42 protein-coding genes, 1 rRNA gene and 1 pseudogene (1 of these 44 running past the window's edge) are annotated in these 57,671 nt (G+C 44.9%); 23 read left to right on the top strand and 21 right to left on the bottom strand.

What is annotated here, in order from left to right; all coding sequences use genetic code 11:
- From MHN00_RS04505 to MHN00_RS04480, 6 genes are all read right to left on the bottom strand, one after another.
- Positions 1-1,933, bottom strand: the 5' portion of a protein-coding gene (locus tag MHN00_RS04505) for a 4Fe-4S binding protein (protein ID WP_239300425.1). It extends 164 nt beyond the left edge of the window; 1,933 of the gene's 2,097 nt are visible here — the first part of the coding sequence; it begins with the start codon at positions 1,931-1,933; the stop codon falls past the left edge of the window.
- 40 nt (positions 1,934-1,973) lie between these two features.
- Positions 1,974-3,491 carry an aldehyde dehydrogenase family protein gene (locus tag MHN00_RS04500; protein WP_014950684.1) on the bottom strand — a complete coding sequence of 506 codons (1,518 nt, stop codon included), beginning with the start codon at positions 3,489-3,491 and terminating at the stop codon, positions 1,974-1,976.
- A 142-nt stretch (positions 3,492-3,633) separates the two neighbouring features.
- A complete protein-coding gene (locus MHN00_RS04495) occupies positions 3,634-4,311 on the bottom strand; it encodes a response regulator transcription factor (RefSeq protein ID WP_239300423.1) in 678 nt (225 codons plus the stop codon).
- Positions 4,308-5,567, bottom strand: a complete 1,260-nt coding sequence (locus MHN00_RS04490) for a histidine kinase (RefSeq protein WP_014950686.1) — start codon at positions 5,565-5,567, stop codon at positions 4,308-4,310. Before MHN00_RS04490 ends, MHN00_RS04495 begins: the two co-directional genes overlap by 4 nt.
- A 180-nt stretch (positions 5,568-5,747) precedes the next feature.
- Positions 5,748-7,064, bottom strand: coding sequence for a PAS domain-containing methyl-accepting chemotaxis protein (locus MHN00_RS04485; protein WP_239300421.1), 1,317 nt, complete (start codon positions 7,062-7,064; stop codon positions 5,748-5,750).
- A 266-nt stretch (positions 7,065-7,330) separates the two neighbouring features.
- Positions 7,331-8,215: a LysR family transcriptional regulator gene (locus MHN00_RS04480; protein WP_014950688.1), complete on the bottom strand. Its 885-nt coding sequence runs from the start codon at positions 8,213-8,215 to the stop codon at positions 7,331-7,333.
- A gap of 97 nt (positions 8,216-8,312) precedes the next feature.
- Here MHN00_RS04480 and MHN00_RS04475 point away from each other — a divergent pair, with 97 nt between their 5' ends.
- The 4 genes from MHN00_RS04475 (at position 8,313) to MHN00_RS04460 (ending at position 12,791) form a co-directional block, all read left to right on the top strand.
- Positions 8,313-9,812: a CoA-acylating methylmalonate-semialdehyde dehydrogenase gene (locus tag MHN00_RS04475; protein WP_020744244.1), complete on the top strand. Its 1,500-nt coding sequence runs from the start codon at positions 8,313-8,315 to the stop codon at positions 9,810-9,812.
- 14 nt (positions 9,813-9,826) lie between these two features.
- A complete protein-coding gene (mmsB, locus tag MHN00_RS04470) occupies positions 9,827-10,702 on the top strand; it encodes a 3-hydroxyisobutyrate dehydrogenase (protein WP_014950690.1) in 876 nt (291 codons plus the stop codon).
- 531 nt (positions 10,703-11,233) lie between these two features.
- Positions 11,234-11,956: a lipocalin/fatty-acid binding family protein gene (locus MHN00_RS04465; RefSeq protein ID WP_239300419.1), complete on the top strand. Its 723-nt coding sequence runs from the start codon at positions 11,234-11,236 to the stop codon at positions 11,954-11,956.
- A gap of 70 nt (positions 11,957-12,026) precedes the next feature.
- Positions 12,027-12,791 carry a zinc-dependent metalloprotease family protein gene (locus MHN00_RS04460; RefSeq protein WP_014950692.1) on the top strand — a complete coding sequence of 255 codons (765 nt, stop codon included), beginning with the start codon at positions 12,027-12,029 and terminating at the stop codon, positions 12,789-12,791.
- 74 nt (positions 12,792-12,865) lie between these two features.
- Here the strand turns inward: MHN00_RS04460 and MHN00_RS04455 are convergent, their stop codons facing one another.
- The gene (locus MHN00_RS04455; protein WP_239300417.1) at positions 12,866-14,896 is read right to left on the bottom strand and encodes a BCCT family transporter; all 2,031 of its coding nucleotides are present in this window, start codon (positions 14,894-14,896) and stop codon (positions 12,866-12,868) included.
- A 215-nt stretch (positions 14,897-15,111) separates the two neighbouring features.
- The gene (locus MHN00_RS04450) at positions 15,112-16,011 is read right to left on the bottom strand and encodes a LysR family transcriptional regulator (protein WP_014950694.1); all 900 of its coding nucleotides are present in this window, start codon (positions 16,009-16,011) and stop codon (positions 15,112-15,114) included.
- Positions 16,012-16,114: 103 nt separating this feature from the next.
- Between MHN00_RS04450 and lldD the strand changes: the two genes are divergently transcribed.
- Positions 16,115-17,248, top strand: coding sequence for an FMN-dependent L-lactate dehydrogenase LldD (lldD, locus tag MHN00_RS04445; protein WP_014950695.1), 1,134 nt, complete (start codon positions 16,115-16,117; stop codon positions 17,246-17,248).
- Positions 17,249-17,370: 122 nt separating this feature from the next.
- Here the strand turns inward: lldD and dld are convergent, their stop codons facing one another.
- Positions 17,371-19,104: a D-lactate dehydrogenase gene (gene dld, locus MHN00_RS04440; RefSeq protein WP_131137327.1), complete on the bottom strand. Its 1,734-nt coding sequence runs from the start codon at positions 19,102-19,104 to the stop codon at positions 17,371-17,373.
- Between the two features lie 274 nt (positions 19,105-19,378).
- Here dld and MHN00_RS04435 point away from each other — a divergent pair, with 274 nt between their 5' ends.
- Positions 19,379-20,056: a response regulator transcription factor gene (locus MHN00_RS04435; protein WP_014950697.1), complete on the top strand. Its 678-nt coding sequence runs from the start codon at positions 19,379-19,381 to the stop codon at positions 20,054-20,056.
- 35 nt (positions 20,057-20,091) lie between these two features.
- On the opposite strand, the gene MHN00_RS04430 is transcribed toward MHN00_RS04435, so the two are convergent.
- From MHN00_RS04430 to MHN00_RS04410, 5 genes are read right to left on the bottom strand one after another with little or no spacing between them, the layout of a single operon-like run.
- Complete coding sequence (locus MHN00_RS04430; RefSeq protein WP_014950698.1) at positions 20,092-20,853, bottom strand: CsgG/HfaB family protein; 762 nt, start codon at positions 20,851-20,853, stop codon at positions 20,092-20,094.
- An 8-nt stretch (positions 20,854-20,861) separates the two neighbouring features.
- Entirely contained in the window at positions 20,862-21,311 is a 450-nt protein-coding gene (locus MHN00_RS04425; protein ID WP_014950699.1) for a curli assembly protein CsgF, read from the bottom strand.
- The gene (locus MHN00_RS04420; RefSeq protein WP_239300415.1) at positions 21,311-21,703 is read right to left on the bottom strand and encodes a curli production assembly/transport protein CsgE; all 393 of its coding nucleotides are present in this window, start codon (positions 21,701-21,703) and stop codon (positions 21,311-21,313) included. The genes MHN00_RS04425 and MHN00_RS04420 overlap by 1 nt, the downstream gene beginning before the upstream one ends.
- A gap of 54 nt (positions 21,704-21,757) precedes the next feature.
- Entirely contained in the window at positions 21,758-23,203 is a 1,446-nt protein-coding gene (locus tag MHN00_RS04415; RefSeq protein WP_239300413.1) for a curlin, read from the bottom strand.
- A gap of 30 nt (positions 23,204-23,233) precedes the next feature.
- A complete protein-coding gene (locus MHN00_RS04410) occupies positions 23,234-23,746 on the bottom strand; it encodes a hypothetical protein (protein ID WP_014980268.1) in 513 nt (170 codons plus the stop codon).
- A 480-nt stretch (positions 23,747-24,226) separates the two neighbouring features.
- Here MHN00_RS04410 and MHN00_RS04405 point away from each other — a divergent pair, with 480 nt between their 5' ends.
- The 4 genes from MHN00_RS04405 to MHN00_RS04390 all read left to right on the top strand — a co-directional run bounded on the left by MHN00_RS04405 (position 24,227) and on the right by MHN00_RS04390 (position 30,078).
- Positions 24,227-26,746, top strand: a complete 2,520-nt coding sequence (locus MHN00_RS04405; RefSeq protein ID WP_014950703.1) for a S8 family serine peptidase — start codon at positions 24,227-24,229, stop codon at positions 26,744-26,746.
- A gap of 208 nt (positions 26,747-26,954) precedes the next feature.
- Positions 26,955-27,611, top strand: coding sequence for a response regulator transcription factor (locus MHN00_RS04400; RefSeq protein ID WP_039225936.1), 657 nt, complete (start codon positions 26,955-26,957; stop codon positions 27,609-27,611).
- Positions 27,611-29,176, top strand: coding sequence for an ATP-binding protein (locus MHN00_RS04395; protein ID WP_239300411.1), 1,566 nt, complete (start codon positions 27,611-27,613; stop codon positions 29,174-29,176). The genes MHN00_RS04400 and MHN00_RS04395 overlap by 1 nt, the downstream gene beginning before the upstream one ends.
- Positions 29,177-29,259: 83 nt before the next feature.
- Positions 29,260-30,078 carry a thioredoxin family protein gene (locus tag MHN00_RS04390; protein ID WP_014977389.1) on the top strand — a complete coding sequence of 273 codons (819 nt, stop codon included), beginning with the start codon at positions 29,260-29,262 and terminating at the stop codon, positions 30,076-30,078.
- A 58-nt stretch (positions 30,079-30,136) separates the two neighbouring features.
- On the opposite strand, the gene MHN00_RS04385 is transcribed toward MHN00_RS04390, so the two are convergent.
- Positions 30,137-31,588 (bottom strand): DEAD/DEAH box helicase, encoded by a 1,452-nt coding sequence (locus tag MHN00_RS04385; RefSeq protein ID WP_014977390.1) that lies wholly within the window; start codon positions 31,586-31,588, stop codon positions 30,137-30,139.
- Positions 31,589-32,310: 722 nt separating this feature from the next.
- On the opposite strand from MHN00_RS04385, the gene MHN00_RS04380 reads away from it, so the two are divergent.
- Positions 32,311-33,636 carry a mechanosensitive ion channel domain-containing protein gene (locus MHN00_RS04380; RefSeq protein ID WP_075176721.1) on the top strand — a complete coding sequence of 442 codons (1,326 nt, stop codon included), beginning with the start codon at positions 32,311-32,313 and terminating at the stop codon, positions 33,634-33,636.
- Between the two features lie 48 nt (positions 33,637-33,684).
- Here the strand turns inward: MHN00_RS04380 and MHN00_RS04375 are convergent, their stop codons facing one another.
- Together MHN00_RS04375 and katG are read right to left on the bottom strand one after the other, a co-directional pair.
- Complete coding sequence (locus MHN00_RS04375; RefSeq protein ID WP_014949481.1) at positions 33,685-34,170, bottom strand: hypothetical protein; 486 nt, start codon at positions 34,168-34,170, stop codon at positions 33,685-33,687.
- 212 nt (positions 34,171-34,382) lie between these two features.
- Positions 34,383-36,683, bottom strand: coding sequence for a catalase/peroxidase HPI (katG, locus tag MHN00_RS04370; protein ID WP_014977393.1), 2,301 nt, complete (start codon positions 36,681-36,683; stop codon positions 34,383-34,385).
- Between the two features lie 514 nt (positions 36,684-37,197).
- On the opposite strand from katG, the gene MHN00_RS04365 reads away from it, so the two are divergent.
- The gene (locus MHN00_RS04365) at positions 37,198-37,794 is read left to right on the top strand and encodes a porin family protein (RefSeq protein WP_239300409.1); all 597 of its coding nucleotides are present in this window, start codon (positions 37,198-37,200) and stop codon (positions 37,792-37,794) included.
- An 84-nt stretch (positions 37,795-37,878) separates the two neighbouring features.
- Here the strand turns inward: MHN00_RS04365 and MHN00_RS04360 are convergent.
- Positions 37,879-38,055 (bottom strand): annotated as a pseudogene (locus MHN00_RS04360) (methyl-accepting chemotaxis protein); the annotation flags it as partial.
- A gap of 240 nt (positions 38,056-38,295) precedes the next feature.
- Here MHN00_RS04360 and MHN00_RS04355 point away from each other — a divergent pair.
- Positions 38,296-40,512, top strand: a complete 2,217-nt coding sequence (locus MHN00_RS04355) for a VTT domain-containing protein (RefSeq protein WP_156078823.1) — start codon at positions 38,296-38,298, stop codon at positions 40,510-40,512.
- The gene (locus MHN00_RS04350) at positions 40,500-41,210 is read left to right on the top strand and encodes an endonuclease/exonuclease/phosphatase family protein (protein WP_239300407.1); all 711 of its coding nucleotides are present in this window, start codon (positions 40,500-40,502) and stop codon (positions 41,208-41,210) included. Before MHN00_RS04355 ends, MHN00_RS04350 begins: the two co-directional genes overlap by 13 nt.
- A gap of 80 nt (positions 41,211-41,290) precedes the next feature.
- On the opposite strand, the gene MHN00_RS04345 is transcribed toward MHN00_RS04350, so the two are convergent.
- Complete coding sequence (locus tag MHN00_RS04345; RefSeq protein WP_239300405.1) at positions 41,291-42,271, bottom strand: LysR family transcriptional regulator; 981 nt, start codon at positions 42,269-42,271, stop codon at positions 41,291-41,293.
- A 401-nt stretch (positions 42,272-42,672) separates the two neighbouring features.
- On the opposite strand from MHN00_RS04345, the gene MHN00_RS04340 reads away from it, so the two are divergent.
- From MHN00_RS04340 to MHN00_RS04315, 6 genes are all read left to right on the top strand, one after another.
- Positions 42,673-45,321, top strand: coding sequence for a TonB-dependent receptor (locus tag MHN00_RS04340; protein WP_239300403.1), 2,649 nt, complete (start codon positions 42,673-42,675; stop codon positions 45,319-45,321).
- 116 nt (positions 45,322-45,437) lie between these two features.
- Positions 45,438-46,259: a sulfite exporter TauE/SafE family protein gene (locus tag MHN00_RS04335; RefSeq protein WP_239300401.1), complete on the top strand. Its 822-nt coding sequence runs from the start codon at positions 45,438-45,440 to the stop codon at positions 46,257-46,259.
- A gap of 19 nt (positions 46,260-46,278) precedes the next feature.
- Positions 46,279-47,454 carry a histidinol-phosphate transaminase gene (locus MHN00_RS04330; RefSeq protein WP_069944951.1) on the top strand — a complete coding sequence of 392 codons (1,176 nt, stop codon included), beginning with the start codon at positions 46,279-46,281 and terminating at the stop codon, positions 47,452-47,454.
- Positions 47,455-47,721: 267 nt separating this feature from the next.
- Positions 47,722-48,087, top strand: coding sequence for a response regulator (locus MHN00_RS04325; RefSeq protein WP_014949491.1), 366 nt, complete (start codon positions 47,722-47,724; stop codon positions 48,085-48,087).
- Positions 48,084-48,668 carry a chemotaxis protein CheX gene (locus MHN00_RS04320; RefSeq protein ID WP_014949492.1) on the top strand — a complete coding sequence of 195 codons (585 nt, stop codon included), beginning with the start codon at positions 48,084-48,086 and terminating at the stop codon, positions 48,666-48,668. Before MHN00_RS04325 ends, MHN00_RS04320 begins: the two co-directional genes overlap by 4 nt.
- Positions 48,668-49,996 carry an ATP-binding protein gene (locus tag MHN00_RS04315; RefSeq protein ID WP_239300399.1) on the top strand — a complete coding sequence of 443 codons (1,329 nt, stop codon included), beginning with the start codon at positions 48,668-48,670 and terminating at the stop codon, positions 49,994-49,996. Before MHN00_RS04320 ends, MHN00_RS04315 begins: the two co-directional genes overlap by 1 nt.
- Positions 49,997-50,065: 69 nt before the next feature.
- Here MHN00_RS04315 and MHN00_RS04310 read toward each other — a convergent pair whose 3' ends face one another.
- Positions 50,066-51,097, bottom strand: coding sequence for an MBL fold metallo-hydrolase (locus MHN00_RS04310; protein ID WP_239300847.1), 1,032 nt, complete (start codon positions 51,095-51,097; stop codon positions 50,066-50,068).
- Positions 51,098-51,398: 301 nt separating this feature from the next.
- Between MHN00_RS04310 and MHN00_RS04305 the strand changes: the two genes are divergently transcribed.
- From MHN00_RS04305 to MHN00_RS04295, 3 genes are all read left to right on the top strand, one after another.
- Complete coding sequence (locus MHN00_RS04305; protein WP_275444168.1) at positions 51,399-53,768, top strand: DNA polymerase II; 2,370 nt, start codon at positions 51,399-51,401, stop codon at positions 53,766-53,768.
- A 302-nt stretch (positions 53,769-54,070) separates the two neighbouring features.
- The gene (locus MHN00_RS04300) at positions 54,071-54,649 is read left to right on the top strand and encodes a hypothetical protein (protein ID WP_014977404.1); all 579 of its coding nucleotides are present in this window, start codon (positions 54,071-54,073) and stop codon (positions 54,647-54,649) included.
- Positions 54,650-55,017: 368 nt separating this feature from the next.
- Positions 55,018-56,757 carry an AMP-binding protein gene (locus MHN00_RS04295; RefSeq protein ID WP_239300397.1) on the top strand — a complete coding sequence of 580 codons (1,740 nt, stop codon included), beginning with the start codon at positions 55,018-55,020 and terminating at the stop codon, positions 56,755-56,757.
- A 596-nt stretch (positions 56,758-57,353) separates the two neighbouring features.
- On the opposite strand, the gene rrf is transcribed toward MHN00_RS04295, so the two are convergent.
- Positions 57,354-57,469, bottom strand: a 5S ribosomal RNA gene (gene rrf, locus MHN00_RS04290).
- Between the last annotated feature and the right edge of the window lie 202 nt (positions 57,470-57,671).

Here is a 57,671-nt window from a genome sequence, read left to right as displayed (position 1 = left end):
CACATTTCTTTTGTTTGCACAGCTGACACGGATTACCACAGGCATCTTTACGTGTAAGCAATTTAACTAAAGGGAAACGCCCCAAAATGGCAAGCCCCGCTCCCAACGGACATAAATAGCGGCAGTACACTTTATGAATTTTTAAACTAAGTAGCAGCAATAAAACCGAATACAGTACAAAAGGCCAATATCGAACAAAGTGTAGGGTTATGGACGTTTTGAACGGCTCTATCTCAGCGAGCTTCTCTGCAAGGTTTAGCGAATAAAATGAGCACGCAACAAGCCCTATAAGCAACCCATATTTAATTTTTTGTGCCCGTTTGTGGTGCTGTGGCTTAATTCTAATTTGTTTTATCCTGAGCTTTTCAGCCAGTATTCCCATCATTTCCTGGAGTGCTCCGAAGGGGCAAAGCCAGCCGCAAAATAGTCCCCGCCCAACGATAAACAACGAGACAAATACAAAGCTCCACAAAATAAAAATGACCGGGTCGAGAAGATATACCTCTAAGGAAAATCCGTCGACAATATCCAGTAGCAGCGTGTATATGTTGACAACAGACAGTTGCCCTTGAGCGTAAAAGCCAATAAAAAACAGCACGAACACAAGGGAAAATGCCCGCACTGTATGCACAAACTTGGTGTAAGGCGTTAGCCTTTGCTGGAATGCAAAAAACAACGACAGCGCTACAAGATAAACAACTGTGATGCTTATCGTTAAGGTTCTGTCCCTCCAAATTTTCTGCCACAACGGAATGGGCTTCGCTAACTGAGCCTCAGGATTTTCCATAAATAGTTCACTAGGCAGTGTCACTTTCAAAGGGAACAGATGCTCATCTTGCTCGAAGAAACTCGGCTTAAACGGCACACTAATCGCTATTTCCATTTCTTGGTCAAGTGACAGCCCACCTTTCGATTTTACTCGAAGTACTTTGATCTCGTTGTAGTCGGGCAATGCTTGTGAAAATGCTGGGTCATAGAAGCTATAAAAATCGATATCGCGGATAGCTGTGGGAAAGCCGCCTTGAGATACCCGTAAATGCTCAGGAGTGGTTTGGGGAATAAACTCATCGCTGATAAAACTGAACCCTTTCGTATTCAGTACCATCAGTGCCATTTCACCCGGATTTAGATTTTCCTGTAACCGAGCAAATTCCTCTTCATCTAGCAGGTTTTTCCCCACAATAGGAAGACTTAAAAACGCATAGTAGTGTTCGGCAATGATGTCACCATCAAGAGCAAACTCGCTTTGAATATCGTCAACCGCCCGAACCACTTCTCTCGAAAGCCCTTCGGTATTTTGCTGAGTAATCTGGTGCTTTTGAATGTAGCCCTTGTCCACCAATTCGCTAAAAGTAAGAGGTTCGTAAAAGTCTGGATTGATAATATTGTTGCTAGGCGCAACAAAGCCATCGAGCTTAGCTCTGGCAACGGCTAATGCAGATGTCACGATGGTATCATTGATAACCAGCACCGATACGGTGGCTTTCGTAACCCCATCAAAGTAGGTAGCGTCTTTGCCTACATTGCTTTTACCACCAATGATAAAACGTTCTTTGACACTGTGCCCTTGATATTGAGCAACGAAATCAAACATGGATTTCTCGCCAAGCCCGTGCAAAAAAATCGGCTCGCTATGCTGCTTGACGAAAAGATCGACCACATTGCCTTGTGTGTCTAACCCAATCACTACATTAACTGGTTTGCCTGAAAAGCCTATGAAGTCGACAAAGTCATTCGACTCAAAAACATATCCGAGTAGTTGCTGAAGCTGATAGACCGGGGTTACCTTGATGTCAGTGTGCATCTCCCCCACGCGTGTAGCATTGGGAAATATTTTATAAATGTCTTGTGGAATGTCTGTCGCGTCAGACTGCGCCAACACATTGGTGCAGAGAAACAGCAAGAAAATGATTGAGGAAAATGCGATGCGCATAAAAGTAGCGGGCGGCGGTAGGCGCCGCCCTCAGGTTTACTTAGAAGAAACCAAGTGGGTTGATGTCGTAGCTTACCAATAGATTTTTTGTCTGCTGGTAGTGATCTAGCATCATCTTGTGGGTTTCGCGGCCAATGCCCGATTTCTTGTAGCCACCAAACGCAGCGTGAGCTGGATACAAGTGATAACAGTTCGTCCATACGCGACCTGCTTCAATCGCTCGACCCACGCGGAATGCTACATTCGCATCGCGGCTCCATACACCAGCGCCAAGTCCGAAGCTTGTATTATTGGCAATCTCAATCGCCTCTTCTTCGGTTTTGAAGGTTTGAACAGCGATTACCGGACCAAAAATCTCTTCCTGGAACACACGCATGTGGTTTTCACCCTTCAAGATAGTCGGCTGAATGTAGTAGCCTCCATCAAAGCCAGGTAGCTGCTCTTTCTCACCACCAGTGACAACCTGAGCCCCTTCTGACTTACCGATATCGATGTATTTAAGGATCTTTTCGAACTGCTCATTAGATGCCTGTGCACCTACCATGGTATCTGTGTCTAGTGGGTTGCCACGTTTGATCTTCTGAATTTTTTCCAACACTTTTTCCATGAATGCATCATAGATGTCTTCGTGAATAATCGCTCGAGAAGGACACGTACATACTTCACCTTGGTTGAAGTATCCAAGCACTAAACCTTCCGCACACTTATCAATAAATTCAGGCTCGTGATTCATGATGTCTGGGAAGAATAAGTTTGGCGACTTGCCGCCAAGCTCAACGGTAGATGGAATAAGGTTTTCAGCAGCACAGCGAAGGATATGTCCGCCAACAGGTGTAGAGCCAGTAAACGCAATTTTTGCGATTCTTGTGCTTGTTGCAAGAGCCTGTCCGGCTTCTGCCCCGAACCCGTTAACGATGTTTAGTACACCCGGTGGTAGTAGGTCTTGGATTAGTTCGGCGAACAATAAGATAGATACTGGCGTTTGTTCTGCTGGCTTTAGCACCACTACGTTACCGGTAACAAGTGCTGGCGCAAGTTTCCATGCAGCCATAAGTAGCGGGAAGTTCCATGGAATGATTTGCCCAACAACACCATAAGGTTCGTGGAAGTGATACGCCACCGTGTTTTTATCGATTTCACCAATGGTGCCTTCTTGGCTTCGAATACAGCCTGCGTAATAACGGAAGTGGTCTGCGCACAGCGGAATGTCTGCATTAAGCGTTTCGCGAACGGCTTTACCATTGTCCCATGTTTCCGCAACGGCAAGTAGCTCTAGGTTTTCTTCAATGCGATCGGCTATTTTCAGAAGAATGTTAGAACGCTCAGCTACTGACGTATCTGCCCAGCCCTTTTTCGCAGCGTGAGCGGCATCTAACGCAAGCTCAATGTCTTCAGATGTTGAGCGTGGGATTTGTGCGATGTCGCTGCCGTCTACTGGAGATGTTGCGGTGAAGTACTCACCTTTAACCGGTGCTACCCATTCGCCATTGATAAAATTACCGTAGCTTTCTTTGAAGCTTACGACCGAACCTTCACTACCTGGCTTTGCATAAATCATAAGAAGTACCTTTTGATAACTTTGCGCGTACCACGCGCACTAACTTGGTTTGTTGTGTAGTTTGATAATGGTACTTTTACGTTGTACCTACCATGATGCGATAGACCGATTTGACTCCTACTTTAGGAGGGGAAACCTATGGCTACTTCTCACTCTTCTCGACAAAAGACACCGATTGAGACGCTGAAAGCTCTGCATCACCGATATAACCGTGTTTAGCCGCAATGGCTGAAAACTGGGAGGGCACCGCGTCGAGCTTTCGCTTAATGACGGTAAGTGCGTTAGAGACAGTCTTAGCCGATAGGCCCAACTCATCAGCAATATCGAAGCGGGATTTATTCATCGCTATCGCAATAAATATTTCGAACTCACGTTTTGTTAATTTGGCAGCAATGTCCACATTGGTATCGAGAAGTTGATTGGCTAAATTTACCGCCAGGCCTCGCTCAATATACTTTTGCCCTTTTGCGACGACCTTAATTGCCGAGATCAATATTTCAGGCGAACTACTTTTACTGATGTACCCCATAGCACCGGTCTGCATGGCGCGGTGCAATATGACGCTGTCTTCGAACATACTGAAAAAGATAATTTTTAAATCTGGATGTCGCTTCAAAAAAATCTTGGCTAAAACAAGGCCACTTTCATTTGAAAGGTTTATGTCGAGGATTAAGATCTCAATGTCACTACTGGCTAGTAAACGATGGGTTTGTGCACCGTTTTCAGCATCAAAAATACGGTAATCGGGCATCATCGCATTGAGTAAAGCTTTGTATCCTTCACGCACCACAGCGTGGTCGTCGACAATTAGAATATTCATGCGACGTTAGCCCCCATAAGAGGAGGCATTTTTTTAAGGGTAAGGGACAGCGATACAGCAACGCCGCCATCATCGGGTGACGTTACACTGCAATTTGCTCCTATACAACGCGCTCGGCTGCGCATTGATGACATGCCAATATTTTCTACAATGTGGTTCCCTAATCCCCGACCGTTGTCTTTAACCATCACAGAAACACGATGAGTATCGCCATAAATTTGAATGCTAACCTTGGTGGCCTTCGCATGCTTAATCACGTTGTTAATGGCTTCTTGAGCAAATCGGTAAAGATGAATATCTCGCTCATTATCTTCTTGATAGCGCTTTAGATTAATTGACACGTCCCACTGCGTATCGGGCTGTGCTACTTCTTGTTCGTACACCAGTCGCTCAAGCGACGACTGAAGAGAGACTCTATCTAAAACAAGCGGGTGTAGGTGAGCAGTGAGTTTTCTAATTGCATCGCTTATTTGATGTGACATCACTTGAACCTTCTGCGCCGACAGTTCAACAACAGATCGCTCTTTTGCGTTAACCAAAATATAGGCGTGGGCTTTTATCGTGGTCAGCAACTGCCCAACATTATCGTGGAGCTCTCTGGCAAGGTAATTACGCTCTTGCTCTTGAAGAAGGGCTAACTGCTTATCTATTTTTATGAGCTGCTTTTCTTTTGATTTAAGTGCATTTTGCAGATGCTTAAATTGGTCTAATACCCTGTTCATTTCGGTGATATCTGAATGTGGCAGGGGCTGTGATTCCTTGCCTTCTCGTAGCTCAGATAACGCGTCAGCGAGCTGATTTAGCGGCACTAACCTTTGCTTAACCGCCACTTTTAACGTAAACAGCAACAGGACAAAAGTTGCGAAAAACAGTCCCGCCACCAAGGCAAAAAAAGTGAGATTCTGGGTGAGTTCAGTAGCATCAAAAGGCGTAACAATAAGATACTGATTTTCCTGAATTGGGATGATAACAGGTGTGAGTGCAGTACGTTCGGTTGTCGGCATCACTGAGGTCTGCTCTGCCTGAAGGCGCCCCGTGAAATAATGGGCGGATAAGTGAGGGCTAGGCTCTACAATCGCTTCGATATCAGCAACAGGGATATTGAGGTTCACCATTTCTCGCACTTGATTAAGCGCGCCCGTCATCTCTTCCTCAATGTTATCTTGTATGTGGAAGTAGACCAGACAGGTAAAAACCAAAAAGCAGCCAATGAATACGGCCACTATAGCTGTAGATATTTTCGTAAAACCTGACATAACCGCCCCTGCAAGCCTTTTATTACAGGGTTATGCTATACAGGCTGCGTTAAAAAGCACATCCTGCAATAGGGGCGAATTCATCCTACCAAGGTAGGATGAATTCTGTTTTGAGCGATGTTTTATTTGGTAAGAACTTAGACAGTCTACACTTATCGGTAAGCCTGTTTCTCTGTGCTACTAGCTTCCCAGTCGACTGCTGAATTGGCCTACTGCATCAACGACTTCTTTTGCACCGTCTTGAATTTGTTCGATAACTTCACCCGCCTCTCTGGCGTAGTTGAGCCCTGATTGCGCCTTTTCATCACCTTCATTAACCAAATTTACTGCGTCGGTGGCCAATGTCTGGTTGTGTTTAACCACATTGATGATTTCTTCTGTGGCTTCGGTTGTACGCGATGCTAACTGACGCACCTCGTCAGCAACTACAGCGAAACCTCGCCCCTGATCGCCAGCACGTGCCGCCTCAATCGCAGCATTTAGAGCAAGCAAGTTGGTTTGTTCGGCAATAGCACTGATACTTCCGATAATAGTGGCAATTTGTTGAGACTGAGCGTCCAACGCATTAATCCCCTCTTTTGCCCTATCCATTTGCTGCGACAGCGAAGACATTTCAGAAAGCAGTTCGCTAATGACTTCCTTTCCTCTCGTGGCGATTTGATCCGTAGTGTTTGAAGAACGGTAGGCGATATCAGCAGCACTGGACACGGCATTTTCTCGTGCCACCTGCTCAGTAATATCAGTAGCCAGCTTAACCACTTTATACATACGACCGTGAGAATCACAAATCGGGTTATAGGTGGCTTCCAGCCAAATAGTGTTGCCGTGAGCGTCGAAGCGTTCGAATCTACCTGCGACGAATTCACCCTGAGCAAGTCGTTCCCAAAACGTTTTATATTCGCGGGAATTTGCATACTCGGTATCACAGAAGATTCTATGATGCTGACCTTTAATGTCACTAAGGCTGTACTTAACGGTTTTTAGGAAAGCTTCGTTTGCGTCTTGAATATTGCCGTTCAAATCGAATTCAATCGCTGCATTTGACTTATGTAGTGCGGCCACCAAATCTTCGTGTTCTTTCGAGTTGGCTATAGTGCGCGTGAGGTCGTTGAGGTTGACTGAGAATTTGTGAATATTCCCTTTTCCGTCAAAAATAGGTTCAACTACGCCCCTTAACCACGCTTCTTCACCATTTTCACGAAGAAACTCAATCGCCCCCCAGTAATGAACACGCTGCTCGATAGAATCTTTCAGCTTTTTAAAGTGAGGCGTGTTTCTGGCAATCTCGGGAACAAATTCAAAGAAGCGATGCCCTTTCACTTGAGAGAGTGAGTAACCTAGCTCTTTCTCGAACATCTCGTTGACGGCTTCAATTTCACCACGCTCATTAAGATTCAGAAAGATCATTTCTTCGCGCAAGCCATCTCGCACTTGCTTGAGTATGTGTAGCTCCTCGCGAAGCGCTTCGTTTTCTTTCACTAAGTGTTTATTGAACATAGGGCCTTCCCTGACAGAGAATTACAGTAATATGCCGTTTATCGGCAGTAACTAACCTTGCCTTAACGATAATTTGATTAATCTACACAAGGTTTAGCAAACGGTTCGCTAGACAATGCCTTTTTAACTAGGACGTGTCGGCCTAATTTATTAAAGCCTAGACTACATTCAGCCACTTGTATTAATGCGTGGCGAGTTTTTCGACGCTGCTACGCTATTTTTTACATATTTACCCTGCAAAAGACAGTAGATAAACGTCTAATTTTTTAGTCGAGAAATTTTGAATGGTATTGCGTAACTTTATCTGTAAGCCATTTTGTAAATACCTGAAAGCGTGCTTGAGAATGAGTTTCTTTGTGTGTGGCCAGCCAGAATGTACGCTTAATGTGAATCTCGTTTTCAATGAGTCGAACTAAGCCTGGCTGAGTTTCAGCCATAAATTTAGGCAAAATGCCCACCCCTGCACCATTTACAAGCATTTGATACTGCGCATTAATACTGGTGCTGCGAAGGGCACTCAATTGTGACAAAGCAGTCTCTTCAATGAACTTTAATTGAGGCGCATACACCAAATCGGGCACGTAACTCACTAAATTGAAGGCGGTGAGCTCTTGTAATGTTCGTGGTTCGTTGTCGCTGATAAGGGACTGGTGGGTATAAAGATAAAGGTTATAGTCAGTTAATTTTTGTGTAACCAGCAAGCCTTTACTGGGCTTTTCTAACAAGATAGCCATATCGGCTTCTCGTTTGTTCAGGTTTAAAAAGCCGCTGGTTGCCACAAGCTCAATACTGATCCCCGGATACTGCTTTTTAAAATCGGGTAGTAAAGGCGCTAAAAACCAGCTACCGAAACCTTCAGAAACACTCACTCTGATCGTACCTGCCAAATGCGAGCGTTCATCACCTAATTCATTTTGTGCCTCTAGAAAGTAATGCTCTGCTTTTTCAATATACGTAACTAGCTCACTGCCATGGGTGGTAAGCACATACCCCTTTTTAGTTAGCTCGAACAACTTGCAATTTAATGAGTCCTCCAGTTTTTTTACACGACGAATTAATGTCGTAGGGTCTACCTTCAAGCCTTTAGCTGCAATAGCTACACGACCATTTCTTGCCAAACCAAGAAACAAACGCATGTCGTCCCAATTCACTTAAAACCTGCATTTTTACAGCACCATACTGCAAGTATATGTATTGTCTTTGCAAACACAAGGTTTCAATATTGTTAAAAATTACAGGAGCTATGTCATGAGAAAGATTGTTCACTTTATTGCAGGTAAAGATTTTGAGGATAGCAGCGAAAATACCGCGTCGGTATTTGCGCCCAACACAGGTGAAGTTCAGGCTGAAGTAAGCTTGGCTAACACTTCAACTTTGGCCTATGCAATTGAAACAGCCCAAGCTGCACAGGTTGAGTGGGCAGCAACAAATCCTCAACGACGCGCTCGTGTTATGTTCAAGTTTAAAGAGTTGGTTGAAGCAAACCGCGATCGCTTAGCGGCACTATTATCAAGCGAGCACGGTAAAGTGTTGGTTGATGCGCAAGGTGATATTCAGCGTGGCCTTGAAGTTATCGAGTTTGCCTGTGGTATCCCTCATGCGCAAAAAGGTGAGTATACCGAAGGCGCAGGCCCAGGAATCGATGTGTACTCCATGCGCCAAGCACTTGGTGTAGTGGCAGGTATTACGCCATTTAACTTCCCGGCCATGATCCCAATGTGGATGTTCGGTGTGGCAATTGCCTGCGGTAACGCGTTCATTTTAAAGCCATCAGAGCGCGATCCGTCAGTACCTGTTGAACTGGCAAAGCTTATGATCGAAGCAGGCCTTCCTGCAGGTGTACTTAACGTTGTACACGGTAACAAAGAAGTGGTTGATGGTATTTTAGATCATCAAACTATTAAGGCGGTGAGCTTTGTAGGCTCTTCTGATATCGCTAATTACGTGTACGAGCGTGGCGCTCGTGCTGGTAAGCGCGTTCAAGCCATGGGCGGCGCGAAAAACCATGGCATCGTAATGCCTGATGCAGATCTAGATCAGGTGGTAACCGACTTAGTAGGTGCTGCGTACGGCAGTGCCGGTGAACGCTGTATGGCGCTACCGGTTGTCGTCCCAGTGGGCGATGAAACCGCTGAGAAACTGAAAGCCAAGCTTATTCCGGCTATTAAAGACATTATGGTAAGTCATAGTGAAGATCCTAACGCTCATTATGGCCCTGTGGTTACTGCTGCTCACAAAGAGCGCGTTGAAGGCTATATCGACCTTTGCATAGAAGAAGGTGCTGAGCTTGTTTACGACGGCAGAACCAGTCAGATCCCAGACGACAGTCAAGGCTACTTCATCGGCCCAACGTTCTTTGACCACGTGACCAAAGACATGCGTTCATACCAAGAAGAGATTTTTGGTCCAGTGCTTCAAATGGTGCGCGCGAAAGATTTCAACGAAGCAGTTAACTTAGCAAGCGACCACCAATACGGTAATGGCGTTGCTATGTACACCCGTAACGGCCATGCGGCGCGCGAATTTGCGCAACGTGTAAACGTGGGCATGGTAGGGATTAATGTACCTATTCCTGTGCCAGTTGCTTACCACACCTTTGGGGGCTGGAAGCGCTCTGCATTTGGTGATACCAACCAGCACGGTATGGAAGGGGTGAAATTCTGGACCAAGGTTAAAACCATTACGCAGCGCTGGCCTGATGGCTCAGATACGAACGACAACGCCTTTGTTATTCCAACCATGGGCTAAGCGAGGAGACTATTATGACCACAGTTGCATTTATTGGCCTAGGTAATATGGGCTCAGGGATGGCAGATAACCTGGTTAAGAACGATTACAACGTATTGGCTTTTGACTTAAGCGAAGCGGCACTGGCCAAAGCCAAAGAAGCAGGCTGCACTATTGCGCAAAGTACCGAGCAAGCTGCTGCTGAGGCCGACATCGTTATTACTATGTTACCAGCAGGCAAGCACGTAAAAGATATCTATTCAAATCAGATCTTGGCTTCTGTCCGCGAAGGCACCTTGCTTATTGATTGCTCCACCATCGACGTAGAAACGGCGAAGAGTGTGTCGGAACTGGCAGAGAAAAAAGGCCTTAAAATGCTGGATGCGCCGGTTTCTGGTGGTGTTGCAGCGGCTGCGGGCGGCACACTCACGTTTATGGTGGGTGGCGACGCTGATGCCTTTGACAAAGCCCATGGTGTACTTAGCGCAATGGGCAAAAAAATCGTCCATGCGGGCGGCCATGGTGCGGGACAAGCAGCAAAGATTTGTAACAACATGTTACTTGGCGCGACCATGATTGCGACGTGTGAAAGCTTCCAGCTGGCACAAAAACTTGGCTTAGATGCGCAAGTGTTCTTCGATATCGCGTCAAATGCCTCGGGACAGACATGGTCAATGACCACCTACTGCCCTGTAAAAGGTGTAGGGCCACAAAGCCCTGCTGATAACGATTTTGCTGGCGGTTTCGCTTCGGCGCTTATGCTCAAAGACTTGGGGCTGGCCATGCAGGGCGCGAAGGGCGTCAACGCGCAAGTACCTATGGGTGAGCTTGCTGCAAAGTGGTTTGAAATGCATTGCGAAGAAGGCAATGCAGGGATGGATTTCTCTTCAATAATCAACCGACTAGCATAAGAGAAAACCAACAGTTCTCCGACGGCTACTTTCCCTCAGAAGAGGTGGCCTTCTTACTGAGCGAGTAAAGGATTTTACTCGCTCTTTTTTTATCTTTTCCCTACCTATCCCGCTTGTTTTTGCGCTGTTGTTACCTCGCTAGCTCCCTTACCAAGCGGAATTATTCCTTTGTTATTTGGTGTTCCCTTTTCATCAATTAGAAGCCACTTTTAGGTGGCTTATTCGTTCCCACTCACATGGTTAAAACAAGCCAATTCGGCGTTCGGTCTACATCTTGCAGTCCCGTATTTAGCCTAAGAAATTTACACTGCATTAAAGGGCTAAATTTTATACACCCTTATGCAAAGCGATACTTTTATAACCGTGAAAATATTATACGTTTTAATGACTTACTTAATTCACTAAGCAATTTCACTAAACACATTGGTTCTATATATCGCTCACTTAGAGCGCGCTTTGAGAAGCAGAGTGTCGCTAATTTCTAACGTTCAATTTCCTAAATTCAGTAAGTAAAAATAAAAGGAACACACTATGAAAAAGCGTATTGTTGCCGCTTCGACGGCAATTGTAGCTATTGGTTGTATTTTCGCCTTTATCGATACAAGCCCCTCGGGCAAAAAAGAGGTAGCAGCGGCGAATGCTGAGACAAAACCTGTTGGTAAAGAAAGCGCTATTGAAAAGCAACGAAACGGCAAAGTGTTATCGACAGGTGTCGATAACTTCAAACCAAAAAATGAAGCCGAGCTAAAAGCTCAGGCTACAACTACTACTAACGGTAAATCAGAGAAAGACACCATCGTCTGGACAACATCAGAAGATGGCAAAAAGGTACTTGAAGCAGAAGGCTATATTCCCGCTGACGTAACCGATGAAGCTTACATTGAGCTTGATCGTGAAGAATTAATGACGGTAGAAGTTGGCGAGTATCTCGATTTATACATCCCACAGTTCGGTGGCAGTTACACCGGTGAAGTTGACCACGTTGTCACTCATCCAAACGGCGATCGTACCGTAGAGGCCCACATCCCAGGTGCGGGCTCTCTCTACGCCGCTGTTATAACGCTCGGCGAAAACGCCACCTACGGAAACTTAGCCACGCCTCGCGACGTGTTTGTGCTTGAAGGCAATGATAAATACGCGTGGATCGCACCAAAGTCTTCAATGATGCAAAACCACATCGAACGTGAACCCGACAGCGAACGCCCGCTTAGCGACGACAACGCTGAAGAAGTCTTCGATCTCGGCCAAAACTAATCCCCTAGTGCCTGTTGAGCTTCACAGGAAATTCAACAAGCTCAAATAAAACAACAAGAAGGAAATAAAAATGAAACACACATTTAAGTGTTTAACGGCAATGGCAGTTTCACTGCTTTGTGCAACATCAGTAACAGCAGCCACCATCGATGTAATGGTGCTTTACACCCAACCTGCTGCAAACAATGTGTCTAATATCGACACTAAAATTAACCAATACATCTCACACGCCAACCGTGTTTATCAAAATAATGCGGTAGATCTACAGTTGCGTTTAGTGGGCGCTCAGTCATCTGCTGCTACATCTAGCGACCTTCAACCTACCGAAAGTGCGCTAGACTTGTTAACTGATAGCAGTGGTGTGCAAAACGCACGATCTTCAAACGGCGCAGACATGGTCGTGCTTTTAGGTAATCGTGAAAACATTTATGAAGGCGGTCAGCTAGTGGGTTACGTGTGCGGCATTGGCTGGGTAGGTCAAGGCAACAACGGTACACTGTATTCTAGCTCGCAAAGCCGCATGTACAGCATTAGCGCCGTTGATTGCGGTCTGTCCACATTTGTTCATGAACTCGGTCACAACATGGGCTTAGGCCACTCTGTTCGCCAAGGTTCAGTAGGCGGTGTATATAATGATGGTATCGGTCACGGCGTTGATAATAACTTCTCAACTATCATGGCCTATCCTCAGGCATTCGGTAGTGCCACCCAGCTAGACTATTTCTCTGACCCTTATTGGTCAGGCTGTAATGGCCAAGCCTGTGGCGTTGAAAACGAATCTAATGCTTACCGCGCAGTAAATGCGGTTATTAACCAAATTGCTAACTACTTCTAAGTAAGTAATTAATTAGGGGATAAATAAGGGAAAGCAGCCTTGCTTTCCCTTCAACCTAAGCCCATGCAGATTGTTTACTCTTTAGGCTGCGTCAACATGTCATCATACGCATCCATTTCCCAAGGCAGTTCGCCTGGGCTGGTATCGAGGAAGTGAAGATAACTTTCGAACTGATCTAAGATGTCCTTAGTAATACTCTCTTTGTCATATCCGTAAATATCGTAAGCTTGTCCTCCGCGGCGAAGGAATACTTCAGCGCGAAAATATTTTTCTGACTCGTCTTCTTCTGAACGCAGTTCTGCGTAGCTAAACCCTGGCACTAAATATTCAGTCATACGGATATCGTAGATAAAATCCATGTGATCGTGACGCTCAACAGTGAAGATGGCCCTTCCCGTTTCCTCATCAAGCTTAACGAACGCCTCCCACTCTCTCTCTTTCAAAGCAGCTTGTACGTCTTTCATCGCTGCAATCACAGTTTTATCAATAAACTCATGAACCTCATTTCGGCTTGGGTAATCGACCATTGCTGCGAGTCGGCCTTTTAGGCTAGTCGAGCGACCGTGGTTTCTATTAAGCGTATTCGCCTTCAAACTGTTGTTTCGGTAGCCTTCAATGACAAGCGCACGCCATAGGCCTGCTGCAGACGCTAGCATAATGAAGGCGAATGGTAATGCGCTCGCAATGGTCATCGTTTGCAGGGCATTCAGTCCACCAGCCAAAAGCAACACTGCTGCAACGGTTCCTTCCAAACACGCCCAGAAGATACGCTGCCAAACCGGGCTTTCTTCTTTACCACCAGAAGCAAGAGAATCGATAACCAGCGACCCAGAATCTGATGACGTCACGAAGAACGTAATAATCAATAACACGGTCAAGCCTGACATGATTGACGCGCCAGGTAGCAAGTCATAGAGCTTAAATAAGGCAACAGCTTCGTTTTCCTGCACATCGCTAATGAGTGTAGTAACACCTTGGTTCATAATGGCATTTAGCGCGGTGTCGCCAAACACGGAAAACCAAAGGAAAGTGAACATGGTAGGCACAAGCATTACACCAAAAACAAACTGCCTAATGGTTCTGCCTCGACTTATTTTGGCGATAAACATGCCTACAAACGGCGCCCAAGCGATGGTCCAGCCAAAAATAAACAGCGTCCAGTTGCCAATCCAATCGCTGCGACTGTAGGCCTGAAGATTAAAGGTACGTTCAATGATGCCGTTGATATAACTTCCTGTGTTCTGTAAAAAGGTTTCTAAAATATGAACCGTTTCTCCGAAGATAAAAACGGTACTCATAAGCGATACAGCCAGAACCATATTAAGAATTGATAGCCTTTTAATGCCTTTATCCATGCCCGCGATAACCGATATTGTTGCGGCAATGGTTACGATAGCAATGGTGCCTACCTGCACCATGATATCAATGGGGATATCGCCAGAAAGATAGTTAAGTCCCGCATTGATCTGTGTAACGGATAGCCCGAGTGTAGTGGCGATACCAAATAATGTACCGAGAATGGCGAATACATCTACCGCATGACCTATAGGGCCATAAATTTTATCCCCTATCAGCGGATACAAAGCCGAACGGATAGACAAGGGCAAGCCATGTCGAAAAGCAAAATAGGCAAGAACCAAACCGACTAGCCCGTAAATCGCCCAGATGTGAAAGCCCCAATGAAAAAATGCGATTTGCATGGCTTGTTTCGCCGCATCAACAGTTTCAGCTGCTCCTGCAGGCGGTGAAGAATAGTGTAGAACAGGCTCTGCTACGCCAAAGTAGAGCAGCGCTACGCCGTAGCCTGCTGAGAACAACATAGAAAACCATTCGGGAAAGCTATATTGAGGCTCTGCATGATCGGGCCCTAACTTTATGTTTCCCCAGCTAGATGATGCTACCGATACAATGAATACCAAAAAGATAGCGACCGACAACATGTAAAACCAACCAAAGGTTTCTGTAATCCATGCCAATGTACTATCGAAGGCCTCGCCGGCAAGTTCGGGGTTGCTGATGGTTCCGATCACCAGAAGCAAAATAATGACGACGGCGGGGAGAAATACAGGAAGAAGAATGGTGGAGTTGTTTACTTGGCCTTTCATAGCAAGTCCCTTTTCACTGACAGGTAAGTTGAAACCCTGCGAAAACTTAAAAGCTGCTTTTTTCTACTAGTGAGGATTTGCTTTGGTTCAGATAATTACCCAGATATATTCTTTTCTTGGCGCTACAGACCGTGATTTCAATTAAATAAGGCGCTTTAAGCGGCAAGGACCTGCTCTGAAAAAAGAGATTAACGGGCGTGATTGCCTCTGGCGTATCAAAAATAATCAGACATAGATAAATAGCGTTGCCTGATATGTTCAATTAACAGCTTAATTTTTCGAGATGGCTGGCGGCTGTAAGGATAAACGGCATAAACGCCTAACACCTTACCTACCCGCTCTGGAAACAAATCGACCAGTGTTCCATTACATAAATCTTCGAATACCAAACATTTAGGTACGTAGGCAATACCTCTACCAGCAAGAGCTGCTTTGCGAAGCGCACCTGCATTGTCACTTGAAAATGCGCCATCTACGGTGATGGTGTAACTGCCTTGAGACGACGTAAACTCCCACTCCCTTGCACCGGATGTGTGGTAGGAATACAACAAACAGTTGTGAAAGCTCAAATCCTCAGGTGCTTTGGGCCTGCCCTTTCGTCTAATGTAATCCGGCGATGTGCAAACCACCCAATGGGAATCTAAAAAGTGCCGCGCGATCAGACTTGAGTCTTCCAAATATCCCGTTCGAATAACAAGATCAAACCCTTCCTCGACTAAATTTACAAATCGATTATCCAGAGACATATCAACGCTTAACCCTGGATGAAGTGTACAAAACTCAGCTACCGCATCGGCTAACAGTAAATCGCCCGAAATCGTTGGAACCGACATTTTAATGTGTCCGGATATTTGTTCACTGTATCCAGAAATTGTGTCGATAGCTTCCTGCGTGGACGCCTTTACATTCATGGCGCCTTGCTTCAAAGCTTGACCCGCTTCGGTAAGCGTGAGTTTGCGAGTAGTGCGATACAAAAGCTGCGTTCCCAGCTCTTTTTCAAGCTTTGCTATTCGCTTACTGACTACCGAGTTGGTAATGTTGTTCGCCTCTGCCACTTTGCTAAAACTGCCCATCTCCGCAATTTGTGCAAAGAGAATTAAATCGTCTGCTCTCACGTTATTACTTCACTTTTGGAAAAGATAAATTTCATTGTTGCCGTATATCCCTAAGGCGAGAAACGTTATATTTTTATCAAGTTAATTACAATCGTTTAAAGACATGATTATTTCATCGCCGACTGATTATCGACGCGCTGCGCAAAAAATATTACCGCCGTTCCTATTTCACTACATTGATGGTGGTGCCTATCGAGAGCATACACTTAAACGCAATGAAACTGACTTGGCTGACATTGCATTAAAGCAGCAAGTGCTGAGAAATATGTCGTCGCTTGACCTTTCTACAACGGTCTTTGGTGAACAATTGGCTTTACCTATTGCCCTTGCTCCCGTGGGATTAACCGGAATGTATGCGCGACGTGGTGAAGTGCAAGCCGCTAAAGCGGCAGCAAACAAAGGCATCCCGTTTACCATGTCGACGGTGTCAGTATGTCCTATTGAAGAAGTCGCACCAGCCATTGAACGTCCAATGTGGTTTCAGCTCTATGTGCTTCGCGATCGCGGCTTTATGAAGAATGTTCTGGAGCGCGCCAAAGCAGCGGGTGTCACAACGTTGGTTTTTACCGTAGATATGCCTGTACCAGGGGCTCGCTATCGCGATAAACACTCCGGTATGAGTGGGCCATTTGCTGCAAGCCGTCGCGTACTGCAAGCGATGACTCATCCTCGTTGGGCATTTGATGTAGGCGTATTCGGTAAGCCTCATGATCTTGGCAATATTTCTACTTATCGTGGCGAACCGACCCAGTTGGAGGACTATATTGGCTGGTTGGGCGCCAATTTCGATCCGTCTATCAGTTGGAAAGACTTAGAATGGATCAGAGAGTTTTGGGACGGCCCAATGATTATCAAAGGCATTTTAACTGAACAAGATGCCAAAGATGCCCTGAGTTTTGGCGCAGAAGGCATTGTAGTATCCAATCACGGCGGTCGTCAGCTAGATGGCGTGCTTTCTACCGCTAAGGCTCTTCCAGCGATTGCTAGCGCGGTGAAAGGCGATCTAAGTATTTTCGTAGACTCAGGTATTCGTAACGGCTTGGACGTGGTGAGAATGCTGGCGTTAGGTGCCGATTGTACTTTACTAGGGCGCTCTTTTATTTATGCACTTGCTGCTGAAGGCCAACAAGGGGTAGAGAACTTACTCGATCTGTACAAACAGGAAATGCATGTCGCGATGACACTATGCGGCGCAAAATCAGTCAGTGAACTTAACCTCGACTCTCTCGCTTCTTAGTATCGCTGGCACCAAGGCCACTAAAAAGACCCCCAGTAATTGGATAGTCCAACTAATGGGGGTCACTGCATTTTTTACGGCTCTTTTATCAATGCACAAGTGGCTGGAAGTGTTATTTGCGCTTAATGATGCCCACCACAACAACTTCCATCATGCTCAGCCCAGTTTTTAAGTTTGGTGGTTTTGCCTATTCCCGGGTTAAAACTATTGGTTGGGTCTAATTCTCGGTAAAAGTTTTTCAGCGCATCTTTTGCAAAGTACTCGTGTCCCACATTGTGCTCTGCTGGATATTCAGCGCTTCTCGCATCAAAAGTTTCCAGGATTTTACCCTTTAACAATTTGGCATCCGCTCCTTTTTTTAACACGTAATTCTGGTGCATTACGTGGCAGAATAAATGGCCGTAATACAGTTTCGTGTCTATCTGGTCGTCTATTTCTTTAGGCAACACTTCAAACCAGTCGGGATCGTTACGGCGAAGTGCAACATCGATGGTCATCATAGCGCCCACGTCTTTGCTGTGCATAACGTGGTAACGACCTATCGCGCCACCAGCAACAAAGCGATGCAAAATAGCCTTATCAGCTTCTTCTTCTGTACACTCAAAATAACTACCTTCATTGGTTTTAAAGAAAGCATCAAGGTAGGCTTTGGCCTCATCTACCCCGTCGTTGCTCATCTCCAATATCCAATGATGCTGATACTTGTCTCTGTACTCTTCCATTCGCTTAGGCAAGTGGTTAGGAAAAACGTAGCTCATATACTGCATAACGCGATCTGACATTTTGTTGGGTAAGAAGCCCAGCTTGTCAGTAAATGCGTCAAATTTGCGCTTAAATGCAAACAGCTTAGGAATAAATTTGGCGCCAAGCTTGCTGATAACGATAAACATATCTTTACCGTATTTCTTGGATACGTCGTAGCAGTCACGGTGAAGGTACTCACCCGAGTCAGGCAAGTTCTTGAAAGTAGAAAGTATGTCGCGACGCACTTGGGTAAACACAGCGGCGTCGTTAGACCCCACATAAAATACCTGTTTTTTCTCAGGAATAGGAAAGGTGTCTAGCCTCACTGCGAACACGGCAAGCTTACCCGCACAGCCTGAAGCTTCATGAAGTCTTCTGCCGTCATTGTTGAAGCGCGAAGGTGTGTCTGAATCAACGTCTCGAACTCGTTCATCATACTCGTTGTCTGATGCACGAGCGTCAGGGTGCTGAACGTCAGCTTCTTTGTAACGTTTGTTCTCAAGATTATTCAGAATTTCTTCTGGCTCACTACCTAGGTTAATCCCCAGGTTGTTTACCAAAGATAGATTGCCATTAGCGTCGATTTGGGCAAAAAGCGCTAATTCAGTATAGGCAGGGCCTCGCTTGACCAAAGCACCACCTGAATTGTTACATATTCCCCCCACGATCGATGCGCCAATACATGAAGAACCAATCACAGAGTGAGGTTCGCGACCATAAGGCGCAAGCGTCTCTTCCAATCCAAACAAGGTGCTCCCCGCTAAGCCAACGATCTGCTTTCCGTTGTCAACTAACTGAATATCATCAATACGCATAGTACTGATAATAACGAGAGGCCTGTCGTAATCTTTACCATCTGGCGTAGAGCCACCCGTTAACCCTGTATTGGCCGCCTGCATAATAACCGCAACGTCGGCTTCAACACACAGCTTAAGCACACGCCAAATTTCGACAAGCGTTCCTGGGCGTACTACCGCAAGCGCTTCGCCCGCACCAAAACGAAACCCTTTAGTGTAAGGCTGCTTCTTCGCTTTATCAGTTAACAAATAGGCCTGCCCTACTACATCGCGCATTGATGCAATCAAAGACTGAGTGTCAACGTTTACGGTCATGGTTCTCTCTGTGTGTTGAAATAATGGAAGGAATGACTTGGTGTTGAACTATACACTAACACCATTATTAACAAAGGGGGCAAGCCGCTTTTATCGAGATAATTTACTTATATTTAATTCGTTGAACACTTAGAGGCTCTAGCATTTAAGCAAAACTTACAGGCGTTTTTCACTGTTACATTTTGTTACGCTTTGGAGGAGCAAGTTAGACCAGAGGAGTATTGTAAAGCCAATGTATAGTTCGTAAGGTTGATAGACACGAAAAGGAGCTTTCATGTCACATCAAGCGTTCGTTTTAACAAGAAAAAGTTTTTCAGAAAATACTAGAAGGGATGGGGCTTACGAACGATTCCTAAGTATTTTGCCGTCATGTGGATTTGTCGTCACAACCGGTGCGATTCATCCACCTCGAAGCGTGCTTAATAACACCTATACCTTCTTTATCGATGCGCAGTATTGTGACTCTGCTGCTATGCTCAACTTGCCTGTAGTCAACGATAACCCAGAGTTGAACAAAGTCATTTTCAACGTGCCAGAGTCTGACGTCGATTTTCATTATGCGGCACTGCAACATGGTATTAATGGTATTTTCCATATTGAAGATAGCTTAGAACTTCTGGTTCGCGGTGTTCAACAAGTTCAGGCGGGCAACAAATGGTTCAGTCGCGAGATTATGAGTCGCTATATTGATGCCAATTTAGTGTCTAAAGCAAAACCCGTTGCTGCACTTCAATCGTCACATACTGTGCTGACCAAGAGGGAATTGGCCATCACACGCAAAATTGCAGATGGTGCCCAAAATCAGGAGATTGCAGACTGCTTACACATCAGCGTAAATACGGTGAAAACTCACGTTTACAGCATATTTAGGAAAACGGACTGCCGAAATCGCGTTGAGCTTATAAAGTGGTTCGATCACCAGTTTAGCCAACCACAACAAGTAAGCATATAAACTGATAATCCATTGAATTTAATTGCGTATGGCGCTTACGCTTTCGCGCGCCATACACCTTTCTCCATTCCTTGTAGCACCAACTCAGTCACCGCTTTTTCTATGCTTTGTTTAACGCACTCGAACATGGGTTCATTAGTCGTGTAGCCCGTTTCTGCTTCAAGCAAGCGCTTAAGCGAAACATACCTAAACAGGCCTGCTCTCACCTCCTGGCTTAGTACCTTCTTAGAGGTTGAAACCGACACCAGTACTTGACCTGTTCTCACGTCAACTGCACGCATGTAAATGGAAATTTGATCTTCCCTAAACAGCTCACTCGCTCCAATGCCAAAGTACTCTACGCCAGCGCCGCCGGTACGAATGTTGGTATCGTAGCTAATTATCCCACCTTCTATAATAATTCTAGCTGTCGTGAGTGGCGGCAAATCGCCTCCGCTGCTTTCGTCGGCTCTAATTATTTTGCGTTCGGTAAGAATGTTCTGCAGCCCTTCACGCTCCACAGGTAAAAACCACGATGTCTCGCTTAAGGTCTGAACAAGAATAGAGGTTGCGCCTTGAGTCACCGCAGTAGAAAACGAACTTGCCCCAGTGCTAGGTTTATATTGCCCGGTCTGGTCTCTAAACGCATATACAGAAACCGGAATTTGTCCCATAGGCGCTGGCAAGCTTTTTACTTCAGACAATGTGGCACTGTCTTTAATTACATCAGCGGCCGTTGTATCTGGCGGCAGCGTATTAGTGATGGACTGGCATCCTGCAAGCGCCATGGCCACTATTAAAAAAACGGTACTTCTCATGTGTTTCCCTACCCAAACCGTGGAATTTCAACGACAGTAACCTCACCTGTCAGTAAGTTAGTAATGTTCACAACAATGCTGTCAGGATTACTCGTTATTAGTTCTACCTGAAAGTCACCACTAACAAAAATACTATCCTGATTGAATATGCTGTCTATCGGGTTTCCATCTTCATCATATTCTTGTTCACCGAATGCGATGTCTGTGATTTCGCGGACTATACGATTGATATAGGCGCGTTCGAGTGATTCTTGAAGGCGTTCGTCATAGGAGCGCTCACTGTAAGGCGCTGTATGAGCGTTTTGTGAATTCGCCTTGCTTAATAGAAATGATCCGTTAAGTGGATTACCACCGAATGACGGGTTGATCGGTTCATACACCAACTCTGTTGCTTTCACACTAGCTGAAGTCCACGAGCCAGTCGCGATTAAGGCTGCTATCAATATCCCTTTTTTCATTACCATTCGTCCCCTGCTAAATCTGGGCTTCTACTGTCTATACTCGCGTTTGCCACCGCGTCTAAAACTAACATGATGGCTTGCTGTACTTTTTCATCTAACGGTACTTGTCTGCGCCCCATGTACGTTTGATAAACCACTCTATTGTCGTAAATCACCGAAAGAAGAGTACCCGCTTGTGGCACAATAATTTCTTTAACAACAAGGTTCTTACCCGAACTGTCTGGGACTTCTCGCCAGTATTGGCTAATGCGAGAGGCAAACTCGTGGCCTTGGCGGCTAATACTGTTATCGAGCAACAGTCCACCTAGCCGAATTTCTTCTGCTTGAATCGGAGAAAAGAACACACCAAAAAGCAGTGTGATAAGAGAGAAACAATACAAGTACTTCATTTTACTGAATATAGCCGGGCAAACGCCCGGCTACTCATTTTTACATCTGTAGGTTTACATCTGAACAACGGTAGCTACGTTGTAGTCACCAACCTGCGTAACACTTACTGTGCCGCCGTTGCCAGTGATACTACCTGTAACTAAGTTATCGTTACCCATTTGCGTAACTTCAAATGTATTCATATCACCAGAAATAACGAACTGACCACCTGCGTCGTCTGTTACCCAGTTTCCTACGCCTTCTTGCATAACACTAACAATATTGTCGTCACCGTTAACCAATAGGTCTAGTAAGTTAAGCTCGCCCGTTTGCGAAACCATAATTTCGTTGTAGCTTGATGTAACGTTGCTTGCCAACTCAACTGATGCCGTATTTTCAACACCCTCTTGAGACATTTCAATGATGTTGCCATCAGCGTAGTAAGTTGCATCACCAATACCAGCTTGTGCTAACGCCAAGTTGGCATCGCCATCTTGCTCAATTTCAACGGTGTTAAACAGGCCATCGAAATTAACTGTGCTGATTTCATTGGCATCACCTACCTGAGTTAAATCAAACTCGTTGAATAAGCCAATTACGCCAGCATAAGCCGTGTTGCCTTCGCCCACTTGGTTAATTTCGAACGTATTCGCTTGTCCGCCGATAGTTTCTACGGTAGCTAAGTTAACGTCACCGATTTGATCGATATTAACTTCATTGCCAGAGCCTTCAAATACTCCTGTGGTAATCTCGTTGCCATCACCATCTTGTTCAAACTCTAGCACATTACCGTCGCCAACCATGCTCCAACCCACAGCGTTCTGGTCGCCATCTTGGTCAATTTCAATTTCGTTTTCTGATCCGATAACGGTTAAATCAGACACGTTGTAATAGCCGTCTTGAATAACATCGATAACGTTTGCATCACCGCTTAACTCGCGAACATACGATTCGTGCCAGTCACCACTTTGATCAACAAATACCGTATTGTCGTTACCCGCAATGGCATTATTAGCCCAGTTACCACCATCGCCCTGATACACTGATAACGTGTTTCCGCTGCCCGAAATGCTATTTATTGAGCGATTAAAAATAAAACCGATAGGGCCGCCATCACCTAATTGAACAAGTGAAACCGTGTTATCGTCACCTTCGACAACGACATCGGCTGTACTATTTAAACTATCTTGCTCAGACTCTAAGAAGTTGCCGTTACCTGTGACACTTGCAAAAAAGGTATTACCTGACTGCATTTGCGAAGCTAGTACTTCGTTTGCGTCACCCGTTACTTCTACTAAGATTGCATTTAAGTCACCTTCCTGACTTAAAATAGATTCATTACCTACCTCATTTCCCTCTGGGGCCGTTTGGGTTAGCGTAATTTCATTGCCTTCAGCTGCAGCAATAAAATCTGCGGAAGCACTGAAATCAACTGTCTTACTCGCTGGAACTTCCTGAGCCGATGCCCACCCTGTCGCTGCAACTAAAAGCAATGCACTCGCTATTTTTGTTTTTTTCATTTTCACATTTGTCTCCCTATGGCAATCACATCATTCTTGATATTGTGTGATGTTAATCACCATTTCGTTCCCTATCTGGTAAACAGTAAAAGACTGTTCACCCAATTGATTAACATTGGCTACATTGTCGAACCCATCTTGAATAATCTCGAAATAGTTATTGTTGTTTTGCTGCAATAAATTAACCACGTTCCCCTCACCCAGCTGAGTGATAAGAGCTTCGTTATTACTGCCGTTTTGAACAACATTCGATAGGTTGGCGCCGTTGCCGCTTTGGATAATGTTAGTTATGTTATTTAGCCCAAACTGACTAACAGCGATGAAGACCGTTTCATCGTCTATCGTTATAGCTTGAGCATTCAGACTCATTGAAAGAGAAGATTCCACCATGTCTGAGCTTGTTGATAAGTCGGACTGTTGAGCATAAGCAGGAAGATTTACGGTTAGAAGACTGCACCCCGTAATGGCTGCCAACGCAACGGCTCTACATGCCTTAGCGTTATTAGCAAATTGGCTCTTTTTAACCTTTAGCTTCTTGTCCATGAGAACGACTGCTTCCTTGATTAACAACAAAGGTGACCCCTCTATAACACTCCTTAAGACGGCGAGAATCCATCACCAATAAGTTGTATTTATTACAGGTCAAATACAGTTAGCACACGTTAAATCAGCAAGTTATTTATTATGGGTAATACCATAGTGCTAGATTTGACGAAAATTCACGCACCGAGTAATTATTGGTAAGACCACCTAGTTTTTGTAGGGTCTTTTAACGGGTATTGCTACAGCGCGCCCCTAAGACATAGAGATCTTAACTACCTGTCAAAAGTCATAGTAATTAAGTACCACTTTGGGCTTCTCTTCTCACTTTTTCCTAGTGGTTAAGTAGTATTTTTGAGCAAATTTTACTGTTAGGGGTGGCAGGTTTTTAAATTTGCGTTATAAGTTTTAACCGTTAGTTATATCAGACCGAACGAGAAGGTTCTGTGATTAAAGCATTATCGCTAATTATGGAATCTAATTATGAAAACAAAGCCTTTTAAAACAGGCCTTTCAGCACTGTCATTAGCCCTTCTACCGCTAATGGTATCTAGTCATGCACACGCCGCAAAAGCCGAAATTTTCGACGATAGCGTTATCGTTGTATACAAAGAAAATGTAAGCAAAGCGGAAAAGATGCGCGCTCGCTCTTCGGTAGGTGCACGAATTAGTGACGCAAACCGTGATGAGGTAGATGATCGCTTCTCTAACCTTTTAAATGGTCGCATTGCCAAACTGGAACTTCGTGGCAAGTCTGTAAAAGACGCCATAGAAATCTTAAAGAAAAATCCTGCGGTTAAAATCGCCGAGCCAAACTTCTTGTACCGCAAAGCCCTGGTACCTAACGATCCTTCTTATGGTGACCTATGGGGTTTGAATAACACCGGTCAAGCCGGCGGTACTGCAGATGTGGATATTGACGCACCAGAAGCATGGGATATAACAACCGGTGATAGCGATGTGGTCATCGGTGTTATCGATACGGGTGTTGACTACAATCATGAAGACCTTGCAGATAACGCATGGGTTAACCCAGGTGAAATTGCTGGAAACGGTATTGATGATGACGGCAACGGTTATATTGACGATGTTTACGGTATCGATGCCTTTAACGGCGATTCTGATCCTATGGACGATGATTCTCACGGTACGCATGTGGCCGGGACAATTGGCGCTGTGGGCGGAAACGGAATTGGCGTAGTCGGTGTAAACCATGACGTGTCAATCGCTGCATGTAAATTCTTAGGTCCTGACGGCGGTTCAACCGCTGGCGCTATTGAATGTATCGATTACTTCACCGACCTTAAAGAGAACCGCGGCATCAATATTAAAGCTACCAACAACAGCTGGGGTGGCGGCGGCTATAGTGAAGCGCTAGAAACTGCTATTGAAGAAGCTGGCCAAGCGGGTATTTTGTTTGTTGCTGCGGCAGGTAACTCCGGTTCAAACAACGACAACGTAGATAACTACCCGTCTAACTATGTCACTACAACAAACAGTCTGCTTGCAGTTGCTAGCCACACTCGTACTGACGGAGACAGCGGCTACTCATACGGTATTGAAACTGTAGACATCGCGGCGCCGGGGACAGCTATCCTATCTACAGTACCAGGTAACGGCTATGCGGCATACTCAGGCACATCAATGGCAACGCCACATGTTGCGGGTGCAGCAGCACTTGTGTGGTCGCTAAACCCAGAACTTACGCCATCTGAAATGAAAGAGCTGTTAATGTCTACAGGTGAAACTAGCCTATGGGCTGATGGTCGCACCGTGTCTGGCAACCGCCTAAATGTACTTAACGCACTTGAAGAAGCTGATCCAACTCCAGGTTTTAAACTGGGCATTACGCCTGGTTCAGCTGAAATTGAAGCGGGTGAAACCTACACCTTCACTATTGAAGTTGGTTCAATTGCTGGCTACGAAGAAGAAGTACAGCTATCGCTTGCAGAGCCAAGTGATATCGCGTCTTTAAGTGCAAGCTCGGCAATGCCTGGCGATACGGTAACACTGACCGTAGAGACATCTGAAGATACGCCTTGGGGTCCATACAGCTTTACGGTGAACGGTGTAAGCGGTGATATTGAGAAATCTAAATCAGCGAATCTTTATGTTTACCCTCAAGGGCTAAACGAATTCCCTTACGCGTATTCTGGTGATGCTGTACCTACGTTACCGAATGAAGAAGATCCAGACGATGTCGGCGTGGACCTAGTGATTAACGTTCCTGACGACTTAACCGTATTCGGTATGCAGGCGTCGGTAAATATCACACACACCTATAGCGGAGATCTCGTACTATCACTGACCTCTCCTCAGGGTACGACCACCGTTCTTCGTCAGAATCAAGGTGGCGCTACAGATGATATCGTTGAGAGCTATAACTCTGATGCCTTTAACGGCGAAGTAGCAACAGGCGATTGGACCTTGAACGTGCTTGATACGTTCAACGGTGACAACGGCACTGTTAACACATGGAGCCTTGTGGTGACCGGTATTGGTGAAGTAGGCCCAACACCGCCTAACTCTGCGTTTACCTATGACGCTTCAGGATTATCAGTAAGCTTTACTAATAACAGTAACGACGTTAATGACGACATTGTCAGCTATAGCTGGGACTTTGGCGATGGCTCTACTTCAACGGAAGAGAACCCAACGCATGTTTACGCGAGCACTGGCGCCTATGACGTAACCCTTACGGTTACCGACTCTGAAGGCCAAACTGGCGTATCAACAGAAACCGTATCAGTTTCAGATAGCAACATTGTTGCAGAAATTGACCGCGCTATGCTGTCTCGATTCGGTTCGTTACGCGTAGATTTATCATATAGTGGCTCGATGGCCGATACTGTAATGATTTATCGCAACGGTGAGCTACTTGAAGAAGTAAGCAACACTGGACGTTATCGCGACAGAAGCAGAGGCGTTCAACCTGGTGAGTATACTTATATGGTTTGTGATGAAACCTCTGCATGCTCTGCACCAGTGTCTGTAAACCTTTAATGTAGTTTGCGTATCGCTGACGCGCTCTTCGTGACAGTTGGCGAATGATACGCTGAACAGTTAAGAGTTAAGCAATTGCCGGCCAAGGATAGGCCGGCTTTTTTTATTCTGAGAATTAAAGAGAGCGCCACTCTAAGCCATCGGCTTATTCACTATAAGCCAAATACAACGTACACTTGATGCATTAAGAAATAATAAGCATTTTTTCATGCACATACTCATTATTGACGATCACGAAATTGTAAGGGATGGCATTAAAACACTCATCGAGCAAGAGTATGGCTGGCATGTTTCTTACGCAGTAAGCTCTCTGGATGCTCTTCCCTCCTTCGCTACGTTAGACGATATTGACGTTGCCATTCTAGATATCTCATTAGCACAGGAAAGTGGTTTCGATACGCTAGTAAAAATCAAGAAAGACGCGCCGTTTATAAAGTGCTTAATGCTGAGCATGTATGATCATGTTGGCTATATCAGTAAAGCGCTTGAGCTCGGCGCCGATGGCTACGTTACAAAGAATGCCGCCACTAAAGAATTGATGGACGCGTTGGAGTCTCTAGAGAAGGACGAGAATTATCTAAGCACAGATATTAGTAAAAAGTTAGCTTTCGGTGATAAACAGCTAACCTCTATCCTTACTGAAAGGGAAAAGGAAATTTTCTTACTGTTAGCAAAAGGATTCCAGCCAAAACAGATTGCTTACTACATAGATACTGCCCCGAAAACAGTGATGGTTCACAGAACTAATATTTACAAGAAACTCAATGTAACCTCCCAATTTGGTTTACTTAGAATTGCGTTAGAAACTGGGTACCTCGACGTTTCTGACGTTATCTACGACGACACGCTAGTCAAAGCAAATTGATGAATTTAACGCGGTATTTCAACGTTACCTATTTACTAATGGGATTAGGTTATACCGCGCTATTTCACGGCGTGTGGTTGTTCAGCACCCAATTTGAAATTATTTCAGGTACGGTGAGCTGGTATTTGCCTGCTGGAGTTCGCCTGGCGGCGTTTTTACTACTGCCAATTTACAGCTGGCCACTGCTACTCATCGCAGAAAAATCAACCCACTTCATTTTATTTCACCCCGGTGGCATTCTCGACAATACGGCGTTTTTAAGTGGAACCATAGGTTGGTATTTAGTCCATTTAGTGCTGTCACCCGCGGTAATTTGTACATGCGTTTATTTATTCAGACGTCGCTTTAGCGCACCTTATATAGACAATGTTTCCAGCACCCTTGCCACGTTGGCTTTTGGTGTTCTTATAAGTGTTGCTCTTGGGGCGGTATTTCTGGGCAGAAGGGCTATTGAACTGCAAACAGGCATAGAGGTTTTTCTTTCTATTTTGTTTGATTTTTCATTAGGTGACTTTGTAGGAATTGTTGTTCTTTGTCCTTTTCTTTTCGCATTATATAAACGGCCATCTATCCCTAAGAGTCACTTAGTACTGTACCTTACAACAATCGCTTGGCTGGTTTTGCTGGTGCTGAGCAGCTATGCCTACTCCCAACAAATTAACATCAGCTATCAGGTTAAGTATCTAGCGGTTTTCCCCGCGCTGTTTTTATCGTATCGCTATGCCATAGTTGGCAGTGCGTTTTCGTGTTTACTCATAGGTATTACTGCGTTCGTGGTGGCAAGCCAGAGCGCACTTCCTCCCATTGAGCATCAGTTTTACATCTTAGCATCATGTACAAGTTGCCTCATTTTAGGTGCTTCAATTAACCAATCTACCTTGTTGAATATGAAGCTTGCGAAGAAAAACGAGGATCTTGAAGTATCGGTGCAAAGCGCTCAAGCACTGGCCAGTCAATTAGTGGTAGTGCAAGAAGATGAACGAAAGCGCTTATCGCGGGATTTACACGACGACTTTGGTCACCGCATAGTCGATTTGAAACTTCAACTGTCGCTAGATAGCAGAGAAAGCGACAACGACATGATGCTCAATAAGATAGATGCTCTATACCACGCAATGAAGAAAAGCTTAGGAGGATTACGTCCGTCCGGTATTGATACACTTCCCATTGAAAGCGTGATCCAACGTTCAGAGATTATTACCACGCTCAAGCGCGCAAACATAGACTATTCGTTTAACGTTAGCGGCACGCCAGTACCGTTCGATTCAGACCAGAAAATACATATCTATCGCATTGTGCAGGAAGCGGTGACAAACAGTATAAAATATGCCAATGCGACGTCGCTCAGTATTGATATCAACTATGCGCAACACAGTGCCGTGTTTATCGTCACTGACGACGGCGGCGGCATCCCTGAGCATTTTGCCCACTTAGCAAACGCTGAACCCACACTCGGCCTGCTGTCGATGAGAGAACGCGCAAAGTTGATAAATGGTGAGTTTGATATTTCCCAGAACAAACCAACAGGCACCCGAGTTTGCCTGACTTTGCCCTACAGTGCTTAAGTTACTCCACTGCGTTTTAGGTGCGTCGCTGCATCCTTTTTATGCTACATTGCTGTTGATTTAACTACTATTTTGATAACCGTATGCAAAAAAATTTCATTACTCGCCGAGCCCGTTTTTTTAGACAGTGCCTGAACATTGCTGTCCTAATTGCCACTTTCACCACGTTAAATGGCTGTGTAAGTACTCAAAATGAAAGTCCTTACACTTACGCTCCGTCTGCATCACCCTATCAAGATGTGGTCAATGCACAGCAGCGAGCTGTGGAACAAAGCAAATTACTTTTGGTTGTTCTGGGTGCTCAGTGGTGCCACGACAGTACTGGCTTAGCTGAGCGTTTTGCGACAAAGGAAATGGACCTTATTCTACGCGCTCATTATGAAACCGTATTTGTTGATGTGGGAACACTTGAAGACAGAAGAAATATAACCGAGCGATTTGACTACCCCATTTATTACGCCACACCAACAGTAATGGTGGTTGAACCTAAAACCAGCGCACTGTTAAACAGAACGTCAATGGATATATGGGGGCGCGCTGACAGCATTCCCTTATCGGAGTACATTCAGTATTTCTCTCGCTTTCCTGCAATGACAACTGCGCAAAAAGCCCCGTTTATTAACTGGGAAGCGACAGATGAAGAAGAAGCTTACAATAAAGAGCAAGCACTCAGATTACAAAGCGCTTATGACAAACTCGGTCCGCTACTTGCGCTAGATTTACAAGGTAATACCCCACAAGGGCTTAACGAGCTATGGAAAGAGACCAAAGGGTTTCGCACTGAACTGCAAAAAACGCTGATAAAGCGCGCCGAGCTTACGTTAGATTCTGAGAATGGCAACGGAGTCAACACCACGCCAGCATTGCGACATTACAATCCGTTTTCGTGGGAACATAATTAGGGCCTTTCCAACGGCCCTTTTTTAATAAACTCGGTTTTATGAAGCGCAGTTCAACTGTTTACGCTTTTGCCCTGTTTGACGCCGTATTATTAGTGGTGCTATTTGACGGATTACTTCTGCGCTTAGCTGGTCGTTTAGCGGCACTTCCTTCACTTCCTGAGCGTCTTCGACCTGCAGGCTTTCCACCGCTATTGTTGCGCGAATCCGGTTTACCTGCGCGCGGATTACCATTTCCGCTACGGTTGCCTTGACGTTGACCCGACTTTTTATTCTCGCCACTTCGTTTACCTTCGCTGCCGCTCTCACCTTGTGGTGCTTTCGGCTTTTTCGGCTTCTTGGGCTTTTTAGGCTTAGAAAGCGTGGTAACAGGCACGGCTTGCTGGGGCTCGAAACCTTCCAACGTTTCACGAGGAAGCAGCTTTTGAATCAGTGTCTCAATATCTTTCAGGTTTTGCAGTTCTTCAGCACATACAAATGACCAAGCCTGTCCACTAGCGCCTGCGCGCCCTGTACGACCAATTCGGTGAACATAGTCAGCTGCCGTATTGGGTAAGTCTAGGTTTACAACGATAGGCAATTCACTAATGTCGATGCCGCGTGCTGCGATATCGGTGGCTACCAGCACTTTAATTGCGCCATTTTTAAAGTCAGCAAGCGCTTTAGTTCTTGCTCCTTGGCTTTTATTACCGTGAATAGCGGCACTTGGAATTTTTGACCGAGTTAGCTTTTCTGCAATACGGTTAGCACCGTGTTTCGTGCGGCTAAACACTAACACCTGCTCCCACTTCTGCTGTTTGATCAGACAAATAAGCGCGGTCGTCTTTTTGGATTTATCAATGGTCACTAAGTGCTGCTGAACCGCTTCTACCGTGGTATTGGCTGGCGCGGTTGAAATACTCACAGGGTTGCGCGTTATTGTTTTCGCCAGCGCAGTGATTTCATCAGAAAACGTGGCTGAAAACAATAAGCTTTGACGCTCTTGTGGCAATAGCTTCAATACTCTCTTAATGTCGTGAATAAAGCCCATATCAAGCATTCTGTCGGCTTCATCCAATACCAACACTTCAAGCTGAGAAAACTTAACAGCGTTTTGCTGGTAGAGGTCAAGCAATCGTCCAGGCGTAGCAATTAACACATCCACACCTTTACGCAGCTTCATCATTTGAGGATTAATGCCTACACCACCAAATACCACAGCAGTTTTTAACGGCAAAAACTCGCTGAACGCTCTGATGCTCTCTTCTACCTGAGCAGCAAGTTCTCGCGTGGGTGTTAAGATAAGTGCCCGAACATTGTTGCCAGATACAGGTTGACCTTCCATCAATCTCTGTAAAATAGGAAGTCCAAATCCTGCAGTTTTCCCTGTTCCCGTTTGCGCAGCTGCCAACACATCCTTTCCTTGCAATACTTCTGGTATTGCCTTTTCCTGGATTGGTGATGGTGTACTAAATCCTCGTTTTTCAATAGCTTTTAACAAGGGTTCAGCGAGCCCTAATTGGGTAAATGACATTAATAAACTCCTGTCATAGGTATTTATAAAAAATTGCATACCGCAAAGGTATAAGCGTTAGTGCTTTATTGCTAACCGTGGGGGTTATAGATTACTGGGAAAACCTAAAGAGATACGCCATTGCCAACTTGGCTTATTGGTGTTTGACATCAAGAAAAGAACGTAGGTGTTTACTCTTACAAATTGCGCGCGGAGTCTACCACTAAAAGCCGAAAGCCACCAGCGCATTTTTTGTTCAAAATCTAGTTAAGCTTTCCTGACGTTTCACTTAATAAGTTCCGATTTACATAGCTTAAGAGCATGGGAAGTTTTATCGGCTTTTCGCACTAAGAGAATGGTCTTGAACCGTACCGTCTTCCCTCATTTTTAGGAGAGATATTGTTATATTTATATTTTTATCAAAACGATAAATATCTATTTAACACGAATTTTGCGACCTAGAAACGTAAACTTATCAAGTAACAGAGTTTAATTTTATTTATCAATACCTTAAGACATTTAGCTTTTAAAAGTGTGCGTTAAAAAAACAAGTTAAACAGGGCTCTTCTACGTAAAAACACCTCAAAACCTTTGAAATTAAAGACTACTTGATAGCCAATTTCTGTTGGATAGATAAAAAAAGCTTTACCATATTTGTTATAACAGATAAAAAGCGCGCAGTTATTCCACGCTCAAATTACATCCACGCTGCTGCAGTGTGGTAAACAAGTGAAGTAGAAAACATGAATGTTGATAGTTTAACCCAGCACTTTGAGGAAAAGTTGGCTTTAGTCAAAGCATCGGTGATGTCTGATAGCTTTGTTATCCAGCTTACAACAATCGCAATTATTTATTGCGTTGCATTTTTGCTTGCACGACAAGTAAAAAAGCCATTTAAGTTTACCCGAGAAAAGCCGCAGCAAGGCGCACATACTATGCACGGCTTTTTATACAATCTGGGTGAGGCACTATTCCCGCTTATCACCATCAGTATGCTAAAGCTTACTACCGTGTTGGGGGCGCAATTTCAGTTTGATGCATGGCTATTGGAAATAGCCGTTGTTGTAGCACTAATGCTGTTTGTTAATTCCTTGATTACTGGTTTTGTCGAAAACAACACCATTGCAGCGTTTATGCGATGGGTAGGTTTACCTATCCTATTTTTACACTTAGTTGGCGTGCTTCCGCTGATAACTTCAGCATTGGAGTCAATGGCAATATCAGTCGGCAATGTTGAAATTTCAGCGTATGGCGTAACAAGAGTGCTATTGTTTGGTGGCTTGCTGTTCTGGCTAGGCCGCAGCTCGAACGCCATTGGTCAAGATATTATTCGAAACCATAAGTCGCTCGACGTTTCTACCAAAGAAGTGTTCGCAAAGCTGTTTGAAGTTGCCCTGTTCTGTGTGGTCTTTCTTTTATTGCTTAACGTCATGGGAATTAACCTTACCGCATTAGCCGTGTTTGGTGGTGCAGTAGGTGTGGGTTTAGGCTTAGGTCTGCAGTCCATCGCATCAAACTTCATCTCGGGCATCATAATTCTATTGGATAAATCATTGACCGTAGGCGATTACGTTGAATTGGAAGACGGGCAGAAAGGTATCGTCAGAGAATTTAAAATGCGCTATGCCGTATTAGAGACATATGACGGTAAAGATGTACTGGTGCCTAACGAAAAGTTTATCAGCTCCTTGCTAATAAACTGGACACACAAAAACCAAAAACAACGTTACCGCATCGACTTTTCTGTCGCCTATAAAACTGATATCCGCGCGATGGTAGAGATTATTAAAGAGGCGGTATCGGAACACCCGCAGGTGATCAGTGGCGATGATGTTCCATTTGAAGAGCTGCCTGACTGTGAAATAGATAGCTTTGGCGACTCAGGCGTTAACATGTTCGTTGAGTTTTGGATGGAAGGGGTGGACGATGGTAAAAACCGCGTGGGTGGCGATTTGCTGCTTACTGTGTTTGAAACATTACGCGAGCACAACATTGAAATACCGTTCCCTCAACGCGAAGTAAGGGTTATCAACGAACAAGGCATTGGTATTCGAAATACCACACCGTAGCTAAACTCGCTCATGACATGAGCGCTTTCAGTCATACCTTCGCGCTGGCTAAAACCTAGCGCGAAGCGTATCCCATTGCCACTCTTGGGCAGACAGACCTAACGTCTGGACAAACTTTGCATAGTCTTCTTTGCCCATCGCTGACGCTACAGTTTTTAATTGAGATTTGGCTTTTATTGCTTTTACCTGCAGTAACTCCAATCGCTTATCGGCACTTGAATCGAAGTTTTCACTGATGATTGCATTCGCTTTATTGGTCGCTTCCCACGCTGTAATAACATAGCCCACCAGCTTTATGTAAACACCTACCATACGCTTTCGTTCAAATATGTTCTCAAACAGTGAGCCAGATAACGACTTTTGGAAACTGGCCTCTGTTTCTAAGGCAACAAATTGCTCGGCGTTCTTTAGCTCATTCAACACATTGTGTAAGAGCTTAATGTGGGCATGCGTATTAAGTGCATCGACGTGAAGTGCATTAATATCGTCGCTTAGCATTTCTAAATTGACCAACGTTCGTTGAAGACTAGCCATTGTGGTAATTGTCTGTAGAAGCGAAAAATAAAGGTTCAGTGTATCGAATTAAGGATGGGTTTGCGATGGTCTCGCTGGCGTTTTAATCACATTAAGAATTCATAACACAACTTATAGAAATCAATTAAAAAGGGCGCGGAAGCGCCCTTTTAGTTTTTATGTCTATTGAGAATTAGTTGTTAAGCTAATTCGCGATAGTAGTTTTATCGCATCTATTTACCCAAGCTGGCGTTTAGATCGTGACGTAAATCGAAACGGTCTAGCGTCATCACTTTGGTCCAAGCGTCGACGAAGTCTTTAACAAAACGGCTTTTCGCGTTGTCGTAGGCATAAACTTCGGCCACTGCACGCAGCTCACTGTTTGATCCAAAGACCAGGTCTACAGGCGTACCTGTATACATAACTTCACCAGTAGTTCTGTTTACACCTTCATATACCGACGGGTTATCTGTTTTTCTCCACTTAACGCCCATATCAAGAAGCGTTACGAAGAAATCGTTGTTAAGCGTGCCTACTTTGTCAGTAAATACACCGTGGCTAGTGCCACCTGTATTTGCTCCCAATGAACGCAGACCACCAAGCAAAACAGTCATTTCTGGTACCGTTAGATTAAGCTGATCGGCTTTGTCTACCAGCATGTCGGTTGGCGAACGATAGCTAGCTTCTGCGTTGTAATAGTTTCTAAACGCATCGGCTGTTGGCTCTAACAATGAAAACGAATTAACGTCTGTTTGCTCTTGCGTAGCATCAGTTCTACCCGGAACCACTGGCACAGTAACCTTGACGCCAGCATCTGCCGCTGCTTTTTCAATTGCTGCCGCGCCGCCAATCACAATGAGGTCAGCAAGAGATACTTTCTTCTTAGAAAACATGCGTGAATTGTAGTCTTCTTGCATCTCTTTAAGCTTAGAAACAACGGCTTGAACGGTTTCAGGCTCGTTGGCTTCCCAATTCATTTGCGGTTCAAGGGCAATACGAGCACCGTTCGCTCCACCGCGTAAATCAGATGCTCGGAAGCTAGATGCTGCCGCCCATGCTGTTTTCACAAGTTGCTGAACGGTTAAACCACTGTCTAAGATGTCAGCTTTAAGTTTCTTAACGTCTTTATCAGAGATCGCTTTATAGTCAGCTTTAGGCACTGGATCTTGCCAGATGAAGTTCTCTTCTGGGATATCGTTACCCAAGTAACGTGCCTTAGGACCCATATCGCGGTGAGTTAGCTTGAACCACGCTTTGGCAAACGCCGTTTGATACTCTTTAGGATCCGCTAAGAAGCGCTCGGCAATTTTTCGATACTCTGGATCATACTTAAGCGCCAAGTCAGCTGTAGTCATCACAGGAGGATTTTTCTTACCTTCTACGTGCGCATCTGGTACTGATTTATGAAGCGATTCATCGGTAGGGATCCACTGGATAGCGCCGGCAGGACTGCGAGTTTGCTTCCACTCAAAGCCCAATAAGTTTTGGAGATATAGGCTCGTCCATTTAGTAGGTAGCTGTGTCCAAGCACCTTCCAAACCGCTCGTTACTGTGTCTTCTGCATTGCCTTTACCGCAATTGTTCTTCCAACCTAGTCCCTGCTCTTCTAAGCCTGCACCGCCTGGCTCAGCTTCTAAACAATCAGCAGGCTTGTGTGCGCCGTGCATTTTTCCAAATGTATGACCACCCGCTATTAGCGCAACGGTCTCTTCGTCATTCATCGCCATACGGCCAAATGCAGTGCGAATATTTTTCGCAGATCCCATCGGATCAGGCACACCTTTAGGGCCTTCAGGGTTAACATAGATCAAGCCCATGTGCGTTGCCCCCAACGGGCGCTGAAGCTTACCGTCGCGCTCTTCACGATCGCTCGCAAGCATTTCCACTTCTGGGCCCCAATAAACCATGTCAGGTTCCCAGTCGTCGGTACGACCACCCGCAAATCCATAGGTGTCAAAGCCCATGTTTTCCATGCCTACGGTACCCGCTAGGATCATTAAGTCGCCCCAAGATAAACTTTCACCGTACTTTTGCTTAATAGGCCAAAGTAAGCGACGCGCTTTATCAAGGTTTCCGTTGTCTGGCCAGCTGTTCAGCGGATCAAAACGCATTTGACCACCGTCACCACCGCCACGACCATCTAGCGTACGATAGGTACCTGCACTGTGCCATGAAAGTCGAATGAAGAAAGGACCATAATTTCCGAAGTCGGCCGGCCACCAATCTTGAGAAGTAGTGAGTAGCTCATTAACATCTTTTTTTACTTGGTCGAGATCTAGCTTAGCGAATGCCTTTGCATAACTGAAATCATCACCTAGTGGGTTTGAGCGATTATCGTGATCTCTTAACGGAGAGAGATCGAGCTGATCAGGCCACCAAAATTGATTATTTTTCGCTTGAAAAGCTTTAGCAGTGCCCGTGCCTTTAGCACCCGCAGGCTTACTAATTTGATCGTTGGCGATAGCCCCTGTTGCACCAAGCGATAAGGCAACAAGTACTGATACTGTGGTTTTTTTAAACCTGTTTATAGTCATGGTCTTTTCCCGTCTGAGTTTGTTGTAGTTACCAAAGCGTGAGTGCGAATCACACCACTAATTTGTTAACATTTTGTTTACCTCATAAGCAGTTAAAAGATAGACAGGCTTAGAGAATATTTACAGTTGATAAAATGAATTCAACTGATTAGAAAATCCAATCAATGAAAAGTTGATTAATTTCAATACTTTAAAAACCCAGTTCACTTTATGACGTAGACGACTGTCGCTCAGTAGAATTATGTAATGCGGAAAATGAGCTAGATCTGTGAATCTCTTTCAGAGATTGGGAAATTTTTTCGCTTCGTGAAGAGTGAAACTTTTCCATACTTTCTATAAGCGGCTAAATAACCAACTAAAAAGTGCCGATTTATGTAAAGTTTTCATCTAATTGAAATACATTCTGCAATTTCTACCATGGCACAGCAATTGATACAGAGATGATGCAATTAAAGACGCATTAACTTCAGATAAGAAGTCGATGGAATGTTAAAGAAGTAATGAGGATGAACTTATGAAAAACACACTTAAGACACTTACCGGACTTGCAGCTATTGCCTCTATCAGTGCTATGGCTTCATTCGGTGCGCATGCTCAATCAAATCAAATTGAAGCAAAAGACAGTGGTTTTTATGTAGGTGGTAATTACGGTTACCTACGCGTTGAAGGTGAAGATGACTTTGACGATGACAAAGATGTTTGGCAAGGCCTTGTTGGATATAAATTCAATGAGTGGATTGCAATTGAAGGTGGTTACATCGATTTTGGTGATTACGGTAACGACCTTGCAGGTGCTGAAACAGACGGCTACACCGCGGCGATCAAGGGTATTCTTCCATTAACAGAGCGTTTTTCTCTCTACGCGAAAGCAGGTCAACTTTGGTCAGAAACCGAGTACAACTTTGCTGGCGTTTCACGTGATAACGATGACGAAAGCTTGTTTGTAGGCGCAGGCCTAAGCTACGCGATTACTAGTAACTTTTTAGTAAACGCCGAGTACACTGTTTATGATACAGAGCTTGATGCAGACGAAGCGTTTGATGACATCGACGACACCGATTTTGAAACCGATCTTAAGCAAGCCAGTATTGGTGTTGAGTATCGTTTCTAAGACATTTGCTGCCTCACGTTTAACAACGTGACTTAATGAGAATGCTAAAGCCTTGGCAACACAGCCAAGGCTTTTTAATTTTTGCTACCCGTCTATTTTCTGGATGAGCTGCGCCAGTTCCTCAATTTTTGACACTGTCGTTTTAACTAAGTTGTCAATTTCATTGGATGAGGACTGGGAGTTACCTGCTAACGTTCGTACTTCATCAGCCACAACCGCAAACCCTCTTCCCATTTCACCTGCTCGTGCCGCTTCTATCGCTTAATAGTCTTCGGATAAAACTTAATTTATCTAGCGCCTATTTTTCCAACTGTGAATATTAAACTCGTTTTACAGTGAAAATATTACACATTGCGAACTGACACATCTTACACACGAGCTCAAAAACTCCAATTATCGATAAAAATCAATTACTTATATTTATCATTCTTTCGTTTTATAGAGGTACAAATTCTGCAACAGAATACAAATAGTGAAAAATGAATAAATAGGAAACGTCACATGCAATCAGGAAAGAGTGTATTTCAACCCGGTCAAAACTGTTGGGTAGAGAGCAAGGCTCGCTTTTCTACACCTTTGATAGATTGCGGAAACTATTATAAAGCCTTGCACAGCTCTATCGTTAAAGCTAAGCACAGTATCTTCATTGTCGGATGGGATATAGATAGCCGCATTCGCTTGCTGCGAGGCGACGACGAAGCGAACAGTGAAGCACCGAGCGTAATAAGTGATTTACTTAAGTGGAAAGCTGAGCAAAATCCTGACATTAAAATTTACCTGCTACGTTGGGACTCATCGCTAGCCTTTTTCGCGCAGCGCGAAATGTGGGCAAAGGAAGTGTGGGAAGAAAAAACTCCAGACAATGTGCAAACCGAGCTCGATGACACGATTCCGATGGGCGGAAGTCAGCACCAAAAAATTGTGGTTATCGATGATGAACTCGTATTCTCAGGTGGAATGGATGTATCCACTAACCGCTGGGATACCCGTGACCATCCCGTAGTTTCAGAAGAGCGTGATGGGCCTGATGGGGAGTATGGTCCTCTTCATGATGTGCAAATGGTATCAAGTGGACCCGTAGTAGCCGACTTTTCAAAATTAGTTCGATGGAGGTGGCAGCGTGTTGCTGACTCTTCACCTATTGATATCCGCGAGGACGCGCGCATTGATGAAAATGCCCCGTTGCCTGATGCTTGGCCACAAGATTATCCTCCCCTTTTTGAAGACGTAGAGTGTGCACTTGCCAGAACAATTCCATTTATGGATGAGGTCGAGCCTGCTCAAGAGGTACGTCATATGCTGCTTGATCTTATCGGTGAAGCAGAGTCTGTAATCTACATTGAGAATCAATTTACAACGCGTCAGGAGATCGCTGAAGCGCTGAATAAGCAGCTCAAACTGAAACCTAATCTTTCGGTCATTATCGTAAGTTCCTACGAGCCAAAAGGTAAGTTTGAGTGCGAAGCATTTTGGGCAAGCCGCATAGAATTCAAGGAAATTTTAGAAAAAGGGATTGACCCTAAGCGAGTAAAACTGACTTATTCTTCAATTGAAGACATGCAAGGCCGCAAGGCATACAAGCGCATCCACTCCAAAGTGATGACCATCGATAACAAATACCTTGTTATCGGGTCATCAAACTTGAGTAATCGCTCAATGACGCTAGACACCGAAATCGACACGGTGCTGTTTGGTAACACAAAAGACAATCAGGCGTGTATTGAGCAAGTGAGAAACGACTTACTCGCAGAGCACACGGGGCGTGATATTGATGCAATGCCGGCGTTATTCAACAATGAATATCCGGTTGAAGCATTAATGCAGGATCAGATAGCACACGGCTACGTACTTACCGAAGTTCGCGATGAGGTGTTTACCGAACAATCCGTTAAGAATGTGTTCAGAGCGTTATCTGACCCTGAAGAACCCCTTATTTCGGTGCCAACCTTTGATGGAGCTGCTATGCCTGCACGCAACCCAAGACGTCGCAGTATTATGATTTTGATTGGTCTTGCCATCATTGCTGTTCTTGGCGGGCTTATGTTTTGGGCTAGCCAGTCCATACCATGGTTAAGTTCCGACAGCATTAACGCCTTTCTAGAGAAAAGTCGTGGTACGTACTTTGCTCTGCCTACCGTGTTGCTGGTCTATGTGGTCGGCGGCGTTTTATTCTTCCCGGTCACTGTACTGTCACTTGCTGTGGCTGCTATTTTTGGCCCTATATGGGGGCCCATCTACGGCATCATGGGAGCACTAATGAGCTCTGCAATTATGTTTGGAATAGGCAAGCTATCAGGCAACGCGGGGCTTAGAAAAATTGGTGGTCCAAAGGTAGCTGCCGTTGATGAAAAACTAAAGCGTAGCGGTATCGTTGGCGTCGCGGCCATTCGAATGTTGCCTGTAGCGCCCTTTAGTTTGGTGAATTTGGTAGCGGGTATCTCATCTATTGGCATTTTCCAGTTTTTAGTAGGGACATTTTTAGGCATGTTCCCGCCCATGATTGCGAAAGGGCTTGTGGGTGATTCGATAGCACAAATTTGGCAAAACCCTTCTGTGGAAACCATTAGCTATTTAGTTGGCGGTATCGTTTTATGGGGCCTTATGATTTGGGGCTCGCAAAAATTTGCCCGATACTACCAAGCTCGAAAGGAGTCGGGTAATCAAGATACTGCCGGTGATAATAGTGACAAAGATGAGGTAGAGAAATGTGCCGCATAGTGACATACAACATTCACAGCGGAATAGGTAGAGACAAAAAGCACGATTACAAACGCATAGGGCAATTTTTGGCAAACAGTGGCGCCGACGTGGTGCTGCTGCAAGAAATGGATACTCGTCCCTCTGAGCGAAATACAGCACAGGACGTTAAAGATATCTGCGCTGAAAACACGTTTAAGCTCATTCCATCACCAGCCATTAGGGAATCTGATGGCTGGTATGGCAACGCCATCCTAACTCGCTTTGACGTATTAGCGCACGATACACTGGATGTCAGCCAAAACGGGCGACAGCCTAGAAATGTTCAGATTGTAGAGCTCAAGACAGAGAAGACCCCCCTTACGGTGGTGAATACCCATAAGGGGCTTAAGAAGCTAGAACGTCGCTCACAGTTTTCTTTGCTTCATGAGCACCTTTCTTTGAAGATGAAAGAGAAGCAAATCCCTCTAGTTCTAGCCGGTGATTTCAACGAGTGGCAGTTTTTCTCAAAAGCGTTTAAAGCACTTAACGAATTGCTATTACAGCAAAAAGTGGGGGCAACATTTCCAAGCCACTTTCCTGTATTTGCACTTGATAGAGTATGGGTGTCTGACGACATCAAGGTAAAAGCGTGCAGAAAATTAAAAAATGCGAAAACTCGAATCTTGTCAGATCATTTACCTGTGCTTGTTGATATTGAACTGCCCCAGAACGACTAACCCAGTGCTCTTTTGCACTTAACGGGTTGCGTTATTCTCGTCGTACGCGAGATTTAGCATTATCTTGTGTTGGCATAGTGCTATGCAGGTTGCGCTATAAACGATGAAGCGGCAAATTCTAACGTACCGCACCAGTGTTTCAGTGCGTTTTCTTGAGCCACTACTTTTCTGAGAATATCAATGATCGGACTGCTATCTAGCAGCGTCTTGGCACTTTTGTTTGTCGCAGCGAGTACAGTACGCTGCATTTCTGGCTGTGTTATTTTCAGTGATGAAACTAGACCAGACTCCTTTAAATGAAAAATAGCTGATGTAGGAAGGATCATCACGCCTTCTCCCTGCATAACTTGCCTAAGGCCAGTCATGAGTTGTCCAGAATAAGCCAAATCGTGCTGCAAACTAACGCCCGTTGCTTTTTCATAGTCAGCAATTAGTTGACCCAATGCATCTTTGTTACCCGGTGACAGCAAAGGTAATTCACTGATTTCCCAAAAACGGATCGTCGTTCTATCTCGAAGCTTGGCGTATTGTTCACACGATGAGGAGGCAGAAAAAACCAAATGAAGATCTTCTTGAATTAGCGGTGTGACTCGCATGAATTTAGGGTCGACAGCTTGCTGATAAGTAAGCGCAACATCCACCTGCTTTGACTCAAGCCAATCATTAATGGTGTAAGACGGTCCAGTGCTGATTTCGACTTTGAGCCCTTTATGGTTCGCCGTTATCTCCGTGATCAGCGGTAAAGAAAGCACATTGCCGATTGATGGTAGCATGCCTATTTTTACTACCTTCTTTTGTCCAGTTTGAAAGGCTTCCAATGCGGCCTTAACGTTGTCTATTTCGGTTAGCAGCTTTAATGCATGTTTATAAAAAACTTCGCCCGCCGATGTTAGGTTTACTCCCGAAAAACTTCTTTCAAGCAGCGTCGCTTTCATCTCTCTTTCTAAACTTGCCAACTGCTGACTAATGGCGGGTTGAGCGATATCCAATGCTCTCGCCGCCGCAGCAATACTACCCTTACGCACAGTCATAACAAAATAATGCAGCTGTTTTGAATGCACTTGCCCTCCTTACAAAGGTGGTGAGTTCTAGAACGGGAACGGTTTAATGAAGACGGCAGCAACGAATATGCCATTCCATTAAGTTATATGAAGCAAAATTGTAAAAATGGGCTAAAAGCAGTGGGCCATGAAAATCTTGTCTTCCCCCATACTTAAGTCTAATAGCATTAAATTAGCGCCCTGTGAGACAGCTCAATATTTTTCTTATACCCCTGAATAATCTTCTTTCTTCCTGCAAAGCCAAAGAGTTTTTAGCCTTGTTCTTGTACACGAGTGGCTAGACAACAATAACAAGATGCTTCTCGCATCAAAGTAGTGCTCGTGCGTGCCTAAAAAGAGTGCAGATTTTAATAATCCACACCCACAAAACTAAGTAGCAATAAGCACGATTGGGAACACAAATGAAACAGAAAAAGCTCCACACTGCAGTACGTTACGCACTTACCGGATTAACACTTTTCACTACTTCATTGCTTGTACAGGCACAAGAAGTGACTGAAGAAACCACAGAAGCCAAAGACCTAGAACGCATTGCCGTTGTTGGTGCCCGCGGTGCACCGCGTTCGGTGACCAGCTCCCCTGTACCGGTTGATGTACTCACCGCCGAAGACGTTGAAGCCGTTGCGTTTACCGATATGAACAATGTTCTTATGACACTCGTTCCCTCTTATTCCGTAGGCCGTCAACCCATTTCCGACGGCGGAACGTTTATCCGTTCAGCAACGCTTCGAGGTATGCCCACCGACAAAACGCTTGTTTTGGTTAACTCTAAACGTCGTCACAGGGCCGCACTTGTTTCAATTGGCGGTTCTGGTACACAGGGGCCAGACATAGCAACTATTCCTACCGCAGCAATTCAAAGTGTTGAAGTGTTGCGCGACGGTGCAGCTGCGCAATATGGCTCAGATGCCATTGCAGGTGTTATCAACTTTCAATTAAAAAATAACACCGAAGGCGGCTCGTTCACTGCCGACTACGGCAGCTACTACGAAGGAGATGGCGATCAAATTACCGTTACTGGGAATAAAGGTTTCGCGTTAGGCGACGATGGCTTTTTCAGTATTTCAGCCGAATACTCTGACAGCGAAGCCACCTTTCGCGGTGAGCAATATTGTGAGCCATGGTTTTGTGTGGATGATCAGTCAGATCAATACATCGCTGATGCTACGGCCATGGCCAACAGCGTTCATGGTTCAGACGTAGTCCAACCATGGGGGCAACCAAATACAAGTGGGACGCGTGTTTTCTTTAACGCCGGTTACGCACTATCCAGTGAACTTGAACTCTACGCATTCGGCAATTATTCAGAAAGTGAAGGTGACGGTTCATTCTATTATCGCTATCCAGGCAATGGCACCATTGAAGACATTCGACTTGAGGACGGTTCAATCTGGAACCCGCTAGAGTTCTTCCCCGGTGGCTTCACGCCCCGTTTCTTCGGTGATGTGACTGACTACTCATTTGTTGGTGGTGTTAAGGGCATGTCGGGCGACCTTACTTATGATATCAGTGGTCGTTACGGCAATAATGAAATCTCTTACACACTAGCCAATACCATTAACCCGTCACTGGGTAACGAGTCACCTACTTCATTTAAGCCGGGTGTCTTAACCAACGAAGAAACACAGATTCAAGCTGACTTCACCTATGACTTGAACCAGTATGTTCTTGCCTTCGGTGCAAGTTACTTAGACGAGTCATACGAAATATCTGAAGGCGAGCTAAGTTCCTATTTTGCAGGCTCTTACGCCACATCCGACCCTTGGGAGTTTTGTAACGACGACTACACCACTACGGCACTGGGCGCTGCTGTCATTGCTAACGGTTCAACTCTGAATTGTGCCAACTACACCAGTGCTGACAGTAACGACGATGGGGTTGAAGATGATGGATTCGCTGGAGTAGACGCCGTTTATACTGTTGTAGGCGTTGGCTCCAACGGCTTCCCTGGCTATTCACCAGACTATTCGGGCTCATACGAGCGTGACTCATATGCGGTATACACGGATATCTCTGGTGACATTACAGACGAGCTGTTTGCTCAGGCTGCGCTGCGTTATGAAGACTATTCTGACTTTGGCTCAGAAGTAGTATACAAAGTAGCAGGGTTCTATCAGTTTAGTGATGAAGTAGGCTTTAGGTCGTCTTTTGGCACTGGCTTTAGAGCTCCTACTCCAGGTCAGCAAGGCACGACCAACGTATCTACCCGTCTGCCCGATGGCTTCCCAGTAGCAACAGGTCTGTTCCCAGCCGGCGGCGAAGTAGCGCAGGCGCTTGGTGCCAACGAGCTTTCACCCGAAAAATCGACCAACTTTACGCTGGGCATGACTGCGAACTATGGCGACTTAACGCTCACTGTTGATTACTACAACATCAAGCTTGAAGACCGCCTTTACTCTGTGTCTACCCGAGATGTTTCCACCACTGTCGTTACCGACCCTCAAGCAGACGGTTATGACGCATACCAAAACTATCTAGCCCTAGCAGGTGCCAATGTTTCTGGCGCCGAGTCCATTGGTGGTGTGTTCTTCTTCCAAAATGCTTTCGATACCGTAACCGAGGGCGTGGACGTTGTCGCTACTTACAAGATGGAATCGAAGTATGGCGCAACCGTGCTAACCGGCTCTGTAAATTACAACAAAACAGAGTTCGATTCTGATCCGAGTGAATACTTGAACGCTGAGGATCAGTTCGACTTTGAAAATGGCCGTCCCGAAATGCGTGGAGTGTTCTCGGTCACTCACAGCTACGACGTGTGGTCTGCCGTTGCGCGTCTTAGCTATTTTGGCGAATACGAAAATGCGGGAAGCGATGACGGGGTAAACGCCACAAATATTCAAACCTTCGGTGACGAATATATGTTCGATATAGAGGGCTCCTACCTTATTAACGAAAACCTCACCCTGTCAGTGGGGGTAAGAAATCTCTTCGACAATTACCCAGATGTGAGTACTAACGGCGACGCCTGTTGCGGTGAAGTCTATGACTCTGCCTCGGTGGTTGATTGGCAGGGAGGATATTACTACACCCGACTTGCAGCCCGTTTTTAACTGGCTCTTTGCAAACACCGACATAAGTCGGTGTTTGTGTATGTAGTTAACTGTATATAAGAAAAACTTAAAAGGTCATTCATGTTTAAAGCTGTTTCATGCGGAGTAAAAAGCAAATGGAAATAGAGCTACTGTGGTTTGTAGTTACTTTGTGTATAACTGGTGCCATTGCAGGTATCACGGCAGGTCTGTTTGGTAATGGCGGAGGGTTTGTTGTCGTGCCTGCTCTTCTCGCTGTTTTTCCGTTTTTTACTCCTCCATCAGAAGCCCTCGTTAAGGTAGCCATCGGAACATCATTGGCATCCATTGTGGTATCAAGCGCTCGGTCAGTGATGGCGCATCGCGCTAAAGGTGCGGTGGATTTTGACATTCTTCGCTCGTGGAGTATTTGGCTTATTCTTGGCGTTGGTGGCGGGCTGCTCATCGCAAACAACTCCAGCGCCAATGGTTTAACGGTCGTGTTCGCCGCTGGTGTTCTACTTTACTCCGTATACTTCCTTTTCCCTGAGTTCGTTGTAAGACCCGGGCTTGTTTTCGATATGCCTAAAGGCATAGGCAAAGCGGTTTTGGCGTTTGTTCTGGGTGGTTTCTCTGCTCTGCTTGGCATAGGCGGCGGTACGCCGACAGTAATCACTATGGTGATGTGCCAGCGCTCCATTCAACAGGCTGTTGCGACCGCCGCAGGCGTCGGCTTTCTTATCGGGCTTCCAGGTGCCATTGGCTTTTTGTTTATGAAGCACCCTGAAACCGCCTCGTTGCCGGTAGGCACTATTGGCTACATCAATATACCTGCGCTTATTGCTATCAGTATTGGGGCAATCTTTACCGCTCCAATCGGAGCCAAAATGGCGCACAACTTCAGTGAAAAGAAGCTAAAGCGCTTATTTGGCATCTATCTCGTCATTGTTTCTAGCGCAATGTTCTATAAAGCTATTTAAAAGAAGAAGGAGACAACCCGTGAGTTATAACCGTTCAAGACGCTTGTTTATTGGTGGCACAGTTGCAGCGTCAGCAATAGGTGCGAGTGGCATAAGTCACCTTGTGAGCGCCCAATCTGTTAGCGCAAGCGCTTCCCCATCGCCTGTTATGTATGGACCAAAGCCTGGGGTTGCAAAGCTCAATGCCAATGAAAACCCGTTTGGGCCGAGCCCGAAAGCGCTAGACGCTATCGCAAAAGCATCGGCGGAAGGTGGAGCCTACTATGCTTATCCTGCCGCTATGACACTATTGGATATGATTGCCGAGCGCTATGGCATTACTCGAAAGCACATTTCTTTGAGCGCAGGTTCAAGCCCTATTCTTTCCTACGCCGCCCTTGCGGCCAGCAAGAATGGAAAAATTCTGGGCCCGGACCTTTTTTGGGACACCACGTCTAAAGCACCTGAAAAACAAGGTGCGCCAGAAATAGTGAGAGTTGCTAATACGGCAGAGCTTGATATTGACCTTGATGCCATGTACGCCGCAATAGACGACTCTATTGGTATGGTGCACATTTGTAACCCGAACAATCCAACGGGAAAAGTGCTCGATCCGAATAAGCTTCGCGAATTCTGCATAAAAGCATCTAAAAAAACACTGGTGTTGGTCGACGAGGCATATAACGAGCTTATCGATGAGCCTCCTAAGCATTCAATGATTCCGCTCGTTAAAGCTGGTCATAATGTCATTGTAGCGAGAACCTTCTCAAAGATTTATGGCTTAGCAGGTATGCGCGTGGGCTATTTAATCGCATCAGAGGAAAACACTGAGTGGATCAATCGCTATGGCATGGGCGGCTATACATTGAATCAAGCAGGCCTTGCCGCGGCTATCGCCAGCTACAATGACGATGCCTTTTTAACTTTCTCTAAAGAGAAAATTTATGAAGGTAAATCTATGGTTATGGACGCAGTAAAAGCAAATGGATTGACAGCGCTACCTTCTAGTACTAACTTTATTTTTGTTAACTTAGGTGACGGCAACGCAGAGTACTTCCGCCAAGCCATGGCTGAACAGGACGTGCTGATTAGAGGAATCTACCGTACGTACGACAACTGGTCTCGCGTAAGTATGGGAAAAATTGGCGATGTAAAACGCTATGTTGATGCCATGCCCAGTGCACTTGAAAAAATGTACACTATGCAAAATACTTAGCTGCAAGGGTGTGCATTGTCGGCCAATGCACACCTCGCTACTTATAGACTTAAATTTTCTGCGACTTCCTCGTTTACTCTCCTAGTCATTTTCAACTAAAAGTCTAATACGCATAAAAGTCACTTCTGTCATATACTCATTTTAAAGCGCCACTGCTCAAAGAATACGCTGATTGGAAAATTTTTACGGTATTGTTGCAGTAACGCTAAAGTTGCACATACTTTACTAAAAAGGCATCGCATTAAATGCCGCTCTAGGAGGCTGTAAATGTCAATTTCTGTATTAGTAGCTGATGATTCTAAGTTGTCGAGGCGTAGTGTGATTCGCTCACTTCCGCAAGATTTAGAGTATGACATCACCGAAGCAACAAACGGGCAAGAAGCCATAAATGCGCTGTCAGAAAGTGAATTTGCATTGGTACTTTTAGACCTAACCATGCCAGAAGTTGACGGCGTTGGAGTGTTGGAATTCTTGCACCAAAGGCCCGACGCCCCAAATGTAATTGTGATTAGCGCTGACTTTCAGCCAGAAAAACAGAAAATTGTCATGTCTCTGGGGGCAAAGCGCTTTTTACGCAAACCGCTTGATAAAGAAGAATTAGCAATGTCGTTGTTTGAGTTGGGGTATCTATGAGCATTGTACTACCACTAGACGAAGAGCAAAGAGATGCCCTTCAAGAACTCCTAAATATTTCCATGGGGCAAGCGGCTAACTCTCTTGCGCAGTTAATTGAAACCAAAATTGATATTTCTATCCCAAAAATCTCAGCGGTTACTCCCACCCAGCTTTACAGTCTCTTATTTGAAACCGAAGACGCTTTCTATACCCGTCAGTCTTTTTTAGGCGACGTACACGGCGAAGTGATGTCTGTGCTATCTCAAGCTGGATTGAGTGAGGTCGCAACGTTAATGGATTACGATGAACCATTAAGCAAAGAAGACATTCAAGAGATTATCTTGGAGCTTTGTAACATTTTGGCAGGTGCGTGTTTGGCTGGTCTTTCCGACCAGTTGGAGCTTACCACTAACTTGAACATGCCCACGTTATTCTTGCCCGATAAAGCGAACTTCGATGAGTTGCAATGGCAGCACAGCTTAGTGATGGAAGTGCAGTTTATTATCGCGATCTCGTCGTTTAGCATGCGCGTTGTTTTCTGCTTAGACGATGAATCTCTTGCACGCATGAAAGACACATTGGATGAGTTACTCGCATAATGTTTGAACAACTGGTAGGTAAATTACCTGTCGGAATTGGTATAGTCGATGAGAGCTTTAAGGTTGTTTATCTAAACGACTTCTTTTTAGATCGACTTCCTCACAATATGCGCGACTGCTATAAAGAAACGCCAGTTGTTGAGTTATTTCAAGGACAAGGTAAGTTTCTAAAACGCAGACTAAAGTCAGTTTTTGTACTGCAGCATCCTAGCTTTAGCTACTGGGAACAACGCCCCCACATCTTTCCGTTTAAGAGCTCTCGCCCTATAACGGGTGAAGAAACACAGATGTATCAAAACATGGAAATCTTGCCCATTAAAGACAAAAACACAGGGCAAAAATTGGCGTGTATTTTTCTGCAAGATGTGACCGCCCAAGCTAGCTATTTTAGAGCCCAGCAAAAGCTTTCTGAAGCTTTGAAGAAAGAACACGAAGCGCAAAAAAAGTTAATTCGCAAACTCGATACCGCACAGAGCCAGCTAATTCAGGCTGAGAAAATGGCTTCTACTGGTCAGCTAGCGGCGGGGATCGCCCACGAAATTAATAACCCTATTGGTTTTGTGAGCGCTAACCTCAATACACTTGAGCAATACGCAACTCACCTTATTGCGATCTGTGATGGCGTTCAGGAGCAACTCGAACACTTCACCGACGAACTTAAAGAGCAGGTCGACGCACTGTTTGAGTCTAATCACTACGACTTGTTAAAGGACGATATTACTGAGCTAATTGCCGAGTCTACAGACGGTCTTACCCGCGTAAAAGACATCGTCGAAAACCTTAAGAACTTTTCGCTGGAGACTACCGAAGGCGTGCAGATAGTAGATATCTGCGCCGTGTGTCACCAGCTGATCACGCTTATTTCCGCCCAGTACAGCACGCCCCAATATAAATTTGAATGTGAATTAGAGAAAGTGGAGGTAATGGGAAACCCTGGGCCGCTGAAACAGGCGCTAATGAACGTCATGATAAATGCAGCGCAGGCCATAGAAGATAGGGGCTTCATTAAACTTACTGTGCTCGATTCACCTACGTTGGTGACCATCAAAATACTGGACTCGGGTTGCGGTATTCCTACAAAACATCTAAAGCGAGTCTTTGAACCCTTCTTTACTACAAAGCCCGAAGGGCAAGGCCAAGGGCTGGGCCTTTCTGTGGCTTACACCGCTATCGAACAACATCAAGGTAAAATATCTATTAGCAGCAAAGAGGCAAAAGGAACCGTGGTAGAGATCACCATTCCGAAACAACCTGCAGCACAGCCCCCGTCCAGTGAAGATAATGAAGAGAATAAAGAAAACGAAGCGGAAAATTCTCAAACGGCCTAGAACACAGATAGCCCAGTACAGAGTAAGACGTTGTTAATCCTCACTCTGTTTGTATGTCCTCTGACTGAACTAACAAGCAAGCTTTTTTACTTCACAGGCTTTAAATGTATACACACCCTTGCTGTTTAACGTCCGCGAAATGACTCCTTCATTAAGCAAGTAATTAAGGTGAGACAAACACTCTGCTACTGCAAACACCATGTTGCGACTAGAGAGCTTGCGCTTAAACATAACCGGTAATAGCTCTACGACCGTTTGAGGTTGCTCGCAAGCATTTAACAGTGCTTTTAGGTGCTCGTGATGATGAGCAATAAGCGAATCTACTCGCTCATGCAGGCCGATAAAGGGTAGCTTGTGAGCAGGTAATACTGTCGCACCTTTGGGCAAATTCTTGAATTGCGGCAGCGTAGAAAGGTAGTCGTCTAAGGTGTTGGCATCAGGCTCTGTTGAGTAGGCGCCAATGTTTGGCGTGATAATCGGCAAAATATGATCGCCTGATATGAGAATATTTTTTTGCTTATTGTAAAGGCACGCATGCTCAGGAGAGTGGCCGCGGCCAATGATGATCTGCCATTCGTTACCGCCAAGCGACAGCGTCATACCATGCTTTAGACGTGTGTAGCTAATAGGTAGTGGTGAAACGACGCTGCTGTAGCCGTTGCCTTCACCAGAAGTAAGCGTTGCGATCATGGATTCGTCTAAACCTGCTCGTTGGTAGTATTGCACATCCCGGTCATTCGTTGCGCCATTTCTTCCTGCCGCAAACGCTCTGGCAGTAAAGTACTCAGTTTGAGACATATAAAAGGGAACATTATACGTGTCGGCTATCCAGCCCGCTAACCCTACATGATCAGGATGTAAGTGCGTAACGATGACACCAACTATTGGCCCGTCTAATTGCTTGAATATACGCTCCCACAGCGCTTTGGTGGTGGACGTTCCTATGCCAGTATCAATGACCACCCAACCGCCTTCACCGCGGATCAGGTACAAATTTATGTGGTCAAGTTCAAATGGAAGCGGCATTGTTAGCCAAAGAACACCATCGGCCACTTCTATTAGCTCGCCCGGCTCTACCTGTTTATCGAATAGATATTCCATATCGCCCTCACCTTTTCTATCGTGCATGGTCTAACGTGCACAAAGACTGTACGTTTTCGTTTTAACTCGCGCTGCTTACAAAAACAAACATATCTGTCGAATAGAGATCTATAGGAGTAGGTGATAACAAACGTTATACTAAGCCTACTGCCGTTTCTCGTGCACAGTGGTAGCGCATTTTTATTGCACCTTTGCGCCAGTTATTGAACAGATAATGGTAATGCGAGTTTATAAAACGTACACGCCCATGAGGCTATTTAAAGAAATTAACGTCAACAAAGCCGGTTAGTAAATCAGATCCATGTCAGCCTCAACAATACAACAAGGGTTCATACTCAATAAAAGTACGTTTACCCGGCGAGGCAAGGTGTATGTTGAGCTATGGGTTAAAACGCCCAGTAGTACCGCTAGGTTAATTTCTTCACCCCAATACCCCACTTGCTTTGTATCTGTAGATCACACAAATGATTTACGCAATATAGCCGAGCGTATTTCAGCAAAGATCAGTATTTCAGATGACGGGTTTCACACGCTGGAACAAGTTCCTGTTGCGACGGTAAAAACCGCAACCGAATCACATATGCATCAGCTTCGCCAGCATGCGCAGGAAAGCAGTATTGTATTGTACGAAGCCGATATTCGCGTTGCCGATCGCTACTTAATGGAGCGCTTTGTGTATGGCGCGGTGGAATTCCTGGCCCCGCAAGATTTTGACGATACGTCACAGATCGTTATAGAAAATGCGCAAATCAGACCCTGTCAATTCAGAACCACATTTACATCACTTAGCATAGACATCGAATGCAATGAGCATGAAGAACTCTTTAGCATTGCGTTAGCCGGTGAAGGACTCAACGTTGTGCTGCTTTTATGCCCGCCACGTTTTGTTGGGCAAACATTGCAGGGACAAAAAGACAGCGCGTACGAGCTCATTACCGTTGAATCAGAAAAAGCATTGCTTGAAGCATTTTTTTCATATCTTACATCCTACGACCCAGATATCATTTTAGGCTGGAATGTTAAACAGTTCGATATGGCGGTACTTGAACGCCGCGCTAGGGCTAACTCGCTAAAGTATACTATCGGCCGCCATGGCAGAGAGGCTTCTGTAAGACAGTGGGAAGATCAAACCCTCGTTGATGTGCCAGGACGATGCGTTATTGATGGTATCGAAGCACTAAAAACAATGACTTATCAATTCGAATCGTTCTCGCTCGATCACGTATCTGAAGAACTGCTTGGCGAAAATAAGCTTATTCAAGCCGCCGACAAGCTTGAAGCGATAAAGCGTCTTTATCATAGCGACCCTGTTGCTCTCGCTAACTATAACTTTAAAGACACGGAACTGGTCAATCGCATTCAGGATAAAACCCAATTTATCGATTTTCTGGCACTGCGCAGTATTCTTACCGGCCTAGATATGAGTCGCCCCGGAGGGTCAGTGGCCGCGTTTTTAAATGTGTACTTGCCTAAGCTTCACCGCAAGTCTTATGTCGCGGGGGTAAGACCTGAAAATGGAGGCTTGGCTAGTCCGGGTGGTTATGTCATGCGTTCCCAGCCAGGTTTATATAAAGACGTTTTAGTCCTCGATTTTAAGAGCCTATATCCTTCCATCATTCGTACATTTAAAATCGACCCGTTAGGACTTGCAGAAGGGCTTAAGTCCCCCCACACGGCGATTGAAGGTTTTAAAGGCGCAGTATTTAGCCGCGAATCTCATTTTCTACCTTCCATCATTGAAAACCTATGGCTTCAGCGCGACGAAGCCAAAAAACAGAATGACGCACCGCGCTCTCAGGCCATCAAAATATTAATGAACTCCTTCTATGGTGTGCTTGGTAGTGGAGGTTGCCCTTTCTACGATCCTCGCCTGGCTAGCTCTATTACACTGCGGGGTCATGAGATTATGCAAACCACTGCGGGTTGGATTGAAGAACTAGGCTATACGGTTATTTACGGCGATACCGACTCAACATTTGTTCATGTAGAAGGGAATGATGCACTGGGTACGCCCCCAGAGACTGGACTTGAGCTCGCTAGCATTATTAATCGAAAGTGGACAGAGTTACTAAAAAGTGAGTTCGACATTGATTGCCACTTAGAAATTGAGTTTGAATCTCACTTTTCTACGTTTTTTATGCCGACGATCCGAGGCTCTTCCGAAGGCAGCAAAAAACGTTACGCAGGAATGAAGGGCGGTGAACTTGTCTTTAAAGGCTTAGAAAATGTCCGCTCTGATTGGACGGTACTAGCTAAAACCTTCCAGTACGAGCTGTACAAAAAAGTGTTTACTGGACAGCCTGTTGAAGACTACATAAATAGCACGATAGCAGCGATAAAGTCCGGTGAAATGGATCACGCTTTGGTCTATAAAAAGCGGCTGCGAAAGCCTTTGTCGTCGTATACCAAGTCGCTACCTCCCCACGTAAAGGCAGCGCGATTAGCGGACGAGTACTATAAAGAACAGGGGTTGCCACTTCGCTATCAGTTTAATACTACCATTGCTTATGTTATTACAGTACAGGGCCCTCAAACAGCAGAAACCGCCACGGCCCCCCTTCAATATGACCACTATATTGAAAAGCAAATCCAACCCATTGCCGATAGTATCTTGCCTCTTATTGGCCTGAATTTTGAGACAATAGCGAACGATCAGCTCTCGCTGTTTTAATCTCATTAATGGGGTTCTATCTATATCTGAGAACAGCTTAAGTTTGACGTATGAAGATCTTGCAAACACTGCGACAATTTAACATAGCAATAACATTGAAAACCTCGCCTTAAATTTTTATTACCTCACTAAATCAGTTAGTTATGCATTTGGCACATTCAATGAATAATGAATTACGTAAGTCATTAGCGGTGTCAGATTGAAACTTACTTCCAATCTGCACCTATGTTGAGGTCTGTGGACCTAGTGGTTAGGGCAATTGAACGCCCGAGTTCACTGTAAAAGCCAGAAGGAATTTGATTATGAAGATCACAAAACTAAGTATGATTACCAGTGCTGTTATTGCTGCAACACTATCTGCTTCAGCAGTAGCAGGCCACCACGAAGAGAAGATCTCGATGGGTTTTAACGCAATGGATAAGGATGGAAACGGCTATATCGTCGGTTCAGAGTCTTCTGGCGTTATTGACAGTAAGCTTCTCGCAAAAATGGATACCGATGGTGACAGCATGATTAGCCGTGTTGAATTCAACACGTTTGTTGATGAAAAACCATCAATGTTTAGCGACGACATCATTACTCAGGTGAAAACTGAAGGCACCAATGACGCTCTACTCTCGGAAAAGGGCAACCCTGAATTATTCTCTAAAGCAGACGGTGAAATGATATCAGAGAAGAATAAGGAGCTTCGTACTGAAATGTCAGCCACAGCCGACAATAAGTTTACTGAAATCGATGTAGACAGCGACGGTAAGCTTACAGCCGAGGAGTTAAAGGTTGCACATGTCGAAGGTGACTTTGAGATGATGGACGAAAATGGCGATTCTTACGTTACCCGTATGGAATATCGTGCCTACTTCGAAGGTATTGAGTCTGAATAGACACTCACCTTTCGTAAAGTAAAAATTTTTAGGAAGCCTCCTTCGTCGGAGGCTTTTTTGTTTCATTAAAGTCGAGACAATTTTCTTTAGACATCAAATACATTGTCACTTTTAGTTATCACTCTCCTTTCAGCGTGTACGACGAGTCACACAAATTCATCGTTGAATAACCCCATATACGACTAACATCTTGTCGACAAAACCCGTTTGCAACAATATTGTTAATAAAGATTGAATTATTTGTTTTATTCGTTGCGTATTCAGCATTTACTGCAATTGTTGCCATTGGTTATTTGGAACCAAAAGCCGAAACAGCCAACTCTATTATTTATATATAAATCAGATGCGTACGCGCATGGAGGCAAGATATGATGGAATCAAAATTTACACCGAACTCACTACTCCCTCTTCAGAAAAGTGAGTTTACTGGCTCTGATGACGCTGAACTGACGTCGCTCACTATCGGTCAGTATTTCAAAAATGTTGTCGACAATTATGGCGATAACCCAGCGATTATTGTAAAACATCAAGATGTTAGCTGGACCTATCAGCAGTATTGGTATGAAGTAGAACGTGTTGCTTGCGGCTTACTTGCAAACGGTGTGGAACCTGGCGACCGTGTGGGTATATGGTCTCCGAACAATATCGAATGGTCGATCGTACAGATGGCCACTGCGCGAATCGGGGCGATCATGGTATGCCTGAACCCTGCTTATCGCCCTGATGAATTAGCGTTTGCTATTAATAACGTTTCCGTAAAATACTTAGTCATGGCGCAGTCATTCAAGCAGTCAAATTACGTCGCCATGTTGAAAGAGCTTGCGCCAGAAATAGACAGCCAAGATAAGAACACACCAAGGCGTCCTCTAACGCTTGCTAAGTTGCCTTCACTTAAATATGTATACACTATTGGCGATAAGCCTGTAGAAGGATTACAGGCTTTTTCTGCATTACAAATAGAACCAACGGAAGCGCTTAAATCTCAGTTGGAGGCCGTTGAATCGAACCTTAGCGCGGATGATAACATCAATATTCAGTTTACCTCTGGCACGACGGGAAATCCGAAAGGCGCAACGCTAACGCACCGAAACATTCTAAATAATGGGCTATTAGTATCACAAGCAATGAGGTTCACACACAAAGACAAACTTTGTATTCCCGTACCGCTTTATCACTGCTTTGGAATGGTATTGGGCAACTTAGTTTGCTTAGCATCAGGTGCATGCGCAGTATTCCCCGGAGAGTCATTCGACCCTGAGACAACACTCCGTACAGTAGAAGAAGAAAAGTGCACGGGATTACATGGTGTACCAACCATGTTTATTGCCGAGCTCGAACTATCAAACTTTAAGAGCTTTGATCTATCAACACTAAGAACCGGCGTTATGGCAGGTAGTACCTGTCCAGAAGAGCTCATGCGAAAGGTTCACAGTGAATTTCATATGACAGAAGTCGTCATAGGTTATGGTCAGACAGAGTGTAGCCCTATCAATCATATTACTGACATTGACTCGCCATTTGAAAAGCAGGTCAAAACCGTAGGACGCGCTATGCCCCATACAGAAGTGAAGATCATAGATACCCAAGGCAATACGGTGCCTATTGGAGAACCTGGCGAAATCTGCGCGAGAGGCTACTGTGTAATGAAAGGTTATTGGGGTGATGAGGTTAAGACGAAAGCCACCATAGACGATGAAGGTTGGCTTCATTCGGGCGATCTTGGAGAAATGGACGAAGAAGGTTATGTCATAATAGTTGGTAGAATAAAGGACATGATTATTCGCGGCGGCGAGAATATTTATCCACGAGAAATTGAAGAAGTCTTATATCAACATGCGGATGTGTCAGACGCCGCTGTCTTTGGTATTCCTGACAACAAATATGGCGAGCAAGTATGCCTATGGATTAAGGCAAAGGAAAATCGACATATAGACGAAGATCAGATACGCGACTACCTGAAATCCAAACTAGCCTACTTTAAAGTACCCAAATACATCAGCGTAGTGAAAGAGTACCCAATGACAGTAACAGGGAAGCTTCAGAAGTTTAAAATGCGCGAATACATGATAGAAACACTGAAGAAGCAAGCCCTACAAACCGAAGCATAATCCCAGCAAATAGTGGGGTCAGAGTACATTTCGAAGATTGGGGTCAGAGTACTTTTTAAAAGATAGCGCTTTAAAATATTCTGCCCTTATATTCGTATTTCCAACGATTGCACCTAAGCTACAGTCTGTACCTATTTACCATATCGTCAAACTGTTTCTTAAATGCCCTAAAAAGAAAAAAACTGTGTAATTTAGGTAGCCCACAATAATGGGGGCAGAGTACATTTCTTTTTTTAACGAGAGTGAGAGCCAAAAAGTACTCTGACCCCTTTACTCCTGAGTGAAAAGACTTAAGGTCTGTATCGGAGTTTGTGCGCCTTAAACTATTCGATAAATGAAACTTTCACAGTAACTAGAAGTAGGTAAAAAGAGCAGTCGCAGAGAAACACATTTTAATAATGGGGTCAGAGTACATTTCTCTGATTTAGCGGCACTGGGGGTAAGAGAATGACTATGTTCTGATGTTTAAAGTAATAAAGTACTCTGACCCCAATTTGAGGTTTTGCTGGGGGAGTGGGGATTAATGTACTCTGACCCCATTTTTTCTTTCTTCCAAACGCAAAAAACCCGCCGTTAGGCGGGTTTCTTTTAATGGGACCTGGCAGTGTCCTACTCTCACATGGGGAAACCCCACACTACCATCGGCGCTAATACGTTTCACTTCTGAGTTCGGAATGGAGTCAGGTGGTACCGTATCGCTATGGCTGCCAGGAAAAACTGGTAACAATCTAGAAAACTGGATATCAATTCAATCGTGAGTAACTACTTTTCACTCTACTTGCGGCTCTTTTCAGAGCTTAGCTTGTCTACAACACTCAGAAGTCCAAAGCTTCTTGGGCGTTGTATGGTTAAGCCTCTCGGGCAATTAGTACAGGTTAGCTTAACGCCTTACAACGCTTCCACACCCTGCCTAT

The organism is Alteromonas sp. Cnat2-8 (assembly GCF_022348355.1).
GTDB classification, from domain to species: Bacteria; Pseudomonadota; Gammaproteobacteria; order Enterobacterales; family Alteromonadaceae; genus Alteromonas; species Alteromonas macleodii.
This window is presented reverse-complemented; position numbering and strand designations above follow the sequence as displayed.

Bases quoted from the DNA above. Each gene is read 5' to 3' on its own strand.
- dld (WP_131137327.1), bottom strand. From the start codon at position 19,104: ATGACCGTAAACGTTGACACTCAGTCTTTGATTGCATCAATGCGCGAT.
- MHN00_RS04325 (WP_014949491.1), top strand. From the start codon at position 47,722: ATGTCAATTTCTGTATTAGTAGCTGATGATTCTAAGTTGTCGAGGCGT.
- MHN00_RS04475 (WP_020744244.1), top strand. From the start codon at position 8,313: ATGAGAAAGATTGTTCACTTTATTGCAGGTAAAGATTTTGAGGATAGC.
- MHN00_RS04430 (WP_014950698.1), bottom strand. From the start codon at position 20,853: ATGAGAAGTACCGTTTTTTTAATAGTGGCCATGGCGCTTGCAGGATGC.
- MHN00_RS04490 (WP_014950686.1), bottom strand. From the start codon at position 5,567: ATGTCAGGTTTTACGAAAATATCTACAGCTATAGTGGCCGTATTCATT.
- katG (WP_014977393.1), bottom strand. From the start codon at position 36,683: ATGACTATAAACAGGTTTAAAAAAACCACAGTATCAGTACTTGTTGCC.
- MHN00_RS04350 (WP_239300407.1), top strand. From the start codon at position 40,500: ATGTGCCGCATAGTGACATACAACATTCACAGCGGAATAGGTAGAGAC.
- MHN00_RS04400 (WP_039225936.1), top strand. From the start codon at position 26,955: ATGCACATACTCATTATTGACGATCACGAAATTGTAAGGGATGGCATT.
- MHN00_RS04375 (WP_014949481.1), bottom strand. From the start codon at position 34,170: ATGGCTAGTCTTCAACGAACGTTGGTCAATTTAGAAATGCTAAGCGAC.
- MHN00_RS04395 (WP_239300411.1), top strand. From the start codon at position 27,611: ATGAATTTAACGCGGTATTTCAACGTTACCTATTTACTAATGGGATTA.
- MHN00_RS04320 (WP_014949492.1), top strand. From the start codon at position 48,084: ATGAGCATTGTACTACCACTAGACGAAGAGCAAAGAGATGCCCTTCAA.
- MHN00_RS04295 (WP_239300397.1), top strand. From the start codon at position 55,018: ATGATGGAATCAAAATTTACACCGAACTCACTACTCCCTCTTCAGAAA.
- MHN00_RS04300 (WP_014977404.1), top strand. From the start codon at position 54,071: ATGAAGATCACAAAACTAAGTATGATTACCAGTGCTGTTATTGCTGCA.
- MHN00_RS04410 (WP_014980268.1), bottom strand. From the start codon at position 23,746: ATGGACAAGAAGCTAAAGGTTAAAAAGAGCCAATTTGCTAATAACGCT.
- MHN00_RS04305 (WP_275444168.1), top strand. From the start codon at position 51,399: ATGTCAGCCTCAACAATACAACAAGGGTTCATACTCAATAAAAGTACG.
- MHN00_RS04485 (WP_239300421.1), bottom strand. From the start codon at position 7,064: ATGTTCAATAAACACTTAGTGAAAGAAAACGAAGCGCTTCGCGAGGAG.
- MHN00_RS04425 (WP_014950699.1), bottom strand. From the start codon at position 21,311: ATGAAAAAAGGGATATTGATAGCAGCCTTAATCGCGACTGGCTCGTGG.
- MHN00_RS04415 (WP_239300413.1), bottom strand. From the start codon at position 23,203: ATGAAAAAAACAAAAATAGCGAGTGCATTGCTTTTAGTTGCAGCGACA.
- MHN00_RS04390 (WP_014977389.1), top strand. From the start codon at position 29,260: ATGCAAAAAAATTTCATTACTCGCCGAGCCCGTTTTTTTAGACAGTGC.
- MHN00_RS04365 (WP_239300409.1), top strand. From the start codon at position 37,198: ATGAAAAACACACTTAAGACACTTACCGGACTTGCAGCTATTGCCTCT.
- lldD (WP_014950695.1), top strand. From the start codon at position 16,115: ATGATTATTTCATCGCCGACTGATTATCGACGCGCTGCGCAAAAAATA.
- MHN00_RS04405 (WP_014950703.1), top strand. From the start codon at position 24,227: ATGAAAACAAAGCCTTTTAAAACAGGCCTTTCAGCACTGTCATTAGCC.
- MHN00_RS04455 (WP_239300417.1), bottom strand. From the start codon at position 14,896: ATGAAAGGCCAAGTAAACAACTCCACCATTCTTCTTCCTGTATTTCTC.
- MHN00_RS04465 (WP_239300419.1), top strand. From the start codon at position 11,234: ATGAAAAAGCGTATTGTTGCCGCTTCGACGGCAATTGTAGCTATTGGT.
- mmsB (WP_014950690.1), top strand. From the start codon at position 9,827: ATGACCACAGTTGCATTTATTGGCCTAGGTAATATGGGCTCAGGGATG.
- MHN00_RS04380 (WP_075176721.1), top strand. From the start codon at position 32,311: ATGAATGTTGATAGTTTAACCCAGCACTTTGAGGAAAAGTTGGCTTTA.
- MHN00_RS04335 (WP_239300401.1), top strand. From the start codon at position 45,438: ATGGAAATAGAGCTACTGTGGTTTGTAGTTACTTTGTGTATAACTGGT.
- MHN00_RS04385 (WP_014977390.1), bottom strand. From the start codon at position 31,588: ATGTCATTTACCCAATTAGGGCTCGCTGAACCCTTGTTAAAAGCTATT.
- MHN00_RS04460 (WP_014950692.1), top strand. From the start codon at position 12,027: ATGAAACACACATTTAAGTGTTTAACGGCAATGGCAGTTTCACTGCTT.
- MHN00_RS04435 (WP_014950697.1), top strand. From the start codon at position 19,379: ATGTCACATCAAGCGTTCGTTTTAACAAGAAAAAGTTTTTCAGAAAAT.
- MHN00_RS04355 (WP_156078823.1), top strand. From the start codon at position 38,296: ATGCAATCAGGAAAGAGTGTATTTCAACCCGGTCAAAACTGTTGGGTA.
- MHN00_RS04420 (WP_239300415.1), bottom strand. From the start codon at position 21,703: ATGAAGTACTTGTATTGTTTCTCTCTTATCACACTGCTTTTTGGTGTG.
- MHN00_RS04315 (WP_239300399.1), top strand. From the start codon at position 48,668: ATGTTTGAACAACTGGTAGGTAAATTACCTGTCGGAATTGGTATAGTC.
- MHN00_RS04340 (WP_239300403.1), top strand. From the start codon at position 42,673: ATGAAACAGAAAAAGCTCCACACTGCAGTACGTTACGCACTTACCGGA.
- MHN00_RS04500 (WP_014950684.1), bottom strand. From the start codon at position 3,491: ATGATTTATGCAAAGCCAGGTAGTGAAGGTTCGGTCGTAAGCTTCAAA.
- MHN00_RS04495 (WP_239300423.1), bottom strand. From the start codon at position 4,311: ATGAATATTCTAATTGTCGACGACCACGCTGTGGTGCGTGAAGGATAC.
- MHN00_RS04310 (WP_239300847.1), bottom strand. From the start codon at position 51,097: ATGGAATATCTATTCGATAAACAGGTAGAGCCGGGCGAGCTAATAGAA.